We start from the raw sequence: 56389 nt of genomic DNA on the forward strand, positions 1-56389 counted from the left end.
GATGAAGCTGCCGCGGTCGGGGCCGTAGTCGTAGTAGTAGGAGTGTTCCCAGACGTCCAGCGCGAGGATGGGGTGTGCGCCCCACAGCGCGCCCTGGTCGTGCTTGTCGACCGCGACGTTGCGCAGTTGCTTGGCGACCGGATCGTAGACCAGCAGTGCCCAGCCACCGGCAGCGGACGCGGCGGCTTCGAACTCGCCCTTCCAGCCTTCGTAAGAGCCGAAGTCCTCCTCGATGCGGTCGGCGAGGTCACCCTCGGGCTCGCCGCCGCCGTTCGGCGACATGTTGTCCCAGAACAGCGTGTGCAGGTAGTGGCCACAGCCGTTGTGGGTGACGTTACCCAGTGCGCCCGCGGTCGAGGAGTAATCGCCCGACTCGCGTGCGTCGGCGAGCGTCTCCTCGGCGGAGGCGAGGCCGTTGACGTAGCCCTGATGGTGCGTGTCGTGATGCCACGTCAGCACCTGCTCGCTGATGTGCGGCTCGAGGGCGTCGTAGTCGTACGGGAGCGGTGGCAGCTCGGGATTGGATTGCTCTGGCATAAGATATCCCTCCGATCCGGAGGTCGACTGGATACCTGTTAAAGTTTGAGGAACTGGATGCGACTGCGTCACAGACGCACGTTCGCGGACGGCTGTCCGAGCGGCGAACGCCGCCGAACTCGATCGCACCGGGGGTCGAGGCGATCCCTCAGTCGCTCGTCGTATCGGCTCGGAAGACGCCGACGGATCGGACCGCGGTTACCCGTCGCCGCGGGCCCGCTCGAACATCTCGATGGCCTGCTCGCGGCGCCGGCTATGATCCACGATGGGCGCGGGGTAGTCGGGTGCGAGCAGCTCCCGGCGTCCCTGGTCGAGTTCGTGCCACTCGTGGATGGCGTCGGCGGGGACGTCACGGAGTTCGGGGACGTACTCGCGGATGTACTCGGCGTCGGGATCGTAGCGTTCGCCCTGCGTCATCGGATTGAAGATGCGGAAGTACGGCTGGGCGTCCGTGCCCGTCGACGCGGCCCACTGCCAGCCGCCGTTGTCGTTGGCGGTGTCGTGGTCGACGAGTTTCTCGCGGAACCACTCGTAGCCCTCGCGCCAGTCGATCAACAGATCCTTCGTCAGGAACGAGGCGACGATCATCCGCACGCGGTTGTGCATGTAGGCCTCTCGCCGTAACTGGCGCATCCCCGCGTCGACGATGGGGTACCCCGTCTCGCCGTCCTTCCACGCCTGTAGCGCCTCGGGGTCGTGGTTCCACTCAATGGGGCGCTCGTACTCCTTGTAGTTCCGCGCGACGACGCTCGGTTCGTTCCAGAGGACGTGTGCGTAGAACTCCCGCCAGGCGAGTTGGGACTCGAACTCCTCGACGGAGTCGTAGTCGACGCCCGCAGAGGCGCTCTTGGCCTCGGTGACCGCGTCGTACACCTCCCGGATCCCGATGGTACCGAACCTCAGATGGGCGGAGAGCCGCGACGTGCACTCGTCGGCGGGGTAATCCCGACGGTCGTCGTACTCGTAGATCTCGTCCTTGCAGAACGCACTCAGGAGGTCGCGGGCCGCCTCGGTGCTCGCGGACGGCACGTCGGCTTCGGGGTCTGAGAATCCGAGGTCCGAGAGCGTCGGGAGCGGTTCACTGTTGGAGATGTCGGCGAGATCGTCGGCCTCGGGCGTGGGAGCGGGCGGGAGTTTCTCGCGGTCGCGCCACTTCTTCCAGAAGTAGGTGAACACGGAGTAGACCTCGCCCTGGTTCGTCCGGATCGAGCCGGGCTCGTGCAGCAGCGCGTCTTCGACGCTCCGGCGGGCCACGTCTGCGTCGTCCAGCGCCTGTCTGACGGCCGCGTCGCGCTCGCGTCCGAGTCCCGAAACTTCCGCGCCCCACGTGACGCCGTCGGCGTCGTACTCCGCTGCCAGCGCGGGCAGGGCTTCGCGGGGGTCGCCGTGGCGGATCACGAGGTCGCTCCCGCGCTCGCGGTACCACGTCCGGAGGGAGTCGAGGGCGTCCAGCATGAACGCGACGCGGGGCGGCCCGGCGTGGGCGAGCACGTCCCGATCGAAGACGAACACCGGGACGACCTGGCCGTCGGCGGGAACGTCCGCGAGCGCGCCCGCCGCGGCGGCCAGTCCCCGGTTGTCGGCGGCCCGGAGGTCGCGCCGGTGCCAGTGGAGTCGCATACACGGTGCTTGCAGGTCCGGCCCCTCAAAACACCTCCAAACGAGTGTGGGGCCAGTGGCCGCTACGGCCCCGGCCACACGCACCATTAACCCAGAGGCGGCCATCCGTGTGTGCATGGAACACGTGACGCTCGACGTGACCAACGGGGTCGCGACGGTGACGCTCGACTACCCGGAGATGCGCAACGCGCTGACCAGCGGCGTCGCGACCGACCTCATCGCGGCGATGGACGAGATCCCGGACGACGCCCGCTGCGTCGTCCTCGCGGGCAACGGCTCGACGTTCTGCGCGGGCGGCGACATCGACGCGATGGTCGAAGGACTGAACGGCGACGACCCGGCCCACGAGCGCGTCCAGCGGATCGTCGAGGAGACCGCCGGCGCCGTCCGCGCAGTCGCGACCTGCGACCTGCCGACAGTCGCGAAGATCCACGGACCGGCCTACGGCGCCGGCGGAGCACTGGCGATCGCCTGCGACGTCCTCCTCGCGAGCGAGTCGGCGTCGATCAGCTTCGGCTTCCGGCAGGTCGGCCTGAACGTCGACTCCGGGGCGTCGCATCTGCTCCCCCGGATGGTCGGCGAGAACGTCGCGAAGGAACTGCTGTTCACCGGCGAACTCATCGAGGCCGAGCGCGCGGCGGAGGTCGGGCTGTTCAACGACGTCTACCCGGACGAGGAGTTCGATGCCCGTGTCTCGGGGACGGTCGAGCGCATCGCCTCGGGGCCGACCGTCGCGCTGAAACAGTCCAAACGGCTCGTCGAGCAGGGACTCACGAGTTCGCTCGACGAGGCCATCGAGAACGAGGCCGCCGCGCAGATCGTCTCCGCGTCGACCGGCGACCACGAGGAAGGCGTCCGGGCGTTCACGGCGAGTCGCGAGCCCGAGTTCGAGGGGGAGTGAGCGCAGGAGCGCTCGTGTGTCGAGAGCGCTGTCCGCTCAGTCGTCGGCGGGACAGCCGGCCGAGTCGGAGCGGAACCGCGAATCGCCGTCGCCGGCCGCGGCGGGGCCGTCGTCGGTCGACGGTCCGCTGTCGGTCTTGTAGGAGTCGTCGAACGGCAGGAGGCCGTCCGACGCGGCGAGTCGGCCGGGGAGAGTGCCGCGGAACCACGGGCCGTCGATGGACGCGCTCCCGATGATAGCGAACCCGGCGAAGACGACGAGGAAGCCGGCGACGGCGAGCGGCGAGATGGTCTCGCCCAGCAGCGCCCAGCCGCCGAGAGTCGCGACGACCGGCACGACGTAGAACGCCAGGTTCGCGCGGATGGGACCCACGTCGTCGATGAGGCCGAAGTAGGCGATGTAGGCGAGCGCTCCGGCGAAAAACGCCACGTAGCCGAGGGCGAGCAGCGCCTCGGCGTTCCACGAGACGGCGGCGACGGACTCGCCGGCGCCGAGGCTCAGCCCGTGAGTGACGAGCGCGGCCAGCGGGAGCCCCCACGCGGTCCGCACCGTGCTGGAGAGGTCGGCGTCGGCGCGGCGGATGAGGACCGACCCGAGCGCGCCGCAGACGGCGCTCGCGAGCATGACGGCCTCGCCGAACACGCCGCCGGACAAAAGCGCCGCGGGGTCGGGGTTCGCGACGAGGCCGACGCCGAGCAGGCCCAGCGCCATTCCGAGGGCGCCGCGCGACGAGAGACGTTCGTCGGCCAGCAGGAAGGCCGCGAAGACGGGCGTCAGGATCGGGTTGAGGCTGGCGATGATCGAGGCGACGCCGCTGGTGACGTACTGCTGGCCGACGAACAGCAGCGCGTTGGTCAGCCCGATGGCGAACAGCCCGGTGGCGACGATGCCGCCGACGTCGCCGCGGGTCCGCGGGATCAGCTCCTCGCGGCGTCGCGTGACGGCGACGAAGGCGATCAGGGCGACCGCCGCCACGTCGAACCGCAGCGCCACGAACAAAAGCGGCGGGAAGTGGTCGAGCCCGGCCTTCGCGGCGACGAACGTGCCGCCGAAGAACACGCTGGTCGCGAGGAACGCGAGGATCGTCTTGCGGCTGATCACGGCGCCACCTCCGACGGTGCGAGCGAGCGCGTCGAGATCGCGCGAACGTAGAGAGCAGTCATCTTGGAATATCGTAGGATACGGAGCCTTATAGAGTCGTTTAGAAAATTTTGAGCGACGGGAAACGACCGCGGCCCCCGACTCGTTTTCACCCCGTGAAACCGCGGTGCGCCGTGCAACTGGCGCGCGTCGAAACGGGCGTCGCTCGGGGCGAGCGACCGGGGTGGGCGGCCGCGGAGCGAGTGCCGTTCCGGCCCGAAAACGGTTTAGCCCGACGCCCGTCAGGTCGGGTATGGACGCGGCGCTCGAAGACGTTGAGTTCCTCGCGCTCTCGCCAAACCGAGTCGAGGTGTTGCAGTCGCTCGCGGCGGGGTCGCGGAGCCGCTCGGACCTCGCCGCCGAGACCGGGGCGTCGCAGGCGACGCTCGGCCGGATCCTCGGCGACTTCGAGGACCGCTCGTGGGTCAGACGGATCGACGGCGAGTACGAGGCGACCGCGACGGGACGGCTCGTCGCCGACGCGTTCTCCGACCTGCTCGACGTCCTCGAAACGGAGCGCCAGCTCCGGGACATCGTGGCGGACCTCCCGACCGACGCGATGGGCTTCGACCTCGCCCGCCTCGCGGACGCGACGATCACCGTCCCGACGGAGACGCGGCCCAACGCACCGCTCCAGCGGCTGATCGACCTCGAACGCGAGGCCGAGCGCATCCGCGCGTTCTCCCACGCGTTCAACGAGCAGACGCTCTCGCTGACGGCCGACCGCGCCGAGGACGGCGACGTGGCGTTCCAGGGCGTCTTCTCCCGGAGCGCCATCGACGCACTGGCGAGCGAGTCGACGCTCAGACGCCGACTGGAGACGCTACTGGACGCTGACGCCGCGTCGGTTCGGGTCCGGGCAGACGGCATCCCCCTCGCCGGGACGCTCGTCGACGACAGGATCCACCTGCTCGTGCGCGACGACAGCGGCGTGTTGCGCGCGTCGATCGACACCGACGACCCCGTCGTCGTCGACTGGGCCGAGGACGCCTTCGAGCGCTACTGGACGGACGCGACGCCGCTGGACCGCGGCGACCTCGACCGGCGCGACGACTGACTGGCCGCCGTTTCTCCCGGAGATACGGAGAGTCACGTCGACTAGCCGCATCGCCTCGGAACCTGTATTTGCTCCGCCAGATTTATAGATTAGACGTGTCTAAATCGCAACCATGTACGGCTGTGTACTGATCGACGAACGCGCCGCCAGCGCCGAGTCGATCCGCCCGACCGCGCGGGGGGATCGGCAGTGACCGGGTTCCTGGCAGTGGTGGCCGTCGCGATGGTCACCCAACTCGCCGTGTTACCCGGCGAGAAGGTCCAGTTCATCATCGCGGGGCTGTCGACGCGGTTCGAGCCGCTGACCGTCGTCAGCGCGGCGGGCCTGGCGTTCGCCGGCTGGACGACCCTGGAGATCTGGTTCGGACAGGCGCTGAAGGGCGCGCTCCCGCCGGTCTACCTCGACGTCATCGCCGGCGGACTCTTCCTCCTGTTCGGCGTGTTGCTCCTCAGGTCGTTGCCGGAGGGCAGCGGGCCGTCCGCCGAGAGCGCCCCCTCCGTCGACGAGGCCGCTGCGAAAACCGACGGCGGGTTCGCCGGCATCGGCGGCGGCGACCTCGACGTGTCGGTCCTCGGGGTCGACGTCCCGAACCGCTTCGGAAACTTCCTGCCGATCTTCGCGCTGATGGCCGCCGGTGAGTTCGGTGACAAGACCCAGCTGGTCACCATCGGTCTCGCCGTCGAGTACGGCGCCCACCCGGGCATCTGGGTCGGCGAGATGCTCGCGATCATCCCCGTTAGCATCGCCAACGCGTACTTCTTCAGCACCTTCTCGGGCCGCTTCGACGCCGTGAAGGCCCACATCGCCGGCGCCGCCCTCTTTTTCTTCTTCGGCCTCGACACCTTCCTGCAGATCCTCACCGACTTCTCGGTCTGGGAGACGATCGTCGACGCCGTCGCGGGCATCCTCCAGTTCGTCGCCGGCGCGGTCGCGGCCGTCGTCCCGGCGCTGCTGTGAGTCCGGCCGACTCGCCGCGGGGACCGATCGCCAGCCACAAGCGGATCGGGTCGATACCACCTTCCGATGAGCGAGGCCGACGAGCCGGCGGGCGACGGCGACTATCTCCCCGAGGACGTCGACGCGGTCCGGGAGGCGCTGGTCGAGTGGTACGAGGACGACCACCGCGAGTTCCCGTGGCGACGGACCGACGACCCCTACGAGATCCTCGTCTCCGAGGTGATGAGCCAGCAGACCCAGCTCTCTCGCGTCGTCGCCGCCTGGGAGGCGTTCCTGGAGCGGTGGCCGACGACCGCGGACCTGGCCGCCGCGGACCGCGCCGACGTGGTGGGGTTCTGGAGCGACCACAGCCTCGGCTACAACAACCGCGCGAAGTACCTCCACGAGGCGGCCGGCCAGATCGAGTCCGAGTACGGCGGCGAGTTCCCCCGCGAACCCGACGAACTCGCGGAGCTGATGGGCGTCGGCCCCTACACCGCCAACGCCGTCGCGAGCTTCGCGTTCAACAACGGCGACGCCGTCGTCGACACGAACGTCAAGCGCGTCCTCTACCGCGCGTTCGACGTGCCGGACGACGACGACACCTTCGAGCGGATGGCCGCCGAGGTGATGCCGGCGGGCGACTCGCGCGTCTGGAACAACGCGATCATGGAACTGGGCGGGGTGGCCTGCGAGAAGACGCCGAAGTGCGACGCCCAGGCCTGCCCGTGGCGCGAGTGGTGTCACGCCTACGACACCGGCGATTTCACCGCGCCGGACGTACCGACCCAGCCCGCCTTCGAGGGGAGCCGACGGCAGTTCCGCGGGCGGGTCGTGCGCACGCTCGGTGAACACGACGAGTTGGGCCTCGACGAACTCGGGCCGCGGATCCGCGTCGACTACGCGCCGGAGGGCGAGTACGGCCGCGAGTGGCTGCGAGGGCTGCTCTCGGACCTAGCCGACGACGGCCTCGTCCGGATCGAGGAACGGGACGGCCGGACGGTCGCCCGACTCCAGTAGTCGAACCGGTCGACCGCCGCGCCCACCTGAAGGGATTATCCCGCTCGACATCCGAATGCAGGTATGCAGCGGCGCGACCAGCCAGCGAGAGTGCCCAGAGACGAGGGTGGACGGGCCGGGGACCAGAAGGTGAAGCGGCGTGACTGACGACCGGCTCCCGGCCGAACACCTCACGCCGCTCGCCGCGCTCGTGGACGAGGTGCTGGCGGGCGTCGGCTACGAGATGGCCGCCGCCACGGACGCCATCGACGACGCCGTCCCCGGCTACGGCGGCCTCTTCGAGCCAGAAACCACCTCGGGAGAACTGCGCGACGCGCTCGAAGGCCTGCTGGAGTCGGGACTCGCTCGGCCGCCGGTCGCCGAGCCGACGGGCGACGCCTTCGTCCTCTACGTCGACGGCAGTTCGCGTGGCAACCCCGGCCCCGCGGGTGCGGGCGCCGTCATCGTGGACGCCGCAGGGGACGAACTCGTCCGTCTCGGCCGGCCTGTCGGCTCCCGGGCGGGGAACAACACCGCCGAGTACGTCGCTCTCCAGCTCGGCCTCTCGGAACTGCTGGCTCGATACGAGCCCCGCAGGCTGGAAGTGCGCATCGACTCGATGACGGTCATCCGCGACGTCTGGGGCGGCGAGGCCCCGACAGAGCCGGGCGTCGAGACGTACAGCGAGGCCGTGGCAGCGGCGCTGTCGAGTATCCCCGAGCATCGATACACGCACTTGGCCGACAGCGACCCGAACCCGGCCGACGCACTCGCGACGGTCGGCGCAGACATCGCGGCCCTCGGGCCCGGGTAGGGGTTACTCCTCGTCGCAGGGCGGGAGCCGGACGACTTCGAGCCAGAACTCCTGGATCGACTGGACGGTTTCGATGAACTCGGTCGGGTCGACCGGTTTCGTGAGGTAGGCGTTGGCCTGCAGTTCGTACGACTGGACGACGTCCTCTTCGGCCTTCGAACTGGTCAGGACGATGACGGGGAGACGCTCCAGTTCGGGGTCGTCGCGGATCTCGTCGAGCACCTCGTCGCCGTTCTTCCGGGGGAGGTTCAGATCGAGGAGGACGACGTCGGGACGGGGCGCGTCCGCGTGGTCGCCGCGCCGGTAGAGAAAGTCCGTGGCCTCGACCCCGTCGGTCACGACGTGGAGCGTGTTGTGGATCTGCCCTTCTTTGAACGCCTCCTGTGTCAGGCGGACGTCGCCGGGGTTGTCCTCGACGAGGAGGATGTCCGCGGGGGTACTGGAGTTGTCAGGGTCGGGCACTGTGCTCTCCTACGGGGGGCAACGTGAATGTAAACGTCGATCCCCTACCCGGTTCCGAGCTGACCCGGATGTCGCCTCCGTGGCGCTCGATGATGCGCTCACAGAGCGCGAGCCCGATGCCCGTCCCGCCGTGGTCTGCGCGGCTGTGGAGGCTCTGGAACACCTCGAAGACGCGGTCGGTGTCCTCCGGCTCGATACCGATCCCTTCGTCGCTCACCGAGATCTCCCACCAGTCGCCGGCTCGCTCGGCCGAGACGTGGACGCGCGGCGAGTCCTCGCCGCTGTACTCGATGGCGTTGTCCAGCAGGTTCTGGAACACCTGCCGCAACTGCCCGCCGTCGCCCTCGACCTGCGGGAGGTCCTCGGCCGTGACCTCGGCCTCGGTCTCCTCGATGCGGACCTGCAGGTCGTCGCGGACGTCCGCGAAGACGGCGTCGAGGTCGACCGGCTCGAACGGGTCGCCGCGCGTGTCGACGCGAGAGTACTGGAGCAGCCCGTCGATCATCTCGCGCATCCGGTCGGCGCCGTCGACGGCGTAGGAGATGAACTCGCGGCCGTCGGCGTCGAGTTCGTCTTCGTACCGACGCTCGATCAGCTGGAGGTAGCTCGAGACCATCCGCAGCGGCTCCTGCAAGTCGTGGGAGGCCGCGTAGGCGAACTGTTCCAGCCGCTCGTTGGACTCCTCCAGCCGCTCGATCAGGTCCTCGAGTTCGGCCTCGCGCTCGACGCGCTCGGTCACGTCCTGGGCCGCCCCACGGAGCGTCACGATGTCGCCGTCGGTCGTCTCCGGGAGCCCTTGCAGCCGGAGCCAGCGGACCTCGCCGCTGCCCGCCGTCCGGAGGCGCACCTCGACGTCGAACGCGCTCCCCGTCGCTAGCGCCGCTTCGATGGCGTCCTCCACGATCGGTCTGTCGTCCTCGTGGTACATGTCGAGCGCCTCGTCCAGCGGCGGTTCCTCCTCGGCGTCGACTTCCAGGAGGTCGAAGAGGTGGTCGCTCCAGAACACGGCTTCGGTCCGGGGATCGATCTCCCACCCTCCGACGTCGGCGATGCGCTCGGTCCGTTCCAGCAGGTCGAGCGCTCGTTCGAGTTCCGCCTCGCGTTCGACCTGTTCGGTGATGTCCTGCGAGAAGCTCAGCCCGGCGAATATCTCACCGTTGGCGTCGCGCAGCGGCGTCGCCCGCGTCCGCCAGTGGCGACCCCCGAACTCGAACTGGCGGCTGCCGGATTCGCCGTCCTCGACGGCGGCCCGCAACAGCGGTTGGAGGTTCTCGGCGATCTCAGGGGGGAACACCTCGGGGATGGTCTGCCCCTCCAGGTCCTCCCGCGGTGGGAGCACGTCGCCGAGTTCGGCACCCTGTGTGAGCGTGAACCGCAGATCCTCGTCGTACACTGCCACGGCGCCGTTGGGGAAGTTCTCGGCGAGCGTCCGGTATCGCCGCTCGGACTCCTCCAGTCGCCGCTCTCGTTCGACCTGTTCGGTGATGTCCTGTGACATCCCCATCGCGCCGAATATTTCGCCGTCTTCGTCGCGGACGGGGAACGTCCGGAACCGACTGTGTCGGTCGCCGCTCTCGTGGCTGTACTCCAGCGTGGCCGGTTCGCCGTCGAGCGCCGACCGGTAGAGCGGTTCGAGCCGGTCGACCAGTTCCGGCGCGAGGACCTCCCGGATCGAACGCCCCTCCAGGTCGTCGGCTGTCAGCTCCCGCTCGGCGAGCGGGTTACCCCCGATCGTCACGTACCGCAGGTCGCTGTCGACGAGGGCCACGGCGCCGTTGGGGAAGTTCTCGACGACCGTCCGGTAGCGTCGCTCGCTCCGTTCGAGTTCGCGCTCGCGCTCGACGCGCTCGGTCACGTCCTCGCCGATTCCGACGACGCGGGCCATCCCGCTGTCCTCGTCGTGCACGCTGGCACCCCGGGAGCGGACCCACCGCACCTCGCCGTCCGCTCGACGGATCCGGTACTCCTCGTCGAACTCTCGCTCGGGAAGCGCCGCGAACGCCTCGCGGACGCGTTCGCGGTCGGCGGGATGGATCGCGTCGAGGAAAGACGTGGGCTCGTCGTACAGCTCCTCCCGGTCGATCCCCCACACTTCCTCGAACGCGGGGTTGATGTAGACGAACTCACCGCCGTCCTCCGTGGCCATCCAGACGATCTCCTCGAGGTTCTCGGCGATCATCCGGAACTTCGCTTCGCTCTCGCGGAGTTCGCGCTGTGCCTCCCGGCGCTCGGTGACGTCCTGGACGACGAGCATCCCCGCGAACACCTCGTCGTCGGCGTTCCTGACCGGGAGCGCGTGGGCGTAGAGATATCGGCCGCCGTACTCGATCTCGAAGGAGTTGCGTTCGCCGTCGAGCGCTGCCAGGAAGTACGGTTCGATGTCCTCCAGCAACTCGTCGGGGTGGATGTCGTGGATGCTCCGACCGATCCGGTCGTCCGGCGAGAGGTCGAGCCGATCGAGGAGCTGCCCGCCGACGACCGTGTACTCAAGGTCGTCGTTGAACAGGCCGACGGAGCCGTTAGGGAAGTTCTCGACGAGCGTCCGGTAGCGCCGTTCGGACCGCTTTATCTCCCGCTGTTGCTCCTTGCGCTCGGTGATGTCGGTCAGAGCGCCGGGGAACAGAACCGGCTCCCCATCCTCGTCGCACTCGACGTGGCCGCGCGCGACGACCCAACGGAGTTCGCCTTCGGCGTTCCAGACCCGGTACTCCGTCTCGTACTCGCTGCAGGCCTCGACAGCCGCCTCTATCTCCTGCTGGACGCGCTCGCGGTCGGCCTCGTAGATCGAGTCGACGAGCCGGCCGAGCGAGACCCCCTCGCGCGCTTCCTCGGGGTCGATACCGAACTTCCGCGCGAGGGAGGCGTCGGCGACGAACCGGTCCTCGGGAATGTGCCACTCCCAGGTCCCGACCGCTCCGGCCTCGGCGGCCGCCTCGATCTGGGACTTCGCGTCGCGCAGGTACTGTTCGCGCTGCTTGCGCTCGGTGATGTCCAGCGCCATCGTCATCCCCGCGAAGACCTCGCCCCGCTCGTCGGTGATCGGGACGGCGTGGATTATCCAGTCGCGACTCGCGTATTCGAGTTCGACCGACCGCTCCTCGCCGTCGAGGGCGCCCTGGAACAGCGGTTCGAGGGCCTCGGCGGTCGACTCGTCCCACACCTCGCTGAACTGTTTCCCCTCGACGTCCCCCGGCTGGAGCGGGATGCGATCGAAGCCCTGCCCGGCGGCCAGCGTGTACACCAGGTCGCGGTCGAACAGCGTCACGAGGCCGTTGGGGAAGTACTCGGCGAGCGTCCGGTAGCGCCGTTCGGACTCCCTGAGTTGACGCTCGCGCTCGGTTCGTTCGGTGACGTCGCGGTCGGAGACGATGATCGAGACGACGTTCCCCTCCTCGTCGGTGACCGGCCGGAAGTAGCCTTCGAGGGCGTAGCGCTCCCCGTCCGGCCGAGTGAGGTCGGCCTGGAAGTCGACGTACTCGCCGGCCGCGGCGCGCGCGGTCCATTCCTTCACGTCGGCCTGCACGTCGTCACCGTTGCCCCACCACGGGGTCTCCCAGAACGGGATACCGCGGACGTCCGTGAATTCGGCGTCGACGTAGTCCATCGCCGTCTCGTTGATGTCCACGACCGTCCCGTCCGGTTCCAGCAGCCCGACGAGGACGTTCGGGTCCTCGAACATCGCCTCGAAGCGCCGCTCGATCCGTTCGAGTTTCCGCTCGCGTTCCGCCCGGTCGTCGGCCTCCTGCTCGCCGGGCCCCCCTCTCGCCCCTTCGGAATCGTCGGGCATCACCTCTGTCCCCTCGTGGTCGGTGTCCTCGTGGGCGGTATCTCCACCTTCGTCGTTCCCCCGGCCGCGGATCGCGCGGACGGTACCGACGACCCCCTCGAGCGCGCCGTCGGGTTCGACTGCGTCCATCCGGACCTCACAGGCGATCGGGCCGTCCGCGGCGGTACTGATGGCCGCTTCGAGGCGAGCGCTCCCGTCACCTTTCCCCGTCGTGAGCCGGTCGACCTCGCGCTCGATCGACTCGCTGTCCTCGAACAGCGCGGCGACGGTGTCACCGAGGAAGTTCTCACGGGCGCGGCCCGTTAGTTCGACGAAACTGTCGTTGACGGCCACGACGCGCCCGTCGGCGTCCAGGTGATAGATCCCGTCGTCGACCGCGTTCACGAGCGACCGGTAGCGTGCGCGGGCCTCGGTGTCGTCGACCTCTCCCCAGAACGCCGTCTCCGAAGCGTCGGCCCGTCTACTCATATACTCGATACAGTGTCCCGAAATGGATAAGTTTCTTGTCCGGTGGTCCGGCAGCCGGCTCGACCGATAGGTGGTCGAACGGGGCGTTGGGCGGGACCACGGCGGTTTTCCCTCCCCCGCCCGGACGGGCAGATATGCCCGACCAGCCTCACGTCGCCGCCGTCAGCGGCAGCCTCCGCGAAGAGAGTTACACGCGCAAAGCGCTCCGGATCGCCCTCGACGCCGCCGAGCAAGCGGGCGCGAGCGTCGACCTGATCGACCTCCGGGAGTTCGATCTGCCGCTGTTCGACGCCGACGCGGAGGACGCCGGCGACGCGGCCGAACTCCGCGAGCGGATCCGACGGGCCGACTCGGTCGTCCTCGGGACGCCCGTCTACCACGGGTCGTACTCGTCGGTGCTAAAGACCGCCCTCGATTACTGCGGGTTCGACGAGTTCGAGGACAAGACCGTCGGCCTCCTCTGCGTGGCCGGCGGGTCCTTCCCCATCGCGTCGCTCGATCACCTCCGGTCGGTCTGTCGCTCGCTCAACGCGTGGGTCGTCCCCCATCAGGTCGCCCTGCCGCGAGCACGGACGAAGTTCGACGGCGACTCGCTACGCGAAGAGGGGGACCGAGACCGCGTCCGGACGCTGGGACAGCGCATGGTCGAGTACGCGAACATCGAACCGGACCCGCCCTGCATCGAGAGCACCGAGAACGTCGGCGCCGACTGACCCGCCGCGTGCAGTTCGAATCGGCAACGGCGGGACCGAACCCGTGCCCCCTACGGGGACCGCCGCTGACGATCCGTGAGCGACACCTTCTTGAAGGCGACGGGGATAGCGACAGGTGCGCGCGGGTAGCCAAGCCAGGAAAAGGCGCAGCGCTTAGGACGCTGTTCCGTAGGGATCCGCCGGTTCAAATCCGGTCCCGCGCACTCGATCCGTTCGCTGTCTCGTGCTAGCGACGACGACCGCCGAGCGAACGCTGTACCGTCGTCGCCCTGCTCGACAGACTCTCGTGGCCGGTTTCGTCCACACCGTCATCGACCTCGCAGTTCCCGCAATCCCTGACGCGATGCCTCCCATTGGGGCACCGCCGGGGATCGGGCCCCCTTCGGCATTGACCGGGAGCTATCCCGATTCCACTCGGAATCGCCGAGGTGTTTGGTCTCCATTCGCTGCTGAGATTCTCCCCTATTTCGGACTCCAAGCGGCGTATCGGCCCACACAAACCCACACTTTAATTTTCTATTACATAAGGATTAATTCTGTGCTCTCGTAAAAGACGATATTGATGGGGTCATCAGTACTCACAGCGGCATCTGAGGCCGGTATCACACTGGCCGCTGTACCAGTCGTCGGTATCGAGCTGGATCAAACGGCAGTCACGGTACTCGGTATTCTCCTGATTGTGATGCTCCTCATGGGGTCGGGGTTCTTTTCCTCGTCGGAGATCGCGATGTTCTCCCTGTCAGCCCACCAGATCGATGCGATGGTCGAGGAGGGCAAACGCGGTGCGCAGGCGATCAAGAGGCTCAAAGAGGATCCGCATCGCTTGCTCGTGACGATCCTCGTGGGGAACAACCTCGTCAACATCACGATGTCGTCCATATCGACGACCATCGTCGGCTTCTACCTCGACGCGGGCACGGCAGTCCTCGTCTCGTCGTTCGGTATCACGTCGATGGTCCTGCTGTTCGGCGAGAGCGCACCGAAGTCCTACGCCGTCGACAACACCGACTCGTGGGCACGGACCGTCGCACGCCCGCTGACGCTCGTCGGAAAAGTGCTGTGGCCGCTCATCACCCTGTTCTACTATCTGACGAGGCTCGTCAACAAAGCTACCCCCGGCAACTCGTCGCTCGAATCCTCGTACGTCAGCCGCGAGGAGATCCGGAACATGGTCAAGACGGGCGAGCGCGAGGGCATCCTCGACGAGGAGGAACGCGAGATGATCCAGCGCACCCTGCGATTCAAAAACACCGTCGCCAAGGAAGTGATGACCCCGCGCCTCGACGTCGAGGCCATCTCCCACGATGCGACCGTCGAGGAGGCTATCGAGGAGTGTATGGAGTCGGGACACGCTCGAATGCCGGTCTACGAGGGGTCGCTGGACAACGTGATCGGCGTCTTCGACATTCGCGACCTCGACCGTAACGCCAACACCGACGCCCCCGATCGGAAGGTAGCGGACGTGATCAGCCCGACGCTCCACATCCCCGAGTCCAAGAACGTAGACGAACTCCTGTTGGAGATGCGCGAGAACCGGCTCCACATGGTCATCGTCGTCGACGAGTTCGGTGCCACCGAGGGCCTCATCACGATAGAGGACATCGTCGAGGAGATCGTCGGCGAGATACTGGTGAGCGACGAGGAGCACCCGATCGAGTTCGTCGACGACACGGAGGTGGTGGTCCGCGGCGAAGTCAACATCCACGAGGTCAACGAGAAACTCGACATCGACCTCCCCGAAGGCGAGGAATTCGAAACCATCGCGGGCTTCATCTTCAACCGCGCTGGCCGCCTCGTCGAGCAGGGCGAGGAGTTCGACTACGAGAACGTGACGCTGCGGGTCGAACAGGTGGAAGACACCCGCATCCAGAAAGCTCGCGTGACCGTCACCACCGTCGAAACAGACGAGGAGTCTCCGGTCGGTGAAGGCGAAACCGATTGACCGGCGGTATCACAGTATCCGAGACCAACTCTTTCACTACACGGGGGCGGAAGCCGCGCAATTGTCGATGCGCTCTGCTACAGGCAGCGGCCGCTACTTCGGGAGGTTGGCGAAGTCATTAGGGGTGGGCGAACGTACCCGTCTCTATCGAGTCATGTACGACAGCATTCTCCTTCCGTTCGACGGGAGCGAGGGCGCTGCCGAGGTGCTCCATCACGCTGGTGAGATCGCCCACTGGGCCGACGCTACTATTCAGGTTCTCTACGTTGCCGACACGACGCGGGACAGCGTCACCGTCGTCGACGGTGAAACTGTCGACGTCCTCGAACGAGAGGGCGAGGACATCGTCGAGGAGGCCGTAAAAACGCTAGAAACGCTCGGAGTCTCGTACGATACCGATGTCGTCCAGGGCAACCCGGCCCCGACGATCGTCGAGTACGCGGAACGGTACGGCCAGGATCTGGTCGTGATGCCGACTCACGGCCGCGAGGGCATCTCTCGGTACCTCATCGGCAGCGTCTCCGAGAAGGTCGTCCGGCTCTCCTCGGTCCCCGTTCTCACAGTCCGTATGCGGCCCGATGAGACTCTCGAATTCCCCTACGAGAACATCCTCATCCCGACAGATGGGAGTCCTGCGGCGACACACGCTGCCGAACATACTCTCTCCCTTGCTGCGTCACTCGATGCAACCGTACACGTCCTCTCTGTCGTGGACGATACGGCATTCGGGCCCGATGTCCGATCGACGTCCGGAAAAGAAAGTGAAGAGGCCGCGACCGATGCCGTCGAAACCGTCGTTTCGGAGGCCGAAACGCGCGGTGTTACGAGTACCGTCCGCTATATCGAACACGGAACGCCTGTCGAGGAAATCCTTGACTGCATTGAATCGAACGACGTCCACGCCGTGGGGATGGGAACGACGGGGAGGCGTGGCGCCGATCGAATCCTGCTCGGGAGTGTCGCGGAAAAGATCGTGCGCTCGGCACCGATCCCAGCCGTGACTGTCGCGGAACCCGAATAGATCCCGCGGAGGGCGTAATAGGCGGTTCAGACGCGCTTTCCGACAACCGACAGGGGGATTGTATGTACAGCGGATAGGCGTATCGGTGCAGACAGCGTATATCTGGACGATTTCGTGGATTTCTCCGGCTGTCGTGACCTGACTGGCAGGTTGTCCCAGCTCTTCGACAGGGCCGTCTTCGGCGAGGGAGGCGCAGTGTTTGTTCGTTCTGTGAGCGATCCGCGAGCGGTGTGCCCCGGTCGCTCGGACGACCAATTCCGGACGGGTCGTTCGCGGGCAAACGTTGGTAAAATATAAGTAATGGATGAGAGACATGCCGATGAGATGCGTTACACCATCGATAAGCGACCGAGCTACGCGGTGCTGGAAGTGGAACTCGCGGAGGGTGAGGAGATCGAGACGAAGCCGGGGGCGATGATGACCCAGTCGGCTGGCATCGACAACGAGACGAACATCGGAGGCGACGACGGCGTCATGGGGATGGCCAAGCGGGCGATCAGCGACGAGCGCGGGCTGGTCGAGAACACCTACTACGCGGTGGCAGACGACTCCGAGGTGACGCTGGTGCCGGACCACCCGGGCGACATCACGGCGATCAACGTCACCGAGCAGGGGCCGATCAAGTCCCAGTCCGGGTCGCTGCTGGCGTGGGAGCCGCTGGTCGAGCGCTCGACGGAGATGAACAACCGCTCGAACCTGTTCTCCTCGGGGGAGCTGACGGTGCTTGGCATCTCCGGGCAGGGGATGGCGTTCGTCTCCTCGTACGGGTCGATGTACGAGAAGGAAGTGACGCCGGAGGAGCCGCTGACCGTCGACGAGGACCACCTCGTGGCCTGGACCGACGGGCTGACGATGGACCGACGCAAGGACGGGAGCATCAAGTCGACGATGCTCGGCGGCGAGGGCTTCGTCACGGAGCTGTCGGGTGAAGGGCACGTCTGGCTGCAGACGCGCAACCCGCTGACGCTGACCGCGGGTGGGACCGAACACGAAGACGACGACTCCGCCGGCGGCCCGAGCGTCGACGACTTCATCTGATCGGGCGAGCCGGCAGCCGAACGGATTCGGGGAAACGGCGTCCCGACGACGCTTTTTCGCGCCGCCGTCCCGACGGAGTTAACTCGCGACCGGCTGTTCCGCCGGACATGGAACGACGTTCGACAGCGAGTCGGGGGTGCGGCGAGTGCGCGTAGTGCTGGCCGTCGGAACGACACGGACGGGGGAGATCGACGGGCTGAGCGCGGCGGGCGCGGATCCCGAGGTGATGGTCCACACGCCGAGCGCCGACGCCGAGATCGCTGCCTACGGCGAACCCGTTCGAGCGCCGGTGGTGCCGGTGAGTCCGACCGGCTGTCCGACGCCGGCGCTGGTGACGCGGGCGGTTCGGGACCTCGTCGGGTTCGACGTCACCGTCGTCGACGCCGGACTGGCCGAGCCGACCGGCGCGCCGACCGTCACCGTCGGCGCACGCCCGGGCGAAGACATCCGCGAAGCCGACCCGGTTTCGACGGCGCCGGGCGCGTTCGCCGCGGCCCGGGAGTTCGGGCGGTCGCTGCCGGACGACGAGGTGTACGTCGGCGAATCGATCCCCGGCGGGACGACGACGGCGCTGGGCGTGCAGGCGGCGCTCGGCGAGCGAGCGGAAACGGGTGACACCGCTGGCGTCTCCTCGTCGCTGCCGGAGAACCCGGTCGAGCGGAAAGAAGCGGTCGTCGCCGAGGGGCTCGCGGCGAGCGGCCTCGATGAGGGCGACCTGTCCGGGGACCCGCGGGAGGCGATCCGGCGGATGGGCGACCCGGTGCTCGCGGTCCTCGGCGGGTTCGTGCTGGGCTGTCTGGAGACGGACACCGCGGTCACCCTCGCCGGCGGCACCCAGCTCGCGACGGTGGCGGCCATCGTCCGCCACGCAGGTGCGGAGGGGACGCTCGACCTCGCGACGACGGCGTACGTCGCCGAGGACCCGTCCGTCGACCTCGACGCGCTGGCCGACGCCTTCGACCTCTCGGTGACCGCGACGGATCCGGCGTTCGACGCCGGGGACCACCCGGCGTTCGACGGCTACGTCGCCGGCGAAGCGAAGGAAGGCGTGGCGATGGGCGGCGCGTTAGCGCTCGCGGACGCCGCCGGCGTGCCGATGGCCGACGTTCGCGAGCAAGTGCTGGAGCGGTACCGTTCGCTCCCGCTCGACTCCTGAATTCGGGTGATCGATCCGCTACCGCGAGGGCTCGGGAGAGAGGGGAAGGGAGGACCGCTTCGCAGGTGGCAGTCCGGGGACAGCCGCGGGTGGAGCCGTGCCCCATTCCTGTCAGAGTAGAACACATTATCGAACTCGAGGGGGCCGCATGGTCGCGAGTTCGCCGCGCTCGCATGACGAGCGTGCGACGGCGGTCAGACGGGCCGAAACGCTTTTTCATGTCGGATGAGTTGATACGACAATGACCGGTCTCGACGACTTTCTCGACGAGTTGGTCGCGGACGCCGACGCCGTGTTTCTCTTCTCGCCCGGCAGGTCGGACTACGAGGCGATGGCGGAAGACGTGGCGACGGTCGTCGTCGGTCCGGACAACGACGTCGAGGCGGAGTCGTTCGTGGAGTTGCCGCTGGAGTTCGAGGACCTGCGCGACAGGATCCGGTTCGGCGTCGAGGGGGCCGTCGAGAACGGCCACGTCGACGAGGACGCGGAGCTGGTCTGTCTCGCGGGCGTGTTCGGCGAGGACGCCGATACGGTCGCGCGGGTTCGGGCGGACGAGTTCGACAAGTCGGGCGTCTACGATCTCTTCGCCAACTCGCGGGCCGAGCCGTCGGTGATCCGCGACGTGCTCGAAGTCGCGGTCGAACTCGGCAAGAAGGGCCAGAAGGGCAAGCCCGTCGGCGCGCTGTTCGTCGTCGGCGACGCCGGGAAGGTGATGAACAAGTCCCGGCCGCTCAGCTACAACCCCTTCGAGAAGTCACACGTCCACGTCGGCGACCCCATCGTCAACGTGATGCTCAAGGAGTTCTCCCGGCTCGACGGTGCGTTCGTCATCTCCGATTCGGGGAAGATCGTCTCGGCCTACCGGTACCTCGAACCCTCGGCCGAGGGGGTCGACATTCCGAAGGGGCTGGGCGCCCGGCACATGGCCGCCGGGGCGATCACGCGGGACACGAACGCCATCGCGATCGTCCTCTCCGAGAGTGACGGTCTCGTCCGGGCGTTCAAGGCGGGAGAACTCATTCTGGAGCTCGATCCGGAGGCGTACTGATGCAGATCGACTGGCCGGACGTCGTCCGCACGATCTTCTCCGATCAGGGCGCCTTCGCGGCCTCGATCGCCATCCTCGTGCTGGGCGCCGCGCTCAGCTATCTCGTCTGGCGATGGGTACGGTCGGTCCTCGAAGGGGCCGGGATCCAGGAGACCGTCGAGGGAACGCCGTTCGAGCGGACTGCCCGCGGATTCGGCACGTCTACCGTCGGGATCATCTCGACGATCGCGGCGGTCTTCGTCTACGTCATCGCGATCTTGCTCGCGATCAACGTCGCGCGGCTCGGCAACCCGGACCTGTTCTGGACGCGCTTTACCGGCTATCTCCCGAGCCTGTTCATCGCCGCGCTGGCGCTTATCATCGGGCTGGTCGTCGGTGACCAGGTACGGCTCTGGGCGAGCGAGCGCCTCCGCAGCATCAAGCTCCCGGAGGTGAACGTCATCCCGGACCTGCTCAAGTACAGCGTCCTCTACGTGGCGTTGCTGATCGCGCTCGACCAGGTCGGCGTCGAGACGGACGCACTGCTTGTCCTGCTCGGCGTCTACGCGCTGGCGTTCGTCGTCGTCGGTCTGGTGGCGTTTTGGGACATGCTCCGGTCGGGCGCCGCCGGCGTCTACCTGCTGTTGACCGAACCCTACAGCATCGGCGACCGCGTCCGTATCGACGACAACGAGGGCATCGTCCAGGAAGTCGATATGTTCACCACCCGCATCGAGAGCGACGGCGAGGAGTACATCGTTCCCAACCGCAGCGTCTTCGAGTCGGGCATCGTCCGCATCCGCGACTGAGCAGCGCCGACTCCTTCTGCGGCCGACTGTAACCCGTCCGTCAGTCCTCGTCCACGACGGTCGCCGGGACGCCAGCGACGGTCGCGCCCGGCGGCACGTCCTCGGCGACGAGCGAGTTGGCGGCCACTTGCGCGCCCGCGCCGACCTCGACGCCCGGTAACACGATGGCGCCGGCGCCGATCATCGCTCGCTCGCCGATCACGACCTCGCCGGTCCGGTACTCGTCCTGGAGGAACTCGTGGCAGAGGACCGTCGCGTCGTAGCCGACGATAGCGTGGTCCTCGACGGTGATGAGGTCCGGCCAGAACACGTCGGGCGTCGACTCCAGTCCCCACGCGACGCCTTCGCCGACCGTCACCCCGATGCGCCGCAGCAGCCAGTTCTTCAGGCGCATGCTCGGGCAGATCCGACAGGCGAGGATGACGACGTAGTTGACCATCACCCTGAGCGGGTGGCGGGCCGTCGTCCAGTGGAAGATCGAATTGTGCGGCCCGCTCGTCCGGTGGCGCGTGACCCGGTCGTAGCGCGGGTTGGACTCGGAGCGCTCTGGATCCGACGGGTCATCCGGCGAGCGGGACGAGTCCTCGGACGACCGCGATGTCCCGCTGACGGACCCGTTCCCGCGGTCGGCCTGCGTGTCTTCGGTCACGCGCGTTCGTTCGGACGCCGTCACCTTGAATCTCGCCACATCGGTCGGTATCGGCGCGGCTAGCCGGGAGGTTGCGACGAGTTCGAAAAAAGCGAGTGCGCGTCGAATCCGCTGCCGTCAGGTGCGTTCGCTACGCTCCGGCTTCCGTCGCGGTATCGGTACCCATACCGTCGTCGGTCTCGGTGTCAGTCTCCTCGCCGATACCGTCGTCAGTGTCGGTCGCGGTTTCGGTTTCGTCACCGATACCGTCGTCAGTGTCGGTCGCGGTTTCGTTCCCCATACCGTCGTCGGTCGGGGTCTCGGTCTCCATACCGTCGTCGGTCGGAGTGTCGGTCTCGTTGGCCATGCCGTCGTCAGTTTCGGTCTCCGCACCGACGCCGTCGTCGGTTTCGGTCATCGTCTCGGTCTCCTCGCCGACCATGCCGTCGTCGGCGGTCGGGAGCGAGACGGTCTTCGTGGCGTCCTGAAGCGGGATCACTTCGAAGGAAGCGCCAGCGGGCGAGTCCTCCTCGTCGACGTAGCCCGCGGCGACTGCGGAGTAGGCGTTACCGCCCTCGACGCTGAGGTCGACCGTGGCGAGCGTCTCGCCGGTCTCGTTCGAGCGGATCTCGAGCGTGTAGTCACCGGCGGGGACGTTCATGTATTCCGACGCGTTGCGGAACGTGACGTTCTCCGCGAGCACCGTCTCGTTCCCGTCTTCCATGTCGGTCTCGGTCATCGTCTCGGTCTCGGTGTCGGTCTCCGTCTCGGCACCGATGCCGTCGTCGGTCTCGGTCTCGTTGTCGACACCGTCGTCCGTCATCGTCTCGGTGTCGGTCTCGGTTTCGTTACCGAGGCCGTCGTCGGTCGGCGTGTCCGTCTCGTTTTCTTCTTGCGCGAGGAGCGCCATCTCCTCGTCGGTCTCGGTCTCGGTCTCCTCGCCGACGCTGTCGTCAGTCTCGGTGTCGGTCTCTGTCTCGGTGTCGGTGTCGGTCTCCGTCTCGGTGTCGGTCTCCGTCTCCTCGCCGACCGTGGCGTTGTCGCCGCCCTCGGTCGGGCCCTCGGCCACGACGACGTCTACCGCGTCCGCGTCGGGCGAGAGGTGGACGACGCTGACCGCAGCCATGTCGTCACTGGGTTCCCAGGCGTTGTCCTCGAAGGCGACCGGCTGGAACTCCGTGTCGGAGTCCGTGCTGAACTCGCCGCTGGCGGCGAGCGTCGCGACCGTGCGCGGTTCGATGGTCACGTTGCCCTCGTAGAGCGGGTCGCCGGCCTGGTTGGCCGTCTCGATGGTCACGTTGTACGTGCCCGCGGTAACGTTCATGTAGTCGGTCACGTTACCGAACTCGACGTTACTCGCGACTGTGTCGTTGCCCAAGGTCACGTTGACCGACGGTGCGTCCGGCGACATGTGGGCGATCCGCAGATACGACGTCTCCTGGGTCTGTGTCTCTGTCTCCGCGTCCTGCTGCGCGGAGAATGATGCTGCGCCGCTCATCGCGAGGGCGCTTACAACGAGTGTCAGCGCCACCGCTCCGACAATCGCTTTTGTGTATTTATCGTGAGTCATCCGACTGATGGGAGGGGCGAGATACACTTTGTTATCCTCCGCCCAGTGACGGCCCGCGATCCGTAAGCAGAGGCAATCGCACAGACCCCCTCGATAGCCCCGCCCTTGTGTGAACTAGTTTCACCCCACCGCCGAACAGAGACCCTTATCCATCTCAGAAGCTACCCCGACCCGCATGTCGCTATCCACCGGTAATATCGGGTTACTCGCGGTGAACGGTCCGATACTGGACACGGGTCGTCGCCATCGACGAACGGATGCGGGTGGAGCACATTCCGTACTGAGAGTGGCCAGCGCTGGCGTGGATCGAAAACGGCAGGAACTGGATGCGCCGGCCGGGATTTGAACCCGGGCCATGAGCTTGGAAGGCTCAGGTCCTACCACTAGACCACCGGCGCTCGTTCCCCCATTTCTCGCCGCGAATTAAGGGTGTTTCCTTTCCGACCGAACGACGCCGCCGTCGAGTCGGCCGACGAACCGGAAGCCCGCGCACCCGAACCGGGTTCGAAACGACGTTGGTAAAACGGAGATTCACGGTGGAGAATCCGTCTGCCACCGTTGTCATCCGTGATAGCTGGGAGTATCGTATCACCGTCACAGAGGCGAATGGACGGTAGAGGCGATCGCACCCGGCGGAACGTTCGATTACGCCGGGCGAGCGACGCCGTAACAGTTCCCGCTGGATATCTCGAACGAGACGAGCGTGAGCCCGCTCTCGGCGACGTCCGCCCGGAACTCCTCGGGGTCGTAGATGTGATAGAAGCGATCGACCGTCTCGCCACCGGGGAGCGTCCACTCGACGGTCGTATCGAAGCCCTCCGTCTCCTCGAAGCGGTCGTGTGCCGTCGACCACGCGCTCACCAGCGCCCGACCGTCCGCGTCGAGCGCGCGGGCGAGTTCGTCGAGACTCTCGACGCGGCGCTCCCGCGAGGGAAGATGCGGTAGCGTCGCGACGTAGACGGCGATATCGACGGTGTCGGTTCTGACGGGTAGTCTCGCCGCGTCGGCCTGTCCCAGCGCGTACGAGTATCCCCGTTCGGCGGCCCGTTCGCTCGCCGCCCGGAGGATCCCCCGGCTCGCGTCGAGACCGACGGCCCTGTCGCAGCGCTCGGCCAGCAGTTCGGTGTGGCGGCCGTTGCCGCAGCCGACGTCGAGGCCCACCTCGCCCGTCCGCCCGTCCAGAAACGCCTCGACCTCCGGCCAGGGATACTCGCGCGTCGACGAGAAGTGGTCGGCGATCCGGTCGTAGGTGTCGCGGACGGACGCCGTGTCGGGGTCCGGCATCGGTTTCGACTCAGTCGTACTTCTCGGGGTAGGCGGCGCTGAGCAGTTCCGGCTGGTCGTCGAGGCGCTCGCGGACGGGCGCGATGACCTCCGAGATGGCCGCGCCGGCCGACGGCTTCAGGTCCGCCGGGTGCAGCTCCTCCGAGAGGAAGTCCGCTTCGAGCTCGTCGTAACTCTCGTAGACGATGTCGCCGCCGTACTCGTCGGGGCGCTCGACGACGAACGGCTCGTCGCGCTCGTCGAGGATCGGGAACACGAGGTACTCGAGGTACTCCAGCACGCCGTTGTCCTCGCGCTCGCCGGCGGGGCAGTAGGCGGCTTCGAGTTTCTCGACGACCTCCTCGCGGGAGTCGGTGAGGTTGACCTTCGAGGACTCGTCGGAGGCGGACATCTTGCCGCCCGAGAGGCCCGAGAGGAGGGGGGCGAAGACGCAGACCGGCGCCTCGCCGCCGTGGTCGGGGAGCACCTCGCGGGAGAGCATGTAGATGCCGCGCTGGTCGATGCCGCCGTAGGCCACGTCGGCGTCGAGGGCGTCCACGTCGAGCGTCTGCATGAGCGGGTACAGCAGCCCGCCGAGCTTCGGCGAGTCGGACTCGCGGACGACCTCGCTGGCCGCGCGCTGGGCCCGCGCGATGGTCGTGTCCGCGGCCATCCGGAGCAGTTCGAGCGAGTAGTCCTCGTCGAGTTCGAAGTCGCTGCCGCGGACGAACGAGATGTCGCCGGCGTCGGCGCCTGCGGCGTCGATCATCGCCTCGATGCTCGCCTCGTAGTACTCCGAGCGGGCCTCCAGCAGGTCGAAGGGGCTCTTGTTGTCGTCGAGGTGGGCGTGCAGGTCCGCGATGAGGACGGTCACGTCCATCCCGGCGCCGAGGAAGTCGGCGAGCTTGCGCATCGTCGTGAAGTGGCCGATGTGCATCTCGCCCGTCGGCGCGTAGCCGATGTAGACCGACGGGTCGCCCTCAGCGAAGCAGGTCTCCAGTTCCGATCGCTCGACGACCTCCGCCGTGTTCCGGGTCGCGAGTTCGAGCCGCTCGGCCGTATCCATGTCCGCACGTCCCACCGGGCGAGATTAAAGCGTTTCTTTCGGTCGAGAACGCGTATCACTTCCCCGATACGTTTCTCCGGTCGGGCACCCCCGGAGCGGACACCCAAATATGTCGGCACAATTGATTTATCCGATGGGACGGTTATCGAGACGATGTCACTCTCGACCGGCTGCGACCGGCTAGACGCGCTGCTGGGCGGCGGCGTGCCGTCGAATCGCAGCCTGCTCGTTTCCGGGCCGCCGGGGACCGGGAAGACCACGCTCGGGATGCAGTTCCTCCAGAGCGGCCTCGACGACGGCGAAGACTGTCTGTTCGTCAGCACCGAGCAGACGCTCGACGAACTCGAGGACACCTTCGAGCCGTACCCGTTCGACCTGCACGACGACGACCTGACCGTGATCACCGTCCACTGCGAGCCCGGCAACACGATGGAGCGCGACGACGACCTGGTCGTCCGCACGCTCGAGGGGGGCGACCGGGCCGTCACCGAGTGGTTCGACATCCCGTTCACCCGAGAGAACGTCGTCCACTACCTCTCGGAGTACGACCCGCAAGACCGCATCCTGCTCGACAGCCTCTCCGGGCTACGACCGATCGCTCCCGACGACGTGTCGTTCTGGCGCTCGACCTACGACCTGATCCGACTGTTCACCGACACCTTCGACGGCACGTCGCTGTTGACTGCGGAAGACAACGGAGCCGGGCAGAGCGTCGCCAGCAACTTGCTTCGGTACGCGACCCACGGCGTGATAGAACTCTCGTGGGTCGAGCGAGCCACGCAGCGCCACCGCTTCCTGCGGGTCGAGAAGCTCCGGGGCCGCGATCACGACCGCCGTAGCCACAAGCTCGTCTTCGACGAGACGGGCGTGACCGTCCAGCCGACCCAGCGCACGCCGCCGAGCGACTTCCTCGACCGCGACCACCTCTCGACAGGGGTGCCGGCGCTCGACGAGTTGCTCGGCGGTGGCCTCGTCCGCGGTGGATTCACGCTCCTCTCCCACGACGGGACCACCGGCTACTACACGATCAACACCCGGATGCTCGCCGCCGCGGTCGAGGAAGGCATGGCGCTGACGGTCGCGCTCCCGACGGAGGTGTCGCTCTCGCAACTCGACCGCTACTGGACCGGCACCGACTGGAGCGTCGATCGGCTGCTCGACGCCGACCGGCTGTTCGTCCTCGAACTCGTCGCGTGCGACGGCTTCGACCATCGGAACGTCCTGTGCTACGACGAGAGCGACGACCGCGACTGGGAACGGCTCATGGAGCTGTCCTACGAGCGCAGCGGCGACCGCCCGCTGTTCGCGTTCGTCGACACCGAACCGCTGCTCGAACGGGTGTCCCCCCAGCGCGCCCGGGAGGTTCGCTACCGGGCCGCGGCGCGCTACTCCGACGACGAGGACGTGGTCGTCTACACGGTCAACCCCTCGATTCAGGACCAGTCGCTCGTCGAGTTCTTCGTCGACACGAGCGCCCAGACGCTGCGGATCGATCGGGCCGACGACGGCATCGAGTGGCTCACGCTCCGGAAGTCGCCGACGGGGTCACCGGGCACGAGCGCGGTCGTCGCCTACGAGGAGGAGCCGCCGTACGTCGACCTCGTGTAGCGCGGAGAACGAGCAGAATCGGCCGGGAATGGGCCGGCCGATAGACGAACGAGCCTGTCGGTCAGGCCGAGGCGGACTCGACGACCTCGACCGCCTCGGCGTCGACGGCCTCGGTGTCGAGATGGTTGGGGATGTAGTCGCGCCGTTCGTAGGTGCCGCGCTCGTCTTCGGTGCCGACGGTACACCACAGCTGGGGTCGGTCCGGCCCGTGCCACTCGCCGTTGCGGTTGACGCCGAAGACGACCAGCTCCTCGCCGTCGACGGAGATGACGGCGTCGCGGCGGAACCCTGGGTCCCCGTGGACGATCAGCTTCTTCATGCCCGCCGATTCGGCGGAACCGTACTTAGTGACTTCGAAGCGACGGCGAATCGGGCCGGCTGAGGCGGTCGCGCGAGCGCCGAACGGGACGGCGTCCCCGGCGATCGACCGGTCCGAACCAAACGGGTTTTAAGCGGGCACGACCAAGCCGCTCGCAAGGTCGATATCTATGGAGATGCCACGCCGATTTAACACGTACTGTCCGCACTGCGACGAGCACAACGAACACGAGGTCGAGCGCGTCCGGAGCGGTCGCACCTCGGGGATGACGAAGGTCAACGGGCGACAGGCCGAGCGAACGCGCTCGGGCTACGGGAACGCGGGGAAGTTCTCGAAGGTCCCCTCGGGCGGGAAGCCGACTCAGAAGACGAACCTCAAGTACCGCTGCTCCGACTGCGGCAAGGCCCACCTCCGCGAGGGATGGCGCGCCGGCAAACTGGACCTGCAGGACTAACAATGACGGGTAACTTCTACAGCGTCGCGTGTCCGGACTGTGAGAACGAACAGGTCGTCTTCGGCAAGGCCGCGACCGAAGTCGCCTGCGAGGTCTGCGGGCACACGCTCGTCCGCCCGACCGGCGGCAAAGCGGCCATCGAGGGCGAGGTCGTCGAGACCGTCGAGGCACGATAATGAAATACAGCGGCTGGCCCGACCCCGGCGAACTGGTGGTCGGACGCGTCGACGAGATCGAGGACTTCGGCGTCTTCGTCGACCTCCAGGAGTACGAGGACAAGCGCGGCCTCTGTCACATCAGCGAGGTCGCCTCCGGGTGGATCAAGAACGTCCGGGACCACGTCTCCGAGGGGCAGACGGTCGTCGCGAAGGTCCTCGACGTCGACGAGGGCGCCCAGCAGATCGATCTCTCGATCAAGGACGTCAACGACCACCAGCGCAAGGACAAGATCCAGGAGTGGAAAAACGAGCAGAAGGCCGACAACTGGATGCTGCTGGCGTTCGGCGAGGACATCGAGGACGAGACCTACGCCGCCATCGCCAACGATCTGCTGGCCGCCTTCGGCTCCATGTACGAGGGCTTCGAGGAGGCCGCAATCCACGGCGAGGAGGCCCTCGACGAGACGGATCTGGACGACGAGGAGATCGAGGCCATCGTCGAGACCGCTCGCGAGAACGTCTCGGTTCCGTACGTCAACGTCACCGGCTACGTCACGCTCGAGTGTCCCGCCGGCGACGGCGTCGACGTGATCAAGGAGTCGCTGCAGGCCGCGGAGGGCAACGGCGAGATCCCCGACGAGGTCGAACTCGAAGTCACCTACGTCGGCTCGCCCGAGTACCGCATCCAGGTGCAGGCGCCCGACTACAAGACCGCCGAGTCACAGCTCGAATCCAGCGCCGAACGTGCCATCGCCGTCGTCGGCGACCACGGCGGCAGCGGCGACTACCACCGCGACCGGATCGAAGACGCGGAGTGAGCTTCGCCGGCCGGGACGCTTCTCATGAAATCGGACATCCTCGTCTGCTCGGCGTGGCGCGACGAACACGAGCGGCCGCGCTACACGCTCGCCGAGACCTGTCCCGAGTGCGGCGCCGAGGCAGTCAACTCGGCGCCGGCGCCGTTCTCCCCCGAGGACAACTACGGGGAGTATCGACGCGCACTTAAGCGGCGGCGCCGCGACTAACCCGTATGGACGAATACGAACGCGAGTCACTGGCGAGTCCCGACCTCGACGAGCCGGTGCTGGTCGAGGGGCTGCCCGGCGTCGGGCACGTCGGCAAACTCGCCGTCGAGCACCTGCTCGAAGAGATCGACAGCGAGCCCGTCGAACGGGTCCACTCGACGCACTTCCCGCCGCAGGTGAGCGTCGAGGACGGCCGGACGGAACTCGCCTCCGCGGAGTTCCACGCCGTCCAGCCCGAGGACGGGCGGGACCTGCTCGTGCTCACGGGCGACCACCAGGCCCAGGACAGCGAGGGCCACTACGGGCTGACCGACACGTTCCTCGACGTGGCCGACGACTACGGCGTCGAGCGCGTGTTCGCCCTCGGCGGCGTCCCGACCGGCGAACTCATCGAGGAGTACTCCGTCCTCGGCGCGGCCACCACGGACGAGGTCGTCGACGACCTCGAAGCGGTCGGCGTCGAGTTCCGCGAGGACGAGCCCGCCGGCGGTATCGTCGGCGTCAGCGGCCTCCTGCTCGGCCTCGGCGAGCGCCGCGGGTTCGAGGCCGCCTGTCTCATGGGCGAGACCAGCGGCTACCTCGTCGACCCGAAGAGCGCGCAGGCCGTCCTCGAAGTCCTGCAGGAAGTCGTCGACTTCGACGTCGACTACGCCTCGCTGGAGGAGCGCGCCGACGAGATGGAGGAGGTCGTCCGGAAGATCCAGGAGATGGACCAGGGCACGCCGACCCCCTCCGACGAGGACCTGCGCTACATCGGCTGATCGACGGTCGCCTTTTCGACGGCTGATGCTCCCGGGACTTTCATATTACCGCGACGCCAACGCCCGCGCGTGGTAGTCGACGGGCTGCTCGAACTGCCCCGATGGTTGCTCGTCGGGATCGCGCTCGGCCTCGCCAGCAGCGTCTTCGCTGCCGTCCTGTTCGTCGTCGCGAACAGGCTCTATCCCTCCAGGCAGGCCCGGCGACGCCGCGGTGGCGAGGGACGCCGCCGAGCCGAACTGCGTGAGTATCTCCAGGCCATCGACGAACCCTTCGCCGAGAACCACTTCGTCGAAGGGCAACACGTCGCATTCTACCTCCCCGAGCGGGACGTGGCGATCACGTTCGACGCGCGGGCGTACTACCGCATCGAGCGCTCGCCCACGGTACCCGTGCTCGTCGAGCACGAGATGCCCGGCGTGCAACTGGGCGACCGGCTTCCGTTCGACGTGCCGGACGTCGACTTCGGACCCGACGACGAGGAAGAGCGCGTCGACCCGACGGTCGCCGCGTTCGACGAGCTGGGGGTCCCGGCCACGGCCAGCCTCGACGAGGTGAAAGCGGCCTACCGGCAGAAGGTCAAAGAGGTCCACCCGGATCAGGGCGGCGACGAGGACGAGTTCAAGCGTGTCCGCGAGGCGTACACGACGGCCAAGCGCTACGCCGGATGACTCGGGAACCTACCGGTTTGCGGGTCTGACGCTGTCGTCGGTCGCCCGGACGAGGACGTACGTGTCGTTGACCCGGACGTCACAGCCCTCGTAGCGGAACGTGGCCGTCACGTCGGTGTCGCCCTCGAAAAGCACGTCGAGCGACTCCGAATCAACGGCGTGAAACAGCGGCTGTAGGTCGAGGATCGCACGGCCCGTCGCGGCGGCGACGGCTCTCACGACGGCTTCGCTCGGCGGATCGTCGCCGTAGGCGTTCGTGACGGTCCAGTCGTCGATTTCCGTCATCGTGTTATCGAACCGCCCCCGACCGCCAACGCCGCGGCGGGCGATTCGCGGATCTGATCTGCCTCCGGAACTCGCGTCGTCGACCGGCCGCGGTCGACGTGCGGGGCTCGGTTCGGATCACGGGCTAGATTACTCGTGAACGACATTGAGAGACGTGCCAGAGTATTCAGGTATCCCGACCGCCGGCACTGCCCCCGGGCTACTCGAACAGCGCCGCGAGGAGCTTCCGCTCGGCGACGCGGAGGTGCTGGTGGAACGTCTGCGGCGCGATGTCCAGCGTGTCGGCGACGGCGCTGGCGTCGCTCGTCCGGGCCGGCCACTCGAAGTAGCCCGCGAAGTAGGCGGCTTCGAGCGCCGCCTGCTGTTTCTCCGTCAGTTCGGCCCCGAGCAGGCGACGGAACTCCTGGGGGTTCCGGGAGGACTGTTCGGTCTTCCGGCGTGCGGCCAGTTCGACGTTCGAGAACGTCTCGTGGACGGCGTCGACCACCTCGCGGACCGCCACGTCGGACGGTAACTCCGCGACGATCCGCGCCTCGCCGCGGTCGACGACGCCTGCCGTCGTGCGCGCGCCGAGTTCCGCCAGCACCGACGTGATCGTCGCGTCCTGCGTACGGAATTCGAGCCGCTCGTCGTCGAGCGCGTCGGCGTCGTGGATCGACGGGACTTCCGCGGCCGCCTCGCGAACCCGCTCGACCGGAGCATCCGTGACCGCGAAGTAAAAGACGCGCTCGTCGCCGAACGAAACAGACCGGTGGAGATCGAGGTGACAGTCCGCCGCGTCGGAGACGGCGACGAACGGCACTTCCTCGTCCCTCGTCCGCAGTTCGATCTCCACGACGGCGTCCGAATGCAGCAACTGTCGGGTGAGCGCCGCCTGGATCGCGTTCCCGATCAGATCCCCGAGTTCACCCAGGACGGTCTGTTCGCGGTCGGACAGGCCGGGGATCCTGTCCGTACACACGCCGAGTAGCCCGAATTGCCGACCGTCGGCGATCAGCGGGACTACCGCGAACGACCGCGGACGGTCAGACCCGTCGACCACGATATCGTCCGTGACGCCTTCGGAGACCTGCACCGAACCCGACTCGACGGCTCGCTCGACGATATCGGGGACGCCCCCGTTCGACTCCTGTTCGGCGGCTTCGACCATCTTTCGGCCGAGGCCCGCCTGAGCGTCCACGTCGAAGGAGCTGTCGCCGCTCAGCGAGCCGATCACCGCGCCGCAGTAGGCCCCTTCCTCGACGAGGCGCGTACAGACGGAGTCAGTTATCTCCGCCCGCGTTTCGGCCTCGACGAGCGCTCGGTCGACCGACCGGATCGCCGTGTTGAGGTCGTCCAGTCGCTCCAAGGTGTCCTCGTACCGCTTGCGCTCGGAGATGTCCCTCCCGACGCCGGTTTCGCCGACGATCTCGCCGTCCTCGATCAGCGGTGCGCCGGTGAACTCGTAGGGGACCTCGGTGCCGTCCTTCAGGACGAGCCGCGACTCGATCGTCTCGACGGTCCCCTCGGTGAGTACCCGCTGCATGGACGCAGCGACTCGCCCGTGATCCTCCTCGGGAATTACGTCGAGGGGGTCCAGACCCCGGATATCCTCGTCGGTGTACCCGGTGATGTCACACGCTCGCTCGTTCCACCGGAGGAACCGTCCGCTCCGGTCGAACGCGTAGACCACGTCCGGGAGCGCGTCGAGGATACTCTCGACGAACGCCCGCTCGGACTCGTAGCGCTCGCGCTGGCGGACGCGGTGGGAGATGTCCCGAACGACACTGATGAAATAGCGGTCGCCGTCGTGGACGAACTCGCGAAACCACATCGAAAGCGGGACCTCGTGGCCTTCGCGGTGTTTCCCCGGGAACCGTACCTCGTCCCAGCTGTAGGTCCGCTCGCCGCTGCTGAGGTACTGCGTGAACGCGGCCTCGTGTGCGTCACGGAACCGCTCGGGGATCAGGGTCCGTACCGACCGGTCGACCAACTCCTCGGGGTCGTAGCCGAAGACGCCCTCGACCGCCGGGTTCGCGAAGACGATCCGCCCCTCGGCGTCGACGACGACGAACGACTCCGGCGCGCTCGCCACGAGAAGCTCCGAGAGGACCGTCCCCCCGACGACGTCGACGAACGACTCGTCGACCGCGTTCGCCGCTGCAGCGTCTCCCCACTCGCCGCCGGAGGCGTCGAGGTCCTGACTCACAGGCCCATTGAGAACTATTCACAATTAAACGTTCGCCCGACAGGAGCAACGTCTGCACGTCACGAAATCGCCGTACTGCGGACGGACAATCGAGAAGACAGTACCGTCTCGGCGAGCCGTCGTCAGGCGGTCCCCGGATCCGGTCCGACGAGCCGCCGAATCTGCGAGGTGATTCGCCGAGTTACTCCTCGTCGTCCTCGTCGACGTCCTCGAAGTCGGCGTCGACGTACTCCTCGCCCTGCCCGCCGGCACCGGCCGCGCCGCCGGCGCCCGCGGAACCGCCGGGGCCAGCGCCGCCCATGCCGCCCATGCCGCCGGCACCAGCGCCGGCAGCGCCGCCAGCGGCGCCCGCACCGGCTGCGCCCTCGGCGGCCTGGTCCTGATACATCTGCTTGCCGATCTCCTGGAGGGCTTCGGCGAGGCTCTCGGTGGCCTCCTTGTAGTCCTCCGTGTCGGCGTCCTCGTCTTCGAGGACCTCACGGACGTCGTCGATCTCCGCTTCGATGTCCTCGCGGAGTTCGTCGTCGACGTTCTCCTCGTTCTCCTCCAGCAGCGTCTCGGCGCGCTGGATGGTGCTCTCGGCCTCGTTGCGGGCCTCGATGCGCTCGCGGCGCTGCTCGTCTTCCTCGGCGTGCTCTTCGGCCTCCTGTTGCATCTCCTCGATCTGGTCGTCGGAGAGGCCGGCGCCGCCCTCGATGGTGATGTTCTCCTCGTTGCCCGAACCCTTGTCCTCGGCGGAGACGTTGACGATGCCGTTCTCGTCGATGTTGAATGACACCTCGATCTGGGGCGTACCCGCGGGCGCCGGCGGGATGCCGGTCAGCGCGAACTCGCCCAGGAGTTCGTTCTCCGCGGCGATCTCGCGTTCGCCCTGGAAGACGCGGATCTGGACTTGCGTCTGGTTGTCAGCCGCAGTGGTGAAGATCTTCGACTCCTCGGTCGGGATGGTCGTGTTCTTCTCGATGAGCCGCTCGAAGAGCCCGCCCTTGACTTCGACGCCGAGCGAGAGCGGCGTGACGTCGAGCAGGACGATGTCGTCGACGTCGCCGGAGAGGACGCCGCCCTGGATGGCCGCGCCGAGTGCGACGGCCTCGTCGGGGTTGACGTTCTTCTTGGGCTCCTGGCCGGTCATCTCCTCGACCTGCTCCTGGACCTGCGGCATCCGGGTCGAACCGCCGACGAGGATGACCTCGTCGATGTCGCCCTTGTCGTAGCCGGCGTCTTCGAGCGCCTGCTCCGTCGGGCCGACCGTCCGCTCGATGAGGTCCTCCGTGAGCGACTCGAACTTCGCGCGGGTCAGCTTCGCTTCGAGGTCGAGGGGGCCCTCGTCGGTCGTCGTGATGAACGGCAGGTCGATGCGGGTCTCCTTGCGGTTGGAGAGTTCGATCTTGGCTTCCTCCGCGGCGTCGTTGAGCCGCTGGAGCGCCTGGCGGTCGTCGCGCAGGTCGATGCCGTGTTCGTCCTCGAACTGCTCGGCGAGGTAGTCGATGATGGCGTGGTCCCAGTCGTCGCCACCGAGGTCGTTGTCGCCGTTGGTCGCGACGACCTCGTAGACGCCGCCGCCCAGATCGAGGATGGAGACGTCGAACGTCCCGCCGCCGAGGTCGTAGACGAGGACGGTCTGGTCGGACTCGTCGTCGAGTCCGTAGGCCATCGCGGCCCCGGTCGGCTCGTTGACGATGCGCTCGACCTCGAAGCCGGCGATTTCGCCGGCGTCCTTCGTGGCCTGGCGCTGTCGGTCGTTGAAGTAGGCGGGGACCGTGATGACCGCCTTCTCGACGTCGTCGCCGAGGTACTCCTCGGCGTCCCGTTTGATCTTCTGGAGGATCATCGCCGAGACCTGCTCGGGGGTGTACTCCTCGCCCTGGAGCTCGACGGTGTAGTCGTCCTCGCCCATGTGGCGCTTGATGGACTGGATCGTCTCCTCGGGGTTCTTGACGGCCTGGTTCTTCGCGGGTTTGCCGACGAGTCGCTCCCCGTCGTCGAACGCGACGACGGAGGGTGTCGTCCGCTCGCCCTCAGAGTTCACGATGATCTCGGGGTCGCCCCCCTCCATGACCGCGAACGCGCTGTTCGTGGTCCCGAGGTCGATTCCGAGAATCTTGTTGCTCGCCATCTTACCCGACTATACCCGATTGCGCCGGTTAAAAGTTGCTAGATGCGCCGAATCCGAACCCTTCTAGAACGCCCCAGACGGGCGATTTCCGTCACCGGTCGCGCGACCGACCGGTGCTTATAAATCCAACCGCAATACCAGCCTAACGATGCCGAACAGTCGATCGAACGACAGGAAAACGGACACGCGACGGGTGTTCGCCGACTGCGCGTCGGCGGCCCGAACCTACTCCGCGCCGGATCCGTCGCTGACGGTGACCTGCGCCTCGCGGATCACCTTGCCGGCCATGACGTAGCCCGGGCGATGGACCTCGGCGATGGTACCTTCGGACTGGTCGGACTCGACGCGGACGAGCACCTCGTGGCGGTGCGGGTCGACTTCCGCGCCCGGTTCGGGCTCGATGACGTCGACGTTCTCCTGGTCGAGCACGTCGTCGAACGACCGGAGCGTGGACTCGACGCCGCCCCGGATGTCGACGTCCTCGTCCTGGTCGAGGGCGCGGCGGAGGTTGTCGCGCACGTCGAGCAGTCGCGTGACCAGGTCCTCGGTCGCGCGCTGTTTCTCCTCCTCGCGGCGCTTGTCCATCCGCTTCTTGTAGTTCTGGAACTCCGCCTGCTTGCGCTTGAGCTTCTCGGTGACGTCGTCGAGTTCCTCCTCGCGGGCGTCGAGCTGGTCCTCCAGTCCGTCGACGCGCGTCCGCAGCGCCGCGAGCTCGTGGGCGACCGACTCGGGGTCGGATTCGGCGATCCGGTCGACCAGATCCTCGCCGACTTCCACGTCGTCGAGCGACTCGCCCGCGTCGGTTTCGTCGATGACCTCGTCGGGCTGGACGGTCTCGCCGCTCGCGTCCCCCGGCTGCTCGGTGGCGTCGTCGGTCGCGTCTGGCTCCTCGTCGACGGCCTCGGCGGGGTCGGACGCGTCCTGCTCGCTCATACCCGCAGGAAGTCGCCGCGGCGACAAAAGGGTTGAGAAACCGATCTGCCGGACCGGGCGTCGGCGCCGGCCCGCACCGCTTAACTCCCGGGCGCGGATACCTCACGGCAGTGACCGTCCGGCTCGCCTACGAAGAAGGGACCATCCGGATAACCGGCAGCGACGCGCTCGAGGACCTGTCCTACGTCGAGCGCGACGCCCGCTCGAAGACCCGGCGCGCTCCCGCCCACCGCTACGCCGACCTCGTCGCCGCGCTGGACGACAGGGGCATCGCCCGCGAGGATCGAGTGTTCGCCCTCCCCGACCTCGACCTCGATTCGACGTACGAACTCCGGGAGTACCAGCGGGCGGCGCTCGACGACTGGGAGGCCGCCGACCGCCGAGGCGTCCTCGCGAGCGACGCGAGGGAGGGCTCGCGACAGCTCGGCTGTCGCGGTGTGCTCGAGCTCCCGACCGGCAGCGGCAAGACCGTCATCGGCATCGCCGCGATGGAGGCCCTCGGGGCACCGACGCTCGTGGTCGTCCCGACCATCGACCTGCTCGAACAGTGGCGCCGGGAGCTCGAACGGGAGTTCGACCGCGAGGTCGGGCAACTGGGCGGGGGAGAGCAGCGACTCGCCGACGTGACCGTCTCGACGTACGATTCGGCGTACCTCCGGGCCGACGAACTCGGCGACCGGTTCGGCCTCGTCGTCTTCGACGAGGTCCACCACCTCGGCGGTGAGGGGTACCGCGACATCGCCCGCCTGCTCGCCGCGCCTGCCCGGATGGGTCTCACCGCGACGTTCGAGCGGCCAGACGGCGCCCACGAGGTCGTCGAAGAACTCGTCGGCCCGCTCGTCCACCGCGTCGAAGTCGACGAACTCGCCGGCGAGCACCTCGCGGACTACGACATCAAGCGGCTGGAGGTGGCGCTGACCCCGGAAGAGCGAGAAGTCTACGAGCGCCACCAGGAGACGTTCACCGACTACCTCGCCACGTCGGGGATCCAGATGCGGTCGGGCAGCGACTACCAGGAACTCGTCAAGCGCTCGGGGTCGGACCCCAGAGCCCGCGAGGCGCTGCTGGCCAAACAGCGGGCCCGCGAGGTGATGATGAACGCCGACGAGAAGGTCGAGCGCCTGCGGGACATCCTCGACCGCCACCGCGAGGACCGGATCATCGTCTTCACCGCCCACACCGACCTCGTCTATCGCCTCTCCGAGCGATTTCTGATCCCAGCGATCACCCATGAAACGAGCGCCGGCGAGCGCCGGGAAATCCTCGAACGGTTCCGCTCCGGGGAGTACTCTCGGGTCGTGACGGCGAACGTCCTCGACGAAGGGGTCGACGTGCCCGACGCGAACGTGGCGGTCGTGCTCTCGGGCAGCGGGAGCGAGCGGGAGTTTACCCAGCGCCTCGGCCGCATCCTCCGGCCGAAAGCGGACGGTGAGCGCGCGCTCCTCTACGAGATCGTCACCGAGGAGACCGCGGAAGAACGGGTCGCACGCCGCCGTCGGTGAGCGGGCCGGGCAGTCCCGCTGGCTACTCGGTCCCGTTCACGCTCGAAATCGTCGCGTCTTCGGCCGCCGCCTGTTCGGTATCCGTCGGTTCGCCGGTCGCGGCGGTCGCGGCGGGACCGCCAGTCCCCGTCGAGTCGCCGGTCTCCGCCGAGCCGTCGGTCGCCGTCTCCCTGTCCTCGGGGTAGGGCGTGACCGTCCCTTCGGGCAGCGGCGTCGCGGGACTCCCCGGTTCGATCGTCATGTCGAATCCGGGGTCGGCGTCGAACTCGCTGTACGGGACGGGGACGACTGTCCGGAGCTCCGTCGACGCACCAGCGTCGAGACTGACATGCTCTGTCGGGGTGAACGTCTTCTCGCCCGCCGAGACCGTTATCGTCACCGTCGCCTCCCGAGCGCGCTGGCCCTGGTTTTCGACCGTCAGGACGACGACGAGGTCGCCGTCGTCGGTCTCGTCGAACGTCCGCTCCGGGACGGCGAACTGCAGATCGTCGCGCCCGCCGTCCCCGCCACTCGGCGAGTCGCCGGATCCGCGGACCGCCGCCGGCGGTTCGGGAGCCGTCACGGGCACCTCGTCGTTGGCGCCCGTACACCCTGCGGCCGCGCCCGCCGCGAGCGCCGCCAGTCCCCGGAGGACCCTCCGTCGTTGCATACCTCTCCCGCGGGTGCGGTCCGGTAAGAATCTTCTCGTCGGCCCGAGCCGACGAGTCAGCCCGGCGGCCGCCCGGGCCACCCGCCGCGCTTATGCCGGTCGCCGGCCGAGTCGCGGGTGTGCTGACGAAGGACCTGCTCCGCGTCTCGCGGGCCGGCGGCGGCTTCCACCCGCAGTTCGTCGGCGACGAGCGCCGCGACCTCGCCGCGCGGGTCCTCGGCATCTACCAGGGCCACGTCGACCACACGCGGGCGGACCTCGACGGCGCGCTGACGGACCTCGAACGCGAGGCCGACGACTTCAAACTCGTCCGCGGGTTCGCCAAACTCCTCGACCGCGAGGCCCGCTTCGAGACGCGCTCGGCCGTCGACCCACCCCGGGCGCGAGAGGCGGCCTTCGCCGCGGCCGAGGCTGTCGGCGTCGTCACCGACGAGGACCGCGATCGGGCGCTCGAACGGGCGGCCGAACGTGTCGACGCCGACTCCGCAGCGGTCGCCGACTCGCTGTACGCCGACCTCGACGAGCGGCAGGTCCTCGTCGCGGTCGACCCGCGCTGGGGGCCGGACGAACTGGTGGCCCAGTACAACCTCTCGCTTGCGCAGACGGCCCTGTTCGACGCGACGGAGGTCCGCGTCCGGTCGACCGATCCCAAGGCGCTCGTCTCCGCCGTCAAGCGACTGCGGCTGATGTACGAGGTCCGGAAGACCGAGGCCGGTCGCGAGGTCGTCGTGACCGGACCCGACGCGCTGTTCCGACGGACGCGCCGCTACGGCACCCGCTTCGCGCGCCTCCTGCGGACGGTCGCCAAAGCCGACGAGTGGCGGCTGGAGGCGACTATCGACGACCGCGGCACCGAGCGGGAGATGGTGCTCACCGACGCGGACGTGGCGGTCCCCGGCGTCGAGCCGGTTACCGACGTGAGCTACGACAGCGGCGTCGAGGCGGACTTCGCGACGCGCTTCGAGTCGCTCGGGCTGGACTGGGACCTCGTCCGCGAGCCAGAACCCCTCGAAGCGGGCGCGAGCGTCGCCATTCCCGACTTCGCCTTCGACTACCGCCACGCCGATTTTCGGGTGTTCTTCGAGATCATGGGCTTCTGGACGCCCGAGTACGTCGAGAAGAAGCTCGGGCAACTGGAGGCCATCGACGACGTGGAACTGCTCGTCGCCGTCGACGAGGACCTGGGCGCCGGCGAGGCCATCGAGGCCCGGGACCACCGCGCCATCCCCTACTCCGGGACGGTCCGCATCAAGGACGTGCGCGACGCGCTGCGGCGCTACGAGGACGAACTCGTCGCCGAGAGCGCCGCGGCGCTGCCCGACGAACTGGTCCCCGACGCCGACGCGGCGACGCTCGAATCCCTCGCCGCCGAGCGCGGCGTCAGCGAGAGTGCGATCGAGGACAAATCGTTCCCCGAGCACGAGCGCGTCGGCCGGACGCTGGTCAGGCCGGCGGTGCTGGAGGAACTCGGCGACCGGATCGAGGCCGGGATGGCGCTCGAGGAAGCGGAGGCCGTGCTGGAGGAGTACGGCATCGACGACGCCAGCGCCGCACTCTCTGCCGTCGGCTATCGCGTTGAGTGGGAAGGCCTCGCCGGCGGAACGATCCGCGAGCGCGACGATCGAAACTCGGACGCGGAACCGGCGGCTTAGAGGTCTCGACGCCGTCCCTTCGGGACCTGCGAGCGGAGTTCGCCGTGGACGTACAGCCCGACCCCGACGGGTTCGGGTTCGCCCGCGACGTCGGTGGTGACGATCAGGTACCCCCAGTCGCCGTCCCAGTCGAGTTCCTGGTCGTCGCCGGCGACGAACGCCGCCGCTTCCTCCCGCGAGAGGAGGATCACGCACTCGTCGGCCGCGCCGCCGAACCGCTGGACGGCTTCCAGCGTCGGCTTCCAGTGTTCCCGGCGCGTCCGCAGGAAGGCGAGCCCGAGGCCCTCGATCTCGACTGGCGAGGCCACGTCGTCGGCGAACGCCCAGATCTTCCCCGAGCCGCGCTCCCAGAACGTGTGGTTCTCGAACGTCTCCGGGGGGACGCCGAAGCGCTCGTCCCACCACTCCAGTACTTCCGCACGGGTCGCTCGGCCCTCGACCGTTCGTTCCTCGGCTGTCGCGGGCAGGCGATCGAATCGGGTCCCGTCGTTTTCCTCCGTGGCATCGGGACTCATTCGGCGGTCACCTCCAGTTTCGCGCAGAAGAAGCCGCCGGTATCGTTGTGGTGCGGGTAGATGCGTTTCGCCTTCCGGACCGACTCGTCGAACGCCTCGTCTTCCCACTCCGTGACGCCGGGGGCGCTATCGAGGGGGAGGTCGAACTCGACGAGTTCGCAGTCTTCCTCCGCGAGCGCGTAGTCGAGGACGGCCTCGTTCTCCTCGGGCGCGAACGTGCAGGTGGAGTAGACGACGGTGCCGCCCTCGCGGGTGGTCTGGATCGCCCGGCGCAGGACGCCCTTCTGGACGCCCGAGATGCCGTGGACGTGGTCGAGTTCCCAGTCGTCGAGCGCGTCGGGGTTCTTCCTGATAGTGCCCTCGCAAGAGCAGGGCACGTCGACGAGCGCCCGGTCGTAAGGGGCACCTTCGCGCTCGTCGCTGTCGGGGGCGCGGAAGGGCTTGAGCGAGTGGTTGCGGGCGTCCTCGTGGGTGACAGCGACGTTCGTGGCGCCGGCGCGCTCGGCGTTCGAGCGCAGCGCCGAGATGCGCCCGAGGTTGTTGTCGGTCGCGACGAGCAACCCGGTGTCCTCCATCAGCGCGGCGAGCTGGGTGGTCTTGCTGCCCGGCGCGGCGCAGGCGTCCCAGACGCGCTCGCCGGGTTGGGGGTCCAGCACCTCCGCGGGGACGGCGGAGACCTCTTCCTGGCCGTGGATCCAGCCGAGCACGTAGGGCCAGTTCGTCCCCGGCTGGTCCTCGGGGAGGGCGAGCAGTCCGTCGTGCCACTCGCAGGGCTCGTAGGCGATGCCGGCCTCCTCGAGCGCCGCCCGGGCGCGCTCGACGGTCGTCTTCAGCGTGTTGACGCGGACGACCGAGGGGAGGGGCCGGTCGCAGGCCGCGCGGAAGGCCTCGAAATCGTCCACGAGGGGCGCATAGCGCTCCAGTACGTCCATTGGCACCCCGTTCGCCCCCGCTCGTGTTAACCCCCTCGGCTCGGGTTTCCGCGGGGGTCGCACGAGTCGGGAGGAGGCCCGGAAACGGCACTGTCGACCAGCGACCGCGGACTGCGGACGGTTTTAAGCCGCTGGCGGCCCGGGTTCCGGTATGGCTCGCGTGCAGGTACACGACGACGGGATCGAACTCGAGTCGCCGACGCTGATCGAGGGGCTGCCCGGCGTCGGCCTCGTCGGGAAGATCGCGGCCGACCACCTCGTCGACGCGCTCGACATGACCTACTACGCGTCGTGTCACTGCGACGGGCTGCCCGAGGTCGCCGTCTTCGGCGAGGGCGACCGGGCCTACCAGCCGCCCGTCCGGATCTACGCCGACGAGGAGCGGGACCTGCTGGCGCTACAGAGCGACGTCCCCGTCTCCCCGAGCGCCGCCGACGACTTCGCGACCTGCCTGACCGCCTGGCTGCGCGAGCGCGACGCGACGGCCATCTTCGTCTCCGGCCTCCCCGCCGAGAAAGACGGCGTCCCGAGCCTCTACGGCGTTGCGAACGGCGACGCGGCCGGAATTCTGGACGAACACGGCATCCCGGCGCCGACCGAGAGCGGCGTCATCAGCGGTCCGACCGGCGCGCTCCTCTACGAGGCCAACCGGAGCGACCTCGACGCGCTGGGACTGGTCGTCGAGTCCAACCGGAACTTCCCCGACCCCGAAGCCGCGCGCGTGGTCCTGCTCGACGGGGTCGGCCCCATCGCCGGCGTCGACATCGAGACCGAGCACCTCGTCGAGCAGGCCGAGGAGATCAGCGAGGCCCGCGAGAACCTCGCCCAGCGGATGCAGGAAGCCCAGGAGGAGAGCTCCCGCGCCCAGCCGATCGGCATGTACCAGTAGGGCGCAGGCGGTGGACAGAAGCGGCCGACCAGCCGAAACGCCCGACGCGGCGAACGCAACGCCTTTTTCGCGGTACGGACGGTACTCGACGGCGATGGGAGTCGCGACAGTCGCGCAGACGTTCGGCGTCGGCGTCGTGTTCGGGCTGGCGCTCGCCGCGCCGCCCGGACCGATGAACGCCGTCATCGCCGAAGAGAGCGTCCTCCGCGGCTGGTTCGCGGGCTTCACCGCCGGGCTCGGCGCGATGAGCGCCGACCTGATATTCTTCGCGCTGTCGCTCGCGGGCGTCGTCGCGTTCCTCGACGACGCGGCGACGGTCCGGGCGGTCATGGTCGGCGCCGGCGGACTCATCATGCTCTACTTCGCCGCCGGCGCGGTCCGGGAGGCGCGCACGGACTTTCTGACCGGAGAGCCGACCCCGCCCCCGGACGATGCCGACGCTCGCGGCTTCGTCAAGGCGTTCGTCCTCGCGCTGACGAACCCCTACCAGATACTCTTCTGGCTGACCGTCGGCGTCGGCCTGCTCGAACCCGGCACCGTCGACGTGCTCTCGTACCTGCCGGCCGTCGGCGACGGGCTCGCGGGTCTGCTGATCGTCAGAACCGGGAGTCCGGCGCTGCTATCTGGACTGTTCGGAGGGATCGTCGTCTGGATCGTCGGCTTCCCGACGATGCTGGTCAGCATCGGCCGCCGGGTCGACGCGTTCGCACCGGCCGCAGCGGCCGTCTCGGCGGTCGTGCTCGCGGGATTCGGCGTCACCTTCTGCTGGACCGCGGCGCGGTCGCTCCTCGGTACGTTCGTGTAGCGCGTCGGTGAAGCGACGGCGACGCGGTGACGTGGCGGCCGGTCTCAGTCCGGTCGTTCGGCGGGTTCGCCGAGCCCCTCTTCGGGGTCGACGTCGGCGACTTCGGACTCGAGCCACTCCTTGAACCACTTGACGCGCTTGAGCCGGCGGTGGACGATGCTCTCGGCGGTGTCGCTCCGGACCCGCTCGCGCGCGTCGAGGCCGCGTTCGAGGACGCGCCCGACCATCTCCGCGGCGTCGATGTGCGTGCGGGACTCGTAGCCCATCCGGAGGAGCATCAGCGCGGTGCCGTTGGCCCCGACCTTGTCGAGCAGGTCGGCCTCGATGAGACACTGCGTTTCGAGGGGCAGATCGGTGAGTTCGCCCTGATAGGAGTGGTCCTCGACGGCCGCGCAGACCTCGTCGACGAACGACGCGGGATAGTCGCCGTGGCTGATCAGGTACTCGCGGGCGATGCGGGCGCCTTCCTCCGCGTGGAGATCCTGGTCGACTTCGAGCTTCGCGATGTCGTGGAACAGCGCGGCGACGCGGGTCACGTCGACGTTCGCACCCTCGGCTTCGGCGATCTCCTCGGCGAGTTCGACGACGTTCAGAATGTGGTTGAAGCGGTACTCCGCGGAGTGCCAGGGGTACCACCGCATGCGACCGCCGTCGTCCTCGCTCTCGACACTGGCCGCGAGATAGTCGTGGACGAAGCCCTTCATCTCCTCGAACTCCTCGTCGGAGACCGGCGATTCCCTAATCTCGACTCCCACAGAACCACCCCCGAGAGATACGTGCGTCAGTCATCTTACGGATAGAAACGCGCGTTCGACTCTTAGGCGTTACGACACCCGTGGGACTCGTTTTTCTCCGGTCTAAGGGCCGCTCGCGGATCGCGCGATCGCCGTGTTTCACGGTAACAGACCGACAACCTCGCGTTCTCGGTTTCGTCGCCTCCGGTCGGCCCGGGTTGCCGCCCGATCTCACCGTCGATTTCACGCGTGCCGAACGATCCGCGGTTGAGCGCGACAGGTCGCCAGCGATCGCGTCGCAGGTGTGGTTTTATCGTGCTTGGTGATAACAAGTAACACATGAAGGTTCGAACCGCAGTGCCGGCCGACAGCCCGGCGATCCGGGACGTGGCCCGTCGCTCGTTGCAGGCGTCGTACTCGCTCAGTACGGACGCGATCGACACGGCCATCGCCGAGTGGTACGGTGAAGCGGAGATGGAGGATGCGCTCGACGACGACGACGACCGGCTGGTACTCGTCGCCGAGCGGGACCGGCAAGTCGTCGGCTTCTCCGAGTCCGAGCGGTCACCGGACGGCGAGACCGCGACGCTGCTGTGGCTGCACGTCGACCCGGCGTACCGCGGAGAGGGGATCGCGGGCGCACTGTTCGACCGGACCCACGACCGGCTGTCGGAATCCGGTGTCGAGCACGTCGCCGGGCGCGTGCTGGAGGATAACGACGACGGCAACGACTTCTACGAGTCGCTGGGCTACGAGCGCATCGGGCGCGACCAGGTAGAGATCGCCGGTGAGACGCACGTCGAGAACGTCTACGCCGAGGCGCGCGAGAGCGGGCTCCAGTCGATACGTGCGAGCGACGGCGCCACCGTCTACGTCGACGAGCGCGACTGGGACGAGGGGTCCGCGGGCAAGTTCTACACCGTCTACGCCGACGAGGAGCGAGCCGAACACTACGGGTACTTCTGTTCGAACTGCAATCGGCTGGCGAACGCGATGGACGCCATGGGTCGCATCGAGTGCGACAACTGCGGGAACGCCCGCAAAGCGACCCGGTGGGACGCGGCGTACCTGTAGCAGTCCGGCGCGGAGATTCGGCTGGGCCCGTCGCGCTTCGGTCGGGACACTCAAGGACGGGCATGTAGACTACAGGGACGATGGAGACGAGTCACCGGGTCGTCGTGGGCGACGCGCGCGACCTCTCGGACGTGGCCGCAGACAGCGTCGACCTCGTCGTCACCTCGCCGCCGTACCCCATGATCGAGATGTGGGACGAGACGTTCGAACAGCTCGACCCCGCCGTCGGCGACGCGCTCGCGGACGGCGACGGCGAGCGCGCGTTCGAGGCGATGCACGCGGTCCTCGACGACGTGTGGGCGGAGCTGTCGCGCGTCCTCGTCGACGGCGGCATCGCCTGCGTCAACGTCGGCGACGCCACCCGAACGGTCGGCGACAGCTTCAGCGTCTACCCGAATCACGCCCGCGTCATCGAGGCGTTCCAGTCGCTCGGCTTCGACGCCTTGCCGGACGTGCTCTGGCGCAAGCCCGCCAACAGCGCCGCGAAGTTCATGGGATCGGGGATGGTGCCGCCGAACGCCTACGTCACGCTCGAACACGAGTACGTCCTCGTCTTCCGCAACGGGAGCGACTCTCGGTCGTTCGAGCCGGGCGCAGACCGCCGCTACGAGGCCGCGTACTTCTGGGAGGAGCGCAACCGCTGGTTCTCCGACGTCTGGACCGACGTCCAGGGCGAACTGCAGTCGCTCGGGCACGACGACCTCCGCGAGCGCTCGGCCGCGTTCCCCTTCGAGATTCCCTACCGGCTGATCAACATGTACTCCGTCTACGACGACACCGTTCTCGACCCCTTCTGGGGCACCGGCACCACGTCGCTCGCCGCCCTCGTCGCTGGGCGAAACTCGATCGGGTACGAGCACGAACCCGCGTTCGCCGAGGTATTCGACGACCAGATCGCGGACTTGCGCGACCTGTCGCGATCGGTCGTCCGCGAGCGCCTCGACCGCCACCGGGAGTTCGTCGCCGACGCTCGAGACGACGGCGACGAACTGAGCTACGAGGCGACTCACTACGACTTCCCCGTCCGGACGAACCAGGAGCGCGACATCCGCTTCTACGCAGTCGATTCAGTGGTGGAAACCGACGACGGCTATCGGGCCGCCTACCAGCCCGTTTGAGCGGTCGCAATTGAGGCGTGACGGCTGTCCCAACCACCGGAATTACTTCTAGTAATATAGTCCCGAGCGGATTCGAACCGCTGTCAGTGGCTCCAAAGGCCACTATGATTGGCCACTACACCACGGGACTGCGAGTAATCGTTCTCGCGGGCCGCCCTTGAACGCTTCGAGAGCGGTCAGTCGTCTGCGGTGGCGGAGACTTCCAGCAGGCTGCAGACGTCATCTTCGGGGTCGAAACAGTCCGGACAGCGCGGGTCGCGGTCGATGATGGTGTCGAGGCGCTCGGCGACGGTTTCGTCGATGACGCTCTCGAGCTGGCGGGCTTCCCCCCGGAAGTCCTCGACTTCGAGGACCTCGACGAGGAACCGCTCGATGATGCAGTAGTTCTGGAGGGCGTCGCGGGCGCGGACGATCCCTTCGTCCGAGAGGGTGACGCCCTTGTACTTCTCGTGTTCGGCCAGGCCCTGATCTTCGAGCTTGCCGATCATCTCGTTGGCGCTGGCGGGGCTGACGTCGAGCCGGTCGGCCAGATCGCCCGTCGATGCGGGACCGTCCTCGATCTGCTGGATGAGATAGATCGCCTTCAGGTACTGGTCGGCCGTGTTCATGCGTATCCCTCCGGGTTCGCGTGAGCTGGCCGGAACTCCGCTCCGTCGGCGTTCATCGTCGTTCCTCCATGAGTTGTGTCACTTCCTCGACTCCCTCGGCTTCTTCCTCGCGGATGGTCGCGAGCGTCTCGAGGAGGCGCTCGCGGTCGATCCCGAACTCTACGTCCGAGGCCTCGACGGCGTCGATGAGATCGTCGTAGAACTTGTAGGCGGTCTCCTCGTTGCAGAGCTGGTCGTAGAGAACGCCGTCGAAGTCCTCGTCGGCCTCGTACTGGGCTTCGACCAGCGTCTCGATCTCCTCGAAGGGGACCGTCTCGGCGTCGAGTTCGTCGATCAGCGACTCCAGCCGGCCGCGGTGGTCGGCCGACTCCTCGGCGGCGTCTTCGAGCATCGCTCTGACCTCGTCGTTGAGGTCCGCGGTCGACTCCGCGACGTGTTTGCCGGCCCGGGCCTCGACGACCTCCTCGAGGACGATGCCGATCTGCAGCAGACGGGCGAGCTGGTGGTCGGACCCGACCGGGACGGTGAGACTCACCGTTCGGCCCCCCGGTAGTCGTCGCGCGTGACTCCGTTCATGGGCACTGCTCGGGTAGGAGGGGACGTAAGTGCTTCCCTCGGCGATTCGGCGCGGCTGTCAGTTCGTCCCACGGTCGCGGTTCCGCGCTTTCTCGGCACTGGTGTCCTGCCGGTCGCTGCCGGTCCAGCGGAGCGCGGCCAGGTACAGGACGACGGCGACGACGCCGGCGACCACGCCGATCACCGACTCCGAGAACAGGCTCGGAGGCCCGGCGTGCAACGGGACCAACGCTGCGAAGACGAGGGGGGCGACGTGAAGCGGGCGCATACTCTACGTACGTCTGGATCGTCGACCCTATTTAAAGAAGCGGCGTGTTTTCGGGGGCTGAGAACAGGTTCGCCGGCCGAGACGAGTCCGAGCGGGGGGTCGGCGGATCGGGTTTTCGTCGTATCGGGCTTACTGGGCTATCCGGCGGTAGGTCCCGAATAGCCCGAATACGGCGAGAGCGACCACGAGGGCAGCGGAGCCGAATCCCGGGCCGTCAGCGCTCGTCCCTTCGGCCCCTGTCCCTGTCGCCGTCGTCGACCCGAAGTGGCCGGTGGCAGTCGGGGTCGGACTCGCTGTCGGCGTCGGTGCCTCTGTGGTAGCGGTTGGTGTAGCCGCTGGCGTCGGGGTACCGGGAGTCGTCAGTGTCTGCGTCGCGGTTGGCGTCGGGGTACTGGTGCTGGTCGGCGTCTGCGTCGCGGTCGGCGTCGGTTCGACCGTCGTCTGCGTCGGCCCGTCGGAGACCGGCTCCCCGACCTTCGAGAGGTTGAACGAACCGAACGACGGGTCCGCTGTCGGCGACGCGTCGTCCGCTTCGACGGTGGCCCACTTCCGGACGACGTTCCCGCCGACGCGGTACGCCGGGTCGGTTTCGGGCCCGTCGAAGCGGCCGTCCCCGTCGGCGTCGCGGTGGGCGACCACGACCAGGTGACGGGCCCCGTCGAGCGCCCCGACCGGTATCGCGATGTCGTCGGTGTCGGCGACCCCGACGGGTCGGAACGTCGACCCGTTCTCGTCGGGGGCGTACGCGACGAGGAACCCGCCGTCTTCGAGCGTCAGCCGTTCGATCGGGAGCCGGTCGACCCCCGCGGCCGCCGGCGGCGACCCGATCTCCCACGTGACGTTCGGCGGATCGCCCAACGTGGCCGTGTAGGTCGTGTTGCCGACGGCGACCTCGTACAGGCCGGGATTCGAGATGGCAGAGCGAACGAGGACCGCCCGGAAAGACTCCTCGTCCACCGCCGCCGAGGTCCGGGCCACGTTCGTCGGGTCGGTCAGCGACCGGACGGTGATCGGGACGGAGTCGCGGTCACTCTCGCCGCGGATCTCGACGGTCCCGTTCGTCGGCCAGGAGACGATCCCGTCGACGCGCTGGACGTACGAGTACGGGCCGGCCCGCTCGACCGTCGGCCGTTCGTCGGGGTCGGCGAACTCGGTCTGTTCGTACCAGCGGGACTCCTCGACGTCCCCGAGCGGACCCGACGGGTCGACGTCGATATCCATGGCGACGGTCATGCTGTACGGGGCGATCCTGCCGGTGTCGATCAGGACGGTCAGCGTTCCGTTCTCGTAGTCCGGCAGGGCTTCGACCGCTCCCTCGGCGACGGCATCACCGAGCTCGACGGAGTAACACGGCCCGCTGAGCGCGACGGTGACGGGCGGGTCGCGGTCGTGACCCGCGTACACGCGTCCGAGCTTCTCGGCCATCGTCTCACCGGGCTGGGCGGCGACGGCGCCGAGAACGCTGGCCGACTCGATGCGGACACCCAGCGTCTCGCCGTACCGGACCATCGTTCGGTTGTACTCGTCTTCGACGGTCGAGACCATCCCTAGATCCTCGGCCCGACGGAGCGCGTCGAGTGACCCGACTTCGGCCAGCTGCGGCGGCCCAGCGAACGCGGCCGCCGTCCCGAGGTCGGGTGCCGTGACGTTCAGTTGTCGTTCGTCGACGACGGCGCCGTCACGGGTCACCTCGACCGAGTACGTCCGGTTCGTCATCGGGGCGTCCGTCTCGTTCGTGCGGATCTCCATCTCGTCCGCGCCAGTGACGTCGTACGCCCGGGAATCGACCGCGGTCGTATTCGCCGCGGCGTAGGTGTTGATCCGCAGCGTCGCACGACCGTCGCCGTCGTCGCTCACGGTCGCCCGGACGGTGTGGTTCGCCTCCCTGCCGATCTCGACCGTACTCTCGGCCCCCTCGGCGACCGGCACCGAGACGAACGCGATGCCGCCGAGCGGGACGCGCTCTTCCTCGCCGTTCGCCGCCATCGACTGGTGCTGACTGCTCTCGGGAGACGCCTGCGCTCGCTTTCCACTGTCCGAACCTGCCCACTGCCCGCAGGAAACGGAGTCTCGGTCGTTGACGGCAGTCTCCGGGACCGCGGCAGTCGAATCACCTGACACCGACCCGTGTGCTGCAACGGTGACGGCGGGGACCAAGACGACGAACGCGAGACAGGCGACGACGACGGTGGTCACGGCCGCCTCTCGGCCGTCCTCGCGAAGGAGGGACATGCACCCGCGTTCTTATCGGTCAGGCATCAGCTTTGTGGACGGACGAGCCGGCGGCTCGGGCCTTCGGACTCGAAAAAATCGGGCTTACGTGGCGGGAAACGCGGAAGCGTTACTCCTGCAGACGCTCGACGACGAGGTCGTCCAGATCCTCGCGGAGTTCGTCGACGGCGACTTCCTCGAAGACGGGCACGAAGAAGCCCTCGACGAGCATGTCCTTCGCGCGTTTCTCGTCGACGCCGCGGGAGGTCATGTAGAACAGCTCCTCGGCGTCGACCTGTCCGACCGTCGCGGAGTGGCTGGCCTCGGTGTCGTGGTTGTTGATGATGAGCTTCGGCGAGGCGTCGGCCTCGGCGTCGTCGCTCAGCATCAGCGTGTTCTCGCGCTGGTAGGAGTTGGTGTCCCACGCGTCGCGGCCGACGTCCTGAACGCCCTCGTAGACCGAGCGGGCCTCGTCGTCGAGGACGCCGCGGGTCACCAGATCGGCGGTGGTGTGCTCGTTCTCGTGCCAGACGCGGCTGTTGATGTCGAAGTGCTGGTCGTCGTGGCCGAAGAAGGCGCCGACGATCTGGCTCTCCGAGCCCTCGCCGAGCAGTCGCGTCTCGACGCTGGACTTGGTGAGTCGGGAACCGATGTTGCCCTCGATCCAGTCGACCGTGCCGTGGTCGTCGGCGTGGCCGCGCTTGACCTGGAAGTTGTAGGTGTCCTCGGCGAGGTTCTGCAGCGCGCCGTACTGGACGCTCGAATTCTCGCCGGCGACGACCTCGACGACGCCCGAGTAGTACTGGTCGCCGTCGATGTTCGTCCCGGTCGTCTGGCGCTCGAGGATCGTGGCCGAGGAGGACTCCTCGGCGACGACGAGCGTGTAGTTGAACAGCGAGCGGCTGTTCATCGTCGTGCGGATCTTCACGTCCTCGGCGGCGACGCCCTCGGGGACGTAGACGAGCGTCCCGGCGCTGAACAGCGCCGTCGACAGGGCCGTCAGGAAGTCCCGCTGGGGGTCGACGACGCTGCCGAAGTGCTCCTCGATCAGGTCGCCGTGCTCGGCGAGCGCCTCGTCCCAGGCCAGGACGTCCGCGCCCTCGGCCTCGACGCGGTCTTTCTCCTGTTCCCACTCGAGGGGGTCGACCAGCGTCTCGTAGTCGAGGTCGACGAGGTTCGTCCAGTTGCGCGGGCCGGGCGTCGTGATGACGTCCGGCATGGCCAGATCGTCGAGCGCCTCCAGCGCGTCCAGACGGGTCTCGAGGAGCCACTCGGGCTCGTCGAGCTCGTCGCTGATCTGCTGTACTTGCTCCTCTGTGAGGTTGGCGTGTAGCTGCGTACTCATGATAGACACCGGGGGTTACCCGAGCGAGCCCTCCATCTCCAGTTCGATGAGGCGGTTGAGCTCGACCGCGTACTCGATGGGCAGTTCCTCGGTGATCGGCTCGATGAAGCCGGCGACGATCATCTGCTTGGCGTCGTCGTCGTCGAGGCCGCGGCTCTGGAGATAGAAGACGTCCTCGTCGCCGATCTTGCCGACGGTCGCCTCGTGGGCGACGTCGACGTCGTTCTCCTGGATCTCCATGTACGGCATGGTGTCCGACGTCGACTCGTTGTCGAACATCAGCGCGTCGCACTCGACGTTGGTCTTCGAGCCCTTCGCGCCGTCGGCCATGTGGACGAGGCCGCGGTAGTTGGTGCGGCCGCCGTCCTTGGCGATGGACTTGGACTCGATGGTCGAGTTCGTGTTCGGCGCGTTGTGGTACACCTTCGCGCCGGTGTCGATGTCCTGGCCCTCGCCGGCCATCGCGATGGTGATGTGGTTGTCGGTCGCGCCGGGGCCCTTGAGGATGGTGCTCGGGTAGAGCATCGTCGCCTTCGAGCCCATCGATCCGGAGACCCACTCCATGGTCCCATCGGCCTCGCAGATGGCGCGCTTGGTGTTGAGGTTGTAGGTGTTCTTCGACCAGTTCTGCACCGTCGAGTACTGGACGTGGGCGTTCTCGCCGACGAAGACTTCAACGCCCCCGCTGTGGAGGTTGAACGCGGAGTACTTCGGGGCGGAACAGCCCTCGATGTAGTGGACCTCGGAGTTCTCCTCGGCGATGATGAGCGTGTGTTCGAACTGGCCCATCCCCTCGGAGTTCATCCGGAAGTACGCCTGGACGGGCATGTTGACCGTGGTGTCCTCCGGGATGTAGACGAAGGAACCGCCGGACCAGATGGCGCCGTGCAGCGCGGCGAACTTGTTGTCGCTCGGGGGGACGCACTTCGTCATGAAGTGCTCCTTGACGATCTCCTCGTGCTCCTGGACGGCCTTGTCCATGTCGCAGAAGATGACGCCCTTCTCCTCCCAGCGCTCCTGCATGTTCTGGTAGACGATCTCCGACTCGTACTGCGCGCCGACGCCGGAGAGCGCGTTCTTCTCGGCCTCGGGGATGCCCAGCTTGTCGAAGGTGTCCTGAATCTCCTCGGGGAGGTCCTCCCAGTTCTCGGCGCCCCCGCGCGTCTCGATGTCGGGGCGGATGTACGGGACGATCTCGTCGATGTCGACTTCCGAGAGGTCGGGCTGGCCCGGCCAGTCGGTCGGCATCGGCATCTCCTGGAACTGCTCCAGGGCGCGCAGGCGTCGGTCGAGCATCCACTCGGGCTCGTCTTTGTCCTCCGAGATGAGACGGACCGTCTCCTCGGTCAGTCCCTTCTCGGTCTCGAAGGCCGACTTCTCCTCTTTCTTGAACTCGAAGCGAGCCTCCGTGTCAGTCTCTTTGAGGTGGTCTTGATCTGAACTCATTGTTGTGTCGTAGGTTTGGTGTCGAGCCTTATGACGCTGTGCACGCTAGGCCGCCTCGTAGACTTCCTCGCGGACCCAGTCGTAGCCCTCGTCCTCGAGCGTCTCGGACAGTTCCGGACCGCCGGATTTGGCGATCTCGCCGTCGATCATGACGTGGACGTGGTCCGGCTCGACGTAGTCGAGGATCCGCTGGTAGTGAGTGATCTGCAGGATACCCGCGCCCTGCTCGTCGCGTAGCGCGTTGATGCCCTTCGAGACGTCCTGCAGACGGTCGATGTCCAGCCCGGAGTCGATCTCGTCGAGCACGGCGATGCTCGGCTCGAGGATCGCGGCCTGGAGGACCTCGTTTTGCTTCTTCTCGCCGCCGGAGAAGCCCGCGTTGAGATAGCGGTTCGCGAACTTCTCGTCCATGTCCAGCTGCTCCATCTTCTCCTGGAGGATCTCCTGGAACTCGGCGACGCCGACCTCGCCCTCGTCGGCAGGGCCTTCCATCGGCGACGTCTCGTAGCCGGCCGCGTCCTCGTTGGTGTCGCCGCCCTCGGCCGCTTCGGCGTCCTCCTCCTCGTCCTCGAAGAGCTCCTCGCGCTCCTCGAGCTTGGCGTTGAGCGCCGTCCGCAGGAAGTTCACCATCGTGACGCCCTCGATCTCGGCGGGGTACTGGAAGGCGAGGAAGATGCCCAGCGCCGCGCGCTCGTTCGGTTCCAGATCGAGCAGGTCCCACGTCTGGAGGTCCTCGGGGACTTCGATGTCTTCGAACTCGTCCTCCTCGATGTGGAGCAGGACGTCGCCGCCCGTGACCTCGTAGGCCGGGTGGCCGGCGATGATCTTCGCCAGCGTCGACTTCCCGGAGCCGTTCGGACCCATCAGCGCGTGGATCTCGCCCGACTTCACTTCCAGATCCACGCCCTCGAGGATCTGCTCCCCGTCTTCCTCTGCGACTTTCGCCTGCAGGTTGTCTATTTCGAGTACAGCCATATGTTTCGGTCGTCCGAAAACAGGGTAGAGACGCAGATAATAGTTTCGAGTTTCCACGAGCGTCTTTTGCGAAACTGAAAGCGAACTTCGGGAATAGACAACTTCGGGCCGACCCGCGGAGGACTCCGCGCGAAATCAGCGGACGGCGGGAGGCCCGGACAGCAATCGGCGGTCGCTCACATGAAGCTCTCGAGGCCGGTCTGCTCCTGGCCGCTCTTGACCTCCTCCCAGGAGATGTCGAGCGCTTCGAGGATGCGGGCGATCGGTCCCTTGAGCGTCTTGTCGAGCATCTTGTCCCAGTCGACCTCGAAGGCGTCGGGCACCTGGTCGGCGTACTCGAAGCAGATCACGTCGGGGTCGCGCTTGAACTCGCCGTAGAGCACGTCTTCGGCGGGGTCGAGGTCCAGTTCGTCCTCGATCTCGCGGAAGAACTCGGGGTGGACCTTCTCCAGATAGAGCCGCTTGGGCTTCGATCCGCTGGCGAAGTTCGTCCCCAGCAGGAGGTTGGCGTACTTCGCGCCGCGGACCTGCGCGGTGTCGGTGTCGTAGTTGTCGAGTTTCTTCCCGATACCGCCCGGGATCCCGATGTCGTCGAGGCTGGCCTCGCCGTTCTGGAAGTCCTCGATGACGTCGTGGACGTAGTCTTTCACGTCCTCCAGGTCCTCGCCGTGGACGATCATCTCGATGACCTGCAACTGGACCTCCTTGGTGATCGGCGCGATGTCCGAACGCTGGTACTCGAAGCCCGTGATGTCGATGTCGTCGACGTCCTTGCCCTCGCTCCAGACGATGTGGCCGGCGTAGCGCTTCTTCTTGCCCGCCTGGAAGAACCGCCGGTAGAGCTTCTCGAACTCGATCTGGAAGCGGTGAGAGTCGGCGTTGAGTTCGGACTTCGCGAACTCGTCGTAGCGGTCGTTGATGTGCTCCTCTATCTCGAACGAACGCTCGATGGCATCGGCTTTGGGCATATCGCCGCCGAGTTCGAGCATGACCGAGTCGGTGTCGCCGTAGATGACTTCCTTGTCGAGTTCGTTGGCCGCCTGCTCGGTGAAGCTGATGACCTCGCGGTTCGTGGAGGTGACGCCCGCGCTCATCTCGCGGTCGTAGAGGCGGAACCGGTCCCACCCGAAGACGCCGTACAGCGAGTTCATGATCACCTTCACCGCGGCCTGCTGGCGGTCGAAGCGCTCGTAGTCCTCCGAGCCGGGGTCGTTGTCGTTGCGCAGGGCCTTCTTCTCCTCGCGCTCTTCGAGCAGTTCGTCGACCATCTCGCGGATGATGCCGTCCGGTTCCTTCCGGAAGTGGACGCCCGTGGGCGTGCGGTAGGTCTCGCCGTCGAACGTCTCGGGGTCGACCTTCGTCTCCGGCGAGGCGTTGATCGTCGTCATCGACATCGGATAGAGTGACTTCAGGTCCAGCACCGAGACGTTCTCGCGGACGCCCGTGATCGGGTCGAAGACGGCCCCGCCCTCGAACTCGTCGGTGGCCTCCTGTTGCCCTTTCGAGGGGAGCGCGAACTCGCCGTAGGCCTTGTGCAGGACGTACATGTCGACCGCGTCGCCGGCGGTGGGCGCATCTTCGATCTTGCAGCCGACGAGCTTGCGCGCCTCGTCCCAGAAGGCGATGATGTCCTGCTTGCGGTCGAGTTCGACGCACAGCTCCACGTCGCGGAGGTTGTATTCGAGGAGTCGCTCGGGGTCGTCCTCCCAGAGGTCGCCGATGTCGCCGGGGTACCGTTCCTTCCCGACGCCCATCTCGACCTCACCGACGGCGTCCAGCCGGTAACTCTCCAGTTCGGTGAACTGCGTGGCCTTGTACGCCCGCAGGAGGTCGAAGACGACGCGGCCCTTGATGTCCGGGCCGTTCCAGTCCGAGCGCCAGACCTCGTTCACGCGGGAGAGCCGGTCGATGTCCAGGTCGTAGTCGTGGTGCGAGCCGGCCAGTTCCTCGACGCGGTCGAGGAAATACGGCGCGTCGAAGTCGGCGAAGTTCCAGCCGGTCAGCAGGTCGGGGTCGGTCTCCTCGATGTAAGAGATGAAGGCGTCGAGCATCTCCGCCTCGTCGTCGAACACGCGCACGTCGGCGTCGATGTCGTCCTCGATCGGGTCGTACTCCTCCAGCGCGGCGGGGCCGTCGACGCCCCCGGGCGACTGGTAGAGCCAGTTGATGTACTGGTCGTCGTAGGAGTCGTGAGAGGTGAGACAGACGATCGTCTCTTCGCCCTCCTCGGGGAAGCCGTTGCGGTCGTCGACCTCGATGTCGAAGGTGTTCACCCGCGGGGTGGCGTTGGCGTCGACGGCCTCGACCTCCTCGTGCGGGATGCGGATAGTGTCGTCGTCCGTGCGGCGTTCGGGCACGCGGATCCCGCTCTCGATGTCCTTGTCGATGAGCAGGCGGTTGGGGAAGAGGATGTCCGCCTCGTAGTGCTCGAAGTCGTCGCGCACCTGCCCGACATCGCGTGGCGTGCGGCCGATGATCTTCACGAGTCGCTCGCCGCGAATGGACTCGAAGGGCTCGCCCTCGGTGTCGGTCTCGCGGTAGTCGACGAGACCGTCGTAGCCGGCGATCCGCTCGTCGTCGACGTTCTCGGCGGGCGCGTAGAAGTACGGCTCGAAGTCGTAGACCTCGACGTGTTCGAGCGTCGGGCGGCCCTCGCCGGTGTCCCGGCGGCCGAAGACGTGGACGACGGGGAACTCCTCGTCGCCGCTGTACTCGACGGTGTAGTCGACCTGCGTGACCGTTATCGTGACCCGTCCCTCTGCCTCGGGAAAGCGGACCGAGTCGGCGTCGACCACGTCGGCGGTGCCCCCGCCGCCGCCGTCGCCGGCGACGTGCTCGGCCTCGTCGGCTGGCCGGTCGTCGCCGGCCCCGAAGTCCCCGAACTCCGTTTGCTCCATCGTTGCACTCGCTTGGCTCCCGCTGACTAAAATAACCGCGGTCTGGCGGGTCGACCGAACGGCAACGGTCGCTGCAGGCAGAAGATACTTGCCACGGTGTCACAAACCGCCGACACGAAGCCATGACGGACCACACGACGCACCGCGACGTGTCGGACAGTGGCGACAGCGAGCCGTCGGCGGACGTGCGAGCGGCCCCCGCAGACACAGCGGGCGTCGCCGCCACGGACGCCTACGAGGTGGACGACGGCGTGGTCCTCTTCGACGTGGAGAACCCCCTCGCGTGGGTGGAGGCCGACGACGCCATCTCCCTCGGGCAGATGGCCTGAGCGGCCGTCCGAACCACGGGTCGACCGAGTGGGAACCCTTTTTGCCGCCAGCCCGCAATCGGCGGGTGTGCCAGACGACGGGGACGGGGACGAAGAGGGCCTGCTCGGCGACGCCGAGCGCTTCGAGTCCTCGCTCGGGCCGGACGTCCCGCAGGTGGACGTGCCCGAGGTCGAGATCCCGTCCGTCCCCGGGGCCGACGAGGCCGGCGAGATCGACGAGGAAGACGCTGACGCCCTCGACGCGGACGTCGACCCCGAGCTGTCGCGGACGTTCTGGCGGCTCGTCCTCGTCTTCGACGTCGCGTTTCTCGCGCTGTCGCTCGGGCCGATGTTCGTCTTCTTCCGGAGCGACTGGGACACCGGCGGGCCGCTTTTGGCCCTCGGCGTCGTCACG

The 56389-nt window shown here is 67.5% G+C and carries 53 protein-coding genes and 3 tRNA genes (1 of these 56 cut by a window edge); 28 read left to right on the forward strand and 28 right to left on the reverse strand.

Annotation, left to right across the window (positions count from 1 at the left end; translation table 11 throughout):
- Window positions 1-537, reverse strand: a 537-nt coding sequence (gene sod / locus AB2U09_RS01565; RefSeq protein ID WP_459190935.1) for a superoxide dismutase [Mn], incomplete at its 3' end; no start/stop codon positions are given.
- Between the two features lie 198 nt (window positions 538-735).
- The gene (locus tag AB2U09_RS01570; RefSeq protein WP_459190936.1) at window positions 736-2157 is read right to left on the reverse strand and encodes a cryptochrome/photolyase family protein; all 1422 of its coding nucleotides are present in this window, start codon (window positions 2155-2157) and stop codon (window positions 736-738) included.
- A gap of 115 nt (window positions 2158-2272) precedes the next feature.
- On the opposite strand from AB2U09_RS01570, the gene AB2U09_RS01575 reads away from it, so the two are divergent.
- Window positions 2273-3058 (forward strand): enoyl-CoA hydratase/isomerase family protein, encoded by a 786-nt coding sequence (locus tag AB2U09_RS01575; RefSeq protein ID WP_459190937.1) that lies wholly within the window; start codon window positions 2273-2275, stop codon window positions 3056-3058.
- Window positions 3059-3094: 36 nt separating this feature from the next.
- On the opposite strand, the gene AB2U09_RS01580 is transcribed toward AB2U09_RS01575, so the two are convergent.
- Entirely contained in the window at window positions 3095-4159 is a 1065-nt protein-coding gene (locus AB2U09_RS01580; RefSeq protein ID WP_459190938.1) for a DMT family transporter, read from the reverse strand.
- Window positions 4160-4451: 292 nt separating this feature from the next.
- Between AB2U09_RS01580 and AB2U09_RS01585 the strand changes: the two genes are divergently transcribed.
- The 4 genes from AB2U09_RS01585 (at window position 4452) to AB2U09_RS01600 (ending at window position 8004) form a co-directional block, all read left to right on the forward strand.
- Window positions 4452-5255, forward strand: a complete 804-nt coding sequence (locus AB2U09_RS01585; protein WP_459190939.1) for a helix-turn-helix transcriptional regulator — start codon at window positions 4452-4454, stop codon at window positions 5253-5255.
- A 189-nt stretch (window positions 5256-5444) separates the two neighbouring features.
- Entirely contained in the window at window positions 5445-6212 is a 768-nt protein-coding gene (locus tag AB2U09_RS01590; RefSeq protein WP_459190940.1) for a TMEM165/GDT1 family protein, read from the forward strand.
- Between the two features lie 66 nt (window positions 6213-6278).
- On the forward strand, window positions 6279-7211 hold the full coding sequence (locus tag AB2U09_RS01595; RefSeq protein ID WP_459190941.1) for an HhH-GPD family protein: 933 nt from the start codon (window positions 6279-6281) through the stop codon (window positions 7209-7211).
- 139 nt (window positions 7212-7350) lie between these two features.
- Window positions 7351-8004, forward strand: a complete 654-nt coding sequence (locus AB2U09_RS01600; protein WP_459190942.1) for a ribonuclease HI family protein — start codon at window positions 7351-7353, stop codon at window positions 8002-8004.
- Between the two features lie 3 nt (window positions 8005-8007).
- Here AB2U09_RS01600 and AB2U09_RS01605 read toward each other — a convergent pair whose 3' ends face one another.
- Window positions 8008-8466: a response regulator gene (locus AB2U09_RS01605; RefSeq protein WP_459190943.1), complete on the reverse strand. Its 459-nt coding sequence runs from the start codon at window positions 8464-8466 to the stop codon at window positions 8008-8010.
- Window positions 8453-12721 (reverse strand): PAS domain-containing protein, encoded by a 4269-nt coding sequence (locus AB2U09_RS01610; RefSeq protein ID WP_459190944.1) that lies wholly within the window; start codon window positions 12719-12721, stop codon window positions 8453-8455. The genes AB2U09_RS01605 and AB2U09_RS01610 overlap by 14 nt, the downstream gene beginning before the upstream one ends.
- A gap of 134 nt (window positions 12722-12855) precedes the next feature.
- Here AB2U09_RS01610 and AB2U09_RS01615 point away from each other — a divergent pair, with 134 nt between their 5' ends.
- The 8 genes from AB2U09_RS01615 to AB2U09_RS01650 all read left to right on the forward strand — a co-directional run bounded on the left by AB2U09_RS01615 (window position 12856) and on the right by AB2U09_RS01650 (window position 20427).
- Window positions 12856-13434 (forward strand): NADPH-dependent FMN reductase, encoded by a 579-nt coding sequence (locus AB2U09_RS01615; protein ID WP_459190945.1) that lies wholly within the window; start codon window positions 12856-12858, stop codon window positions 13432-13434.
- Between the two features lie 119 nt (window positions 13435-13553).
- A tRNA-Leu gene (locus AB2U09_RS01620) sits at window positions 13554-13637 on the forward strand.
- A 359-nt stretch (window positions 13638-13996) separates the two neighbouring features.
- Window positions 13997-15376 (forward strand): hemolysin family protein, encoded by a 1380-nt coding sequence (locus AB2U09_RS01625; RefSeq protein ID WP_459190946.1) that lies wholly within the window; start codon window positions 13997-13999, stop codon window positions 15374-15376.
- Window positions 15377-15530: 154 nt separating this feature from the next.
- Window positions 15531-16397 carry a universal stress protein gene (locus tag AB2U09_RS01630; RefSeq protein ID WP_459190947.1) on the forward strand — a complete coding sequence of 289 codons (867 nt, stop codon included), beginning with the start codon at window positions 15531-15533 and terminating at the stop codon, window positions 16395-16397.
- Window positions 16398-16721: 324 nt separating this feature from the next.
- Entirely contained in the window at window positions 16722-17435 is a 714-nt protein-coding gene (locus AB2U09_RS01635; protein ID WP_459190948.1) for a TIGR00266 family protein, read from the forward strand.
- Between the two features lie 145 nt (window positions 17436-17580).
- Window positions 17581-18591 (forward strand): nicotinate-nucleotide--dimethylbenzimidazole phosphoribosyltransferase, encoded by a 1011-nt coding sequence (locus AB2U09_RS01640; RefSeq protein ID WP_459190949.1) that lies wholly within the window; start codon window positions 17581-17583, stop codon window positions 18589-18591.
- Window positions 18592-18832: 241 nt separating this feature from the next.
- Window positions 18833-19639, forward strand: coding sequence for a diadenylate cyclase DacZ (dacZ, locus tag AB2U09_RS01645; protein WP_459190950.1), 807 nt, complete (start codon window positions 18833-18835; stop codon window positions 19637-19639).
- On the forward strand, window positions 19639-20427 hold the full coding sequence (locus tag AB2U09_RS01650) for a mechanosensitive ion channel domain-containing protein (protein WP_459190951.1): 789 nt from the start codon (window positions 19639-19641) through the stop codon (window positions 20425-20427). Before dacZ ends, AB2U09_RS01650 begins: the two co-directional genes overlap by 1 nt.
- 40 nt (window positions 20428-20467) lie before the next feature.
- Here the strand turns inward: AB2U09_RS01650 and AB2U09_RS01655 are convergent, their stop codons facing one another.
- The 5 genes from AB2U09_RS01655 to AB2U09_RS01675 form a co-directional block, all read right to left on the reverse strand.
- Window positions 20468-21076: an acyltransferase gene (locus AB2U09_RS01655; RefSeq protein ID WP_459190952.1), complete on the reverse strand. Its 609-nt coding sequence runs from the start codon at window positions 21074-21076 to the stop codon at window positions 20468-20470.
- A gap of 130 nt (window positions 21077-21206) precedes the next feature.
- Window positions 21207-22553 (reverse strand): DUF4397 domain-containing protein, encoded by a 1347-nt coding sequence (locus tag AB2U09_RS01660; RefSeq protein ID WP_459190953.1) that lies wholly within the window; start codon window positions 22551-22553, stop codon window positions 21207-21209.
- Window positions 22554-22952: 399 nt separating this feature from the next.
- Window positions 22953-23023, reverse strand: a tRNA-Gly gene (locus tag AB2U09_RS01665).
- Window positions 23024-23270: 247 nt separating this feature from the next.
- Complete coding sequence (locus AB2U09_RS01670; RefSeq protein WP_459190954.1) at window positions 23271-23909, reverse strand: class I SAM-dependent methyltransferase; 639 nt, start codon at window positions 23907-23909, stop codon at window positions 23271-23273.
- Window positions 23910-23919: 10 nt separating this feature from the next.
- Entirely contained in the window at window positions 23920-24954 is a 1035-nt protein-coding gene (locus AB2U09_RS01675) for a tyrosine--tRNA ligase (protein ID WP_459190955.1), read from the reverse strand.
- Between the two features lie 153 nt (window positions 24955-25107).
- Here AB2U09_RS01675 and AB2U09_RS01680 point away from each other — a divergent pair, with 153 nt between their 5' ends.
- Window positions 25108-26562 carry an RAD55 family ATPase gene (locus AB2U09_RS01680; RefSeq protein WP_459190956.1) on the forward strand — a complete coding sequence of 485 codons (1455 nt, stop codon included), beginning with the start codon at window positions 25108-25110 and terminating at the stop codon, window positions 26560-26562.
- 61 nt (window positions 26563-26623) lie between these two features.
- On the opposite strand, the gene AB2U09_RS01685 is transcribed toward AB2U09_RS01680, so the two are convergent.
- Window positions 26624-26881, reverse strand: a complete 258-nt coding sequence (locus AB2U09_RS01685) for an HAH_0734 family protein (RefSeq protein ID WP_459190957.1) — start codon at window positions 26879-26881, stop codon at window positions 26624-26626.
- 169 nt (window positions 26882-27050) lie between these two features.
- Here AB2U09_RS01685 and AB2U09_RS01690 point away from each other — a divergent pair, with 169 nt between their 5' ends.
- The 6 genes from AB2U09_RS01690 to AB2U09_RS01715 all read left to right on the forward strand — a co-directional run bounded on the left by AB2U09_RS01690 (window position 27051) and on the right by AB2U09_RS01715 (window position 29948).
- Window positions 27051-27335, forward strand: a complete 285-nt coding sequence (locus AB2U09_RS01690; RefSeq protein ID WP_459190958.1) for a 50S ribosomal protein L44e — start codon at window positions 27051-27053, stop codon at window positions 27333-27335.
- A 2-nt stretch (window positions 27336-27337) separates the two neighbouring features.
- Window positions 27338-27511 (forward strand): 30S ribosomal protein S27e, encoded by a 174-nt coding sequence (locus tag AB2U09_RS01695; RefSeq protein WP_459190959.1) that lies wholly within the window; start codon window positions 27338-27340, stop codon window positions 27509-27511.
- Complete coding sequence (locus AB2U09_RS01700; RefSeq protein WP_459190960.1) at window positions 27511-28311, forward strand: translation initiation factor IF-2 subunit alpha; 801 nt, start codon at window positions 27511-27513, stop codon at window positions 28309-28311. Before AB2U09_RS01695 ends, AB2U09_RS01700 begins: the two co-directional genes overlap by 1 nt.
- A gap of 24 nt (window positions 28312-28335) precedes the next feature.
- Window positions 28336-28518, forward strand: a complete 183-nt coding sequence (locus AB2U09_RS01705; RefSeq protein ID WP_459190961.1) for an RNA-protein complex protein Nop10 — start codon at window positions 28336-28338, stop codon at window positions 28516-28518.
- Between the two features lie 5 nt (window positions 28519-28523).
- Window positions 28524-29279, forward strand: coding sequence for a proteasome assembly chaperone family protein (locus tag AB2U09_RS01710; RefSeq protein WP_459190962.1), 756 nt, complete (start codon window positions 28524-28526; stop codon window positions 29277-29279).
- 69 nt (window positions 29280-29348) lie between these two features.
- The gene (locus tag AB2U09_RS01715; protein WP_459190963.1) at window positions 29349-29948 is read left to right on the forward strand and encodes a J domain-containing protein; all 600 of its coding nucleotides are present in this window, start codon (window positions 29349-29351) and stop codon (window positions 29946-29948) included.
- A 9-nt stretch (window positions 29949-29957) separates the two neighbouring features.
- On the opposite strand, the gene AB2U09_RS01720 is transcribed toward AB2U09_RS01715, so the two are convergent.
- The 4 genes from AB2U09_RS01720 to AB2U09_RS01735 form a co-directional block, all read right to left on the reverse strand.
- A complete protein-coding gene (locus AB2U09_RS01720; protein WP_459190964.1) occupies window positions 29958-30233 on the reverse strand; it encodes a HalOD1 output domain-containing protein in 276 nt (91 codons plus the stop codon).
- Window positions 30234-30432: 199 nt separating this feature from the next.
- Entirely contained in the window at window positions 30433-32421 is a 1989-nt protein-coding gene (locus AB2U09_RS01725) for a PAS domain S-box protein (RefSeq protein WP_459190965.1), read from the reverse strand.
- A 181-nt stretch (window positions 32422-32602) separates the two neighbouring features.
- Entirely contained in the window at window positions 32603-34537 is a 1935-nt protein-coding gene (dnaK, locus tag AB2U09_RS01730) for a molecular chaperone DnaK (protein ID WP_459190966.1), read from the reverse strand.
- 225 nt (window positions 34538-34762) lie between these two features.
- The gene (locus AB2U09_RS01735) at window positions 34763-35470 is read right to left on the reverse strand and encodes a nucleotide exchange factor GrpE (RefSeq protein ID WP_459190967.1); all 708 of its coding nucleotides are present in this window, start codon (window positions 35468-35470) and stop codon (window positions 34763-34765) included.
- Between the two features lie 110 nt (window positions 35471-35580).
- Between AB2U09_RS01735 and AB2U09_RS01740 the strand changes: the two genes are divergently transcribed.
- Window positions 35581-36972, forward strand: a complete 1392-nt coding sequence (locus tag AB2U09_RS01740) for a DEAD/DEAH box helicase (protein WP_459190968.1) — start codon at window positions 35581-35583, stop codon at window positions 36970-36972.
- Window positions 36973-36994: 22 nt separating this feature from the next.
- Here AB2U09_RS01740 and AB2U09_RS01745 read toward each other — a convergent pair whose 3' ends face one another.
- Window positions 36995-37621 (reverse strand): hypothetical protein, encoded by a 627-nt coding sequence (locus AB2U09_RS01745; RefSeq protein ID WP_459190969.1) that lies wholly within the window; start codon window positions 37619-37621, stop codon window positions 36995-36997.
- Between the two features lie 119 nt (window positions 37622-37740).
- On the opposite strand from AB2U09_RS01745, the gene AB2U09_RS01750 reads away from it, so the two are divergent.
- Window positions 37741-39273 (forward strand): DUF790 family protein, encoded by a 1533-nt coding sequence (locus tag AB2U09_RS01750; protein ID WP_459190970.1) that lies wholly within the window; start codon window positions 37741-37743, stop codon window positions 39271-39273.
- On the opposite strand, the gene AB2U09_RS01755 is transcribed toward AB2U09_RS01750, so the two are convergent.
- Window positions 39270-39788 carry a DUF7122 family protein gene (locus AB2U09_RS01755; protein ID WP_459190971.1) on the reverse strand — a complete coding sequence of 173 codons (519 nt, stop codon included), beginning with the start codon at window positions 39786-39788 and terminating at the stop codon, window positions 39270-39272. The genes AB2U09_RS01750 and AB2U09_RS01755 overlap by 4 nt on opposite strands.
- A complete protein-coding gene (locus AB2U09_RS01760) occupies window positions 39785-40720 on the reverse strand; it encodes an RsmB/NOP family class I SAM-dependent RNA methyltransferase (RefSeq protein WP_459190972.1) in 936 nt (311 codons plus the stop codon). Before AB2U09_RS01760 ends, AB2U09_RS01755 begins: the two co-directional genes overlap by 4 nt.
- A 151-nt stretch (window positions 40721-40871) precedes the next feature.
- Between AB2U09_RS01760 and AB2U09_RS01765 the strand changes: the two genes are divergently transcribed.
- Both AB2U09_RS01765 and AB2U09_RS01770 read left to right on the forward strand, forming a co-directional pair.
- Window positions 40872-41609, forward strand: a complete 738-nt coding sequence (locus tag AB2U09_RS01765) for a proteasome assembly chaperone family protein (protein WP_459190973.1) — start codon at window positions 40872-40874, stop codon at window positions 41607-41609.
- Window positions 41610-41745: 136 nt separating this feature from the next.
- Entirely contained in the window at window positions 41746-42414 is a 669-nt protein-coding gene (locus tag AB2U09_RS01770; protein ID WP_459191012.1) for a LysE family translocator, read from the forward strand.
- A 44-nt stretch (window positions 42415-42458) separates the two neighbouring features.
- On the opposite strand, the gene AB2U09_RS01775 is transcribed toward AB2U09_RS01770, so the two are convergent.
- Window positions 42459-43169, reverse strand: a complete 711-nt coding sequence (locus tag AB2U09_RS01775) for an HD domain-containing protein (RefSeq protein WP_459190974.1) — start codon at window positions 43167-43169, stop codon at window positions 42459-42461.
- A 318-nt stretch (window positions 43170-43487) separates the two neighbouring features.
- On the opposite strand from AB2U09_RS01775, the gene AB2U09_RS01780 reads away from it, so the two are divergent.
- Together AB2U09_RS01780 and AB2U09_RS01785 are read left to right on the forward strand one after the other, a co-directional pair.
- Window positions 43488-44222, forward strand: coding sequence for a GNAT family N-acetyltransferase (locus tag AB2U09_RS01780; RefSeq protein ID WP_459190975.1), 735 nt, complete (start codon window positions 43488-43490; stop codon window positions 44220-44222).
- Window positions 44223-44302: 80 nt separating this feature from the next.
- Entirely contained in the window at window positions 44303-45340 is a 1038-nt protein-coding gene (locus AB2U09_RS01785; protein WP_459190976.1) for a DNA-methyltransferase, read from the forward strand.
- A gap of 57 nt (window positions 45341-45397) precedes the next feature.
- Here the strand turns inward: AB2U09_RS01785 and AB2U09_RS01790 are convergent.
- The 9 genes from AB2U09_RS01790 to AB2U09_RS01830 form a co-directional block, all read right to left on the reverse strand.
- A tRNA-Gln gene (locus AB2U09_RS01790) sits at window positions 45398-45470 on the reverse strand.
- A 46-nt stretch (window positions 45471-45516) separates the two neighbouring features.
- Window positions 45517-45948: a metal-dependent transcriptional regulator gene (locus tag AB2U09_RS01795; RefSeq protein WP_459190977.1), complete on the reverse strand. Its 432-nt coding sequence runs from the start codon at window positions 45946-45948 to the stop codon at window positions 45517-45519.
- Between the two features lie 52 nt (window positions 45949-46000).
- Entirely contained in the window at window positions 46001-46483 is a 483-nt protein-coding gene (locus tag AB2U09_RS01800) for a ferritin-like domain-containing protein (protein ID WP_459190978.1), read from the reverse strand.
- A 99-nt stretch (window positions 46484-46582) separates the two neighbouring features.
- Window positions 46583-46792 carry a hypothetical protein gene (locus AB2U09_RS01805; protein WP_459190979.1) on the reverse strand — a complete coding sequence of 70 codons (210 nt, stop codon included), beginning with the start codon at window positions 46790-46792 and terminating at the stop codon, window positions 46583-46585.
- A gap of 129 nt (window positions 46793-46921) precedes the next feature.
- A complete protein-coding gene (locus AB2U09_RS01810; RefSeq protein ID WP_459190980.1) occupies window positions 46922-49024 on the reverse strand; it encodes a DUF7827 domain-containing protein in 2103 nt (700 codons plus the stop codon).
- Window positions 49025-49133: 109 nt separating this feature from the next.
- Window positions 49134-50348 (reverse strand): Fe-S cluster assembly protein SufD, encoded by a 1215-nt coding sequence (gene sufD, locus AB2U09_RS01815; RefSeq protein WP_459190981.1) that lies wholly within the window; start codon window positions 50346-50348, stop codon window positions 49134-49136.
- Window positions 50349-50363: 15 nt separating this feature from the next.
- Window positions 50364-51794: a Fe-S cluster assembly protein SufB gene (gene sufB / locus AB2U09_RS01820; protein ID WP_459190982.1), complete on the reverse strand. Its 1431-nt coding sequence runs from the start codon at window positions 51792-51794 to the stop codon at window positions 50364-50366.
- Between the two features lie 45 nt (window positions 51795-51839).
- Window positions 51840-52769, reverse strand: a complete 930-nt coding sequence (locus AB2U09_RS01825; protein ID WP_459190983.1) for an ABC transporter ATP-binding protein — start codon at window positions 52767-52769, stop codon at window positions 51840-51842.
- Between the two features lie 176 nt (window positions 52770-52945).
- Window positions 52946-55666 carry a DNA-directed DNA polymerase gene (locus tag AB2U09_RS01830; RefSeq protein WP_459190984.1) on the reverse strand — a complete coding sequence of 907 codons (2721 nt, stop codon included), beginning with the start codon at window positions 55664-55666 and terminating at the stop codon, window positions 52946-52948.
- Between the two features lie 122 nt (window positions 55667-55788).
- Between AB2U09_RS01830 and AB2U09_RS01835 the strand changes: the two genes are divergently transcribed.
- Window positions 55789-55995, forward strand: coding sequence for a DUF7331 family protein (locus AB2U09_RS01835; RefSeq protein ID WP_459190985.1), 207 nt, complete (start codon window positions 55789-55791; stop codon window positions 55993-55995).
- A 67-nt stretch (window positions 55996-56062) separates the two neighbouring features.
- Window positions 56063-56389: the 5' portion of a DUF7322 domain-containing protein gene (locus tag AB2U09_RS01840; protein ID WP_459190986.1), read on the forward strand. The gene runs 138 nt beyond the window's last position; only the first 327 of its 465 coding nucleotides appear in the window; it begins with the start codon at window positions 56063-56065; its stop codon lies off the right edge, out of view.

Source organism: Halosimplex yunnanense, assembly GCF_054504345.1.

What these genes read in the sequence shown, in the direction of transcription:
- AB2U09_RS01755 (WP_459190971.1), bottom strand. Translation starts at nt 39,788, where the DNA reads ATGAGTCCCGATGCCACGGAGGAAAACGACGGGACCCGATTCGATCGC.
- dnaK (WP_459190966.1), bottom strand. Translation starts at nt 34,537, where the DNA reads ATGGCGAGCAACAAGATTCTCGGAATCGACCTCGGGACCACGAACAGC.
- AB2U09_RS01785 (WP_459190976.1), top strand. Translation starts at nt 44,303, where the DNA reads ATGGAGACGAGTCACCGGGTCGTCGTGGGCGACGCGCGCGACCTCTCG.
- AB2U09_RS01710 (WP_459190962.1), top strand. Translation starts at nt 28,524, where the DNA reads ATGGACGAATACGAACGCGAGTCACTGGCGAGTCCCGACCTCGACGAG.
- AB2U09_RS01795 (WP_459190977.1), bottom strand. Translation starts at nt 45,948, where the DNA reads ATGAACACGGCCGACCAGTACCTGAAGGCGATCTATCTCATCCAGCAG.
- AB2U09_RS01835 (WP_459190985.1), top strand. Translation starts at nt 55,789, where the DNA reads ATGACGGACCACACGACGCACCGCGACGTGTCGGACAGTGGCGACAGC.
- AB2U09_RS01685 (WP_459190957.1), bottom strand. Translation starts at nt 26,881, where the DNA reads ATGAAGAAGCTGATCGTCCACGGGGACCCAGGGTTCCGCCGCGACGCC.
- AB2U09_RS01575 (WP_459190937.1), top strand. Translation starts at nt 2,273, where the DNA reads ATGGAACACGTGACGCTCGACGTGACCAACGGGGTCGCGACGGTGACG.
- AB2U09_RS01700 (WP_459190960.1), top strand. Translation starts at nt 27,511, where the DNA reads ATGAAATACAGCGGCTGGCCCGACCCCGGCGAACTGGTGGTCGGACGC.
- AB2U09_RS01570 (WP_459190936.1), bottom strand. Translation starts at nt 2,157, where the DNA reads ATGCGACTCCACTGGCACCGGCGCGACCTCCGGGCCGCCGACAACCGG.
- AB2U09_RS01595 (WP_459190941.1), top strand. Translation starts at nt 6,279, where the DNA reads ATGAGCGAGGCCGACGAGCCGGCGGGCGACGGCGACTATCTCCCCGAG.
- dacZ (WP_459190950.1), top strand. Translation starts at nt 18,833, where the DNA reads ATGACCGGTCTCGACGACTTTCTCGACGAGTTGGTCGCGGACGCCGAC.
- AB2U09_RS01585 (WP_459190939.1), top strand. Translation starts at nt 4,452, where the DNA reads ATGGACGCGGCGCTCGAAGACGTTGAGTTCCTCGCGCTCTCGCCAAAC.
- sufD (WP_459190981.1), bottom strand. Translation starts at nt 50,348, where the DNA reads ATGAGTACGCAGCTACACGCCAACCTCACAGAGGAGCAAGTACAGCAG.
- AB2U09_RS01650 (WP_459190951.1), top strand. Translation starts at nt 19,639, where the DNA reads ATGCAGATCGACTGGCCGGACGTCGTCCGCACGATCTTCTCCGATCAG.
- AB2U09_RS01670 (WP_459190954.1), bottom strand. Translation starts at nt 23,909, where the DNA reads ATGCCGGACCCCGACACGGCGTCCGTCCGCGACACCTACGACCGGATC.
- sufB (WP_459190982.1), bottom strand. Translation starts at nt 51,794, where the DNA reads ATGAGTTCAGATCAAGACCACCTCAAAGAGACTGACACGGAGGCTCGC.
- AB2U09_RS01745 (WP_459190969.1), bottom strand. Translation starts at nt 37,621, where the DNA reads ATGCAACGACGGAGGGTCCTCCGGGGACTGGCGGCGCTCGCGGCGGGC.
- AB2U09_RS01635 (WP_459190948.1), top strand. Translation starts at nt 16,722, where the DNA reads ATGCGTTACACCATCGATAAGCGACCGAGCTACGCGGTGCTGGAAGTG.
- AB2U09_RS01720 (WP_459190964.1), bottom strand. Translation starts at nt 30,233, where the DNA reads ATGACGGAAATCGACGACTGGACCGTCACGAACGCCTACGGCGACGAT.
- AB2U09_RS01830 (WP_459190984.1), bottom strand. Translation starts at nt 55,666, where the DNA reads ATGGAGCAAACGGAGTTCGGGGACTTCGGGGCCGGCGACGACCGGCCA.
- AB2U09_RS01780 (WP_459190975.1), top strand. Translation starts at nt 43,488, where the DNA reads ATGAAGGTTCGAACCGCAGTGCCGGCCGACAGCCCGGCGATCCGGGAC.
- AB2U09_RS01660 (WP_459190953.1), bottom strand. Translation starts at nt 22,553, where the DNA reads ATGAGCGGCGCAGCATCATTCTCCGCGCAGCAGGACGCGGAGACAGAG.
- AB2U09_RS01630 (WP_459190947.1), top strand. Translation starts at nt 15,531, where the DNA reads ATGTACGACAGCATTCTCCTTCCGTTCGACGGGAGCGAGGGCGCTGCC.
- AB2U09_RS01690 (WP_459190958.1), top strand. Translation starts at nt 27,051, where the DNA reads ATGGAGATGCCACGCCGATTTAACACGTACTGTCCGCACTGCGACGAG.
- AB2U09_RS01695 (WP_459190959.1), top strand. Translation starts at nt 27,338, where the DNA reads ATGACGGGTAACTTCTACAGCGTCGCGTGTCCGGACTGTGAGAACGAA.
- AB2U09_RS01705 (WP_459190961.1), top strand. Translation starts at nt 28,336, where the DNA reads ATGAAATCGGACATCCTCGTCTGCTCGGCGTGGCGCGACGAACACGAG.
- AB2U09_RS01615 (WP_459190945.1), top strand. Translation starts at nt 12,856, where the DNA reads ATGCCCGACCAGCCTCACGTCGCCGCCGTCAGCGGCAGCCTCCGCGAA.
- AB2U09_RS01765 (WP_459190973.1), top strand. Translation starts at nt 40,872, where the DNA reads ATGGCTCGCGTGCAGGTACACGACGACGGGATCGAACTCGAGTCGCCG.
- AB2U09_RS01760 (WP_459190972.1), bottom strand. Translation starts at nt 40,720, where the DNA reads ATGGACGTACTGGAGCGCTATGCGCCCCTCGTGGACGATTTCGAGGCC.
- AB2U09_RS01680 (WP_459190956.1), top strand. Translation starts at nt 25,108, where the DNA reads ATGTCACTCTCGACCGGCTGCGACCGGCTAGACGCGCTGCTGGGCGGC.
- AB2U09_RS01625 (WP_459190946.1), top strand. Translation starts at nt 13,997, where the DNA reads ATGGGGTCATCAGTACTCACAGCGGCATCTGAGGCCGGTATCACACTG.
- AB2U09_RS01735 (WP_459190967.1), bottom strand. Translation starts at nt 35,470, where the DNA reads ATGAGCGAGCAGGACGCGTCCGACCCCGCCGAGGCCGTCGACGAGGAG.
- AB2U09_RS01805 (WP_459190979.1), bottom strand. Translation starts at nt 46,792, where the DNA reads ATGCGCCCGCTTCACGTCGCCCCCCTCGTCTTCGCAGCGTTGGTCCCG.
- AB2U09_RS01610 (WP_459190944.1), bottom strand. Translation starts at nt 12,721, where the DNA reads ATGAGTAGACGGGCCGACGCTTCGGAGACGGCGTTCTGGGGAGAGGTC.
- AB2U09_RS01675 (WP_459190955.1), bottom strand. Translation starts at nt 24,954, where the DNA reads ATGGATACGGCCGAGCGGCTCGAACTCGCGACCCGGAACACGGCGGAG.
- AB2U09_RS01825 (WP_459190983.1), bottom strand. Translation starts at nt 52,769, where the DNA reads ATGGCTGTACTCGAAATAGACAACCTGCAGGCGAAAGTCGCAGAGGAA.
- AB2U09_RS01810 (WP_459190980.1), bottom strand. Translation starts at nt 49,024, where the DNA reads ATGTCCCTCCTTCGCGAGGACGGCCGAGAGGCGGCCGTGACCACCGTC.